The 53,827-nt window shown below is 44.0% G+C and carries 48 protein-coding genes and 2 tRNA genes; 21 read left to right on the forward strand and 29 right to left on the reverse strand.

Going from position 1 to position 53,827, the window contains the following annotated elements; translation table 11 throughout:
* Window positions 1-285, forward strand: a 285-nt coding sequence (locus tag BWI44_RS02490) for a hypothetical protein (RefSeq protein ID WP_286811066.1), incomplete at its 5' end; no start/stop codon positions are given.
* A gap of 75 nt (window positions 286-360) precedes the next feature.
* Here the strand turns inward: BWI44_RS02490 and BWI44_RS02495 are convergent.
* From BWI44_RS02495 to BWI44_RS02505, 3 genes are all read right to left on the reverse strand, one after another.
* Window positions 361-1,263, reverse strand: coding sequence for an arginase family protein (locus tag BWI44_RS02495; protein WP_370449799.1), 903 nt, complete (start codon window positions 1,261-1,263; stop codon window positions 361-363).
* A gap of 251 nt (window positions 1,264-1,514) precedes the next feature.
* Complete coding sequence (locus BWI44_RS02500) at window positions 1,515-1,805, reverse strand: PIN domain-containing protein (RefSeq protein ID WP_229036191.1); 291 nt, start codon at window positions 1,803-1,805, stop codon at window positions 1,515-1,517.
* Complete coding sequence (locus tag BWI44_RS02505) at window positions 1,751-1,978, reverse strand: hypothetical protein (protein ID WP_195209362.1); 228 nt, start codon at window positions 1,976-1,978, stop codon at window positions 1,751-1,753. Before BWI44_RS02505 ends, BWI44_RS02500 begins: the two co-directional genes overlap by 55 nt.
* 209 nt (window positions 1,979-2,187) lie before the next feature.
* Between BWI44_RS02505 and BWI44_RS02510 the strand changes: the two genes are divergently transcribed.
* Window positions 2,188-2,538: a winged helix-turn-helix transcriptional regulator gene (locus BWI44_RS02510; protein WP_195209361.1), complete on the forward strand. Its 351-nt coding sequence runs from the start codon at window positions 2,188-2,190 to the stop codon at window positions 2,536-2,538.
* A gap of 32 nt (window positions 2,539-2,570) precedes the next feature.
* Here the strand turns inward: BWI44_RS02510 and BWI44_RS02515 are convergent, their stop codons facing one another.
* From BWI44_RS02515 to BWI44_RS02525, 3 genes are all read right to left on the reverse strand, one after another.
* Window positions 2,571-3,197, reverse strand: coding sequence for an NUDIX hydrolase N-terminal domain-containing protein (locus tag BWI44_RS02515; RefSeq protein WP_195209360.1), 627 nt, complete (start codon window positions 3,195-3,197; stop codon window positions 2,571-2,573).
* Window positions 3,194-4,102 (reverse strand): class A beta-lactamase, subclass A2, encoded by a 909-nt coding sequence (bla, locus tag BWI44_RS02520; RefSeq protein WP_229036190.1) that lies wholly within the window; start codon window positions 4,100-4,102, stop codon window positions 3,194-3,196. Before bla ends, BWI44_RS02515 begins: the two co-directional genes overlap by 4 nt.
* A gap of 99 nt (window positions 4,103-4,201) precedes the next feature.
* Window positions 4,202-4,960: a response regulator transcription factor gene (locus BWI44_RS02525; RefSeq protein WP_195209359.1), complete on the reverse strand. Its 759-nt coding sequence runs from the start codon at window positions 4,958-4,960 to the stop codon at window positions 4,202-4,204.
* Between the two features lie 114 nt (window positions 4,961-5,074).
* On the opposite strand from BWI44_RS02525, the gene BWI44_RS02530 reads away from it, so the two are divergent.
* On the forward strand, window positions 5,075-5,665 hold the full coding sequence (locus tag BWI44_RS02530; RefSeq protein WP_117706995.1) for a sugar O-acetyltransferase: 591 nt from the start codon (window positions 5,075-5,077) through the stop codon (window positions 5,663-5,665).
* 52 nt (window positions 5,666-5,717) lie between these two features.
* Complete coding sequence (locus BWI44_RS02535; RefSeq protein WP_195209358.1) at window positions 5,718-6,368, forward strand: DUF1349 domain-containing protein; 651 nt, start codon at window positions 5,718-5,720, stop codon at window positions 6,366-6,368.
* A gap of 124 nt (window positions 6,369-6,492) precedes the next feature.
* On the opposite strand, the gene BWI44_RS02540 is transcribed toward BWI44_RS02535, so the two are convergent.
* Window positions 6,493-7,143: an NAD(P)-dependent oxidoreductase gene (locus tag BWI44_RS02540; RefSeq protein ID WP_286811179.1), complete on the reverse strand. Its 651-nt coding sequence runs from the start codon at window positions 7,141-7,143 to the stop codon at window positions 6,493-6,495.
* A gap of 230 nt (window positions 7,144-7,373) precedes the next feature.
* Here BWI44_RS02540 and BWI44_RS02545 point away from each other — a divergent pair, with 230 nt between their 5' ends.
* The 6 genes from BWI44_RS02545 to BWI44_RS02570 all read left to right on the forward strand — a co-directional run bounded on the left by BWI44_RS02545 (window position 7,374) and on the right by BWI44_RS02570 (window position 14,759).
* Window positions 7,374-7,892 carry a methylated-DNA--[protein]-cysteine S-methyltransferase gene (locus BWI44_RS02545; protein WP_195209387.1) on the forward strand — a complete coding sequence of 173 codons (519 nt, stop codon included), beginning with the start codon at window positions 7,374-7,376 and terminating at the stop codon, window positions 7,890-7,892.
* Window positions 7,893-7,933: 41 nt separating this feature from the next.
* The gene (locus BWI44_RS02550; protein WP_195209356.1) at window positions 7,934-8,782 is read left to right on the forward strand and encodes a methylated-DNA--[protein]-cysteine S-methyltransferase; all 849 of its coding nucleotides are present in this window, start codon (window positions 7,934-7,936) and stop codon (window positions 8,780-8,782) included.
* A 92-nt stretch (window positions 8,783-8,874) separates the two neighbouring features.
* Entirely contained in the window at window positions 8,875-10,824 is a 1,950-nt protein-coding gene (locus tag BWI44_RS02555; protein ID WP_195209355.1) for a heavy metal translocating P-type ATPase, read from the forward strand.
* Between the two features lie 5 nt (window positions 10,825-10,829).
* A complete protein-coding gene (locus tag BWI44_RS02560) occupies window positions 10,830-11,267 on the forward strand; it encodes a Fur family transcriptional regulator (RefSeq protein ID WP_195209354.1) in 438 nt (145 codons plus the stop codon).
* A 4-nt stretch (window positions 11,268-11,271) separates the two neighbouring features.
* Window positions 11,272-13,008, forward strand: coding sequence for an AraC family transcriptional regulator (locus BWI44_RS02565; protein WP_195209353.1), 1,737 nt, complete (start codon window positions 11,272-11,274; stop codon window positions 13,006-13,008).
* A gap of 254 nt (window positions 13,009-13,262) precedes the next feature.
* On the forward strand, window positions 13,263-14,759 hold the full coding sequence (locus BWI44_RS02570; RefSeq protein ID WP_229036189.1) for a PAS domain-containing sensor histidine kinase: 1,497 nt from the start codon (window positions 13,263-13,265) through the stop codon (window positions 14,757-14,759).
* On the opposite strand, the gene BWI44_RS02575 is transcribed toward BWI44_RS02570, so the two are convergent.
* From BWI44_RS02575 to BWI44_RS02590, 4 genes are all read right to left on the reverse strand, one after another.
* Window positions 14,736-15,293, reverse strand: coding sequence for a pentapeptide repeat-containing protein (locus BWI44_RS02575; protein ID WP_195209351.1), 558 nt, complete (start codon window positions 15,291-15,293; stop codon window positions 14,736-14,738). The two genes, BWI44_RS02570 and BWI44_RS02575, sit on opposite strands and share 24 nt — an antisense overlap.
* A gap of 44 nt (window positions 15,294-15,337) precedes the next feature.
* Complete coding sequence (locus tag BWI44_RS02580) at window positions 15,338-15,754, reverse strand: HU family DNA-binding protein (protein WP_195209350.1); 417 nt, start codon at window positions 15,752-15,754, stop codon at window positions 15,338-15,340.
* Window positions 15,755-15,994: 240 nt separating this feature from the next.
* Window positions 15,995-17,632, reverse strand: a complete 1,638-nt coding sequence (locus BWI44_RS02585; RefSeq protein WP_195209349.1) for a B12-binding domain-containing radical SAM protein — start codon at window positions 17,630-17,632, stop codon at window positions 15,995-15,997.
* A gap of 113 nt (window positions 17,633-17,745) precedes the next feature.
* A complete protein-coding gene (locus BWI44_RS02590; protein WP_229036188.1) occupies window positions 17,746-18,042 on the reverse strand; it encodes a hypothetical protein in 297 nt (98 codons plus the stop codon).
* Window positions 18,043-18,307: 265 nt separating this feature from the next.
* On the opposite strand from BWI44_RS02590, the gene BWI44_RS02595 reads away from it, so the two are divergent.
* The 4 genes from BWI44_RS02595 to BWI44_RS02610 are packed head-to-tail and all read left to right on the forward strand — an operon-like array spanning window position 18,308 to window position 23,288.
* Entirely contained in the window at window positions 18,308-19,633 is a 1,326-nt protein-coding gene (locus BWI44_RS02595) for a TolC family protein (RefSeq protein WP_117707002.1), read from the forward strand.
* Window positions 19,634-19,657: 24 nt separating this feature from the next.
* Window positions 19,658-20,749, forward strand: coding sequence for an HlyD family secretion protein (locus BWI44_RS02600; RefSeq protein WP_118422924.1), 1,092 nt, complete (start codon window positions 19,658-19,660; stop codon window positions 20,747-20,749).
* Between the two features lie 4 nt (window positions 20,750-20,753).
* Window positions 20,754-22,394: an MFS transporter gene (locus BWI44_RS02605; RefSeq protein WP_195209347.1), complete on the forward strand. Its 1,641-nt coding sequence runs from the start codon at window positions 20,754-20,756 to the stop codon at window positions 22,392-22,394.
* A gap of 27 nt (window positions 22,395-22,421) precedes the next feature.
* Window positions 22,422-23,288 carry a helix-turn-helix domain-containing protein gene (locus BWI44_RS02610; protein WP_195209346.1) on the forward strand — a complete coding sequence of 289 codons (867 nt, stop codon included), beginning with the start codon at window positions 22,422-22,424 and terminating at the stop codon, window positions 23,286-23,288.
* Window positions 23,289-23,385: 97 nt separating this feature from the next.
* On the opposite strand, the gene BWI44_RS02615 is transcribed toward BWI44_RS02610, so the two are convergent.
* The 8 genes from BWI44_RS02615 to rho form a co-directional block, all read right to left on the reverse strand.
* Window positions 23,386-23,459 (reverse strand) — tRNA-His (locus BWI44_RS02615).
* A gap of 91 nt (window positions 23,460-23,550) precedes the next feature.
* A complete protein-coding gene (locus BWI44_RS02620; RefSeq protein ID WP_138291640.1) occupies window positions 23,551-24,687 on the reverse strand; it encodes a CapA family protein in 1,137 nt (378 codons plus the stop codon).
* Between the two features lie 6 nt (window positions 24,688-24,693).
* On the reverse strand, window positions 24,694-26,331 hold the full coding sequence (locus tag BWI44_RS02625) for a TlpA disulfide reductase family protein (RefSeq protein ID WP_195209345.1): 1,638 nt from the start codon (window positions 26,329-26,331) through the stop codon (window positions 24,694-24,696).
* 71 nt (window positions 26,332-26,402) lie between these two features.
* A complete protein-coding gene (folD, locus tag BWI44_RS02630; protein WP_138291638.1) occupies window positions 26,403-27,284 on the reverse strand; it encodes a bifunctional methylenetetrahydrofolate dehydrogenase/methenyltetrahydrofolate cyclohydrolase FolD in 882 nt (293 codons plus the stop codon).
* Window positions 27,285-27,297: 13 nt separating this feature from the next.
* Entirely contained in the window at window positions 27,298-28,617 is a 1,320-nt protein-coding gene (ffh, locus tag BWI44_RS02635; RefSeq protein WP_115502887.1) for a signal recognition particle protein, read from the reverse strand.
* 96 nt (window positions 28,618-28,713) lie between these two features.
* Window positions 28,714-30,678 carry an ATP-binding protein gene (locus BWI44_RS02640; protein WP_195209344.1) on the reverse strand — a complete coding sequence of 655 codons (1,965 nt, stop codon included), beginning with the start codon at window positions 30,676-30,678 and terminating at the stop codon, window positions 28,714-28,716.
* The gene (locus BWI44_RS02645) at window positions 30,675-32,486 is read right to left on the reverse strand and encodes a tetratricopeptide repeat-containing sensor histidine kinase (protein WP_118221038.1); all 1,812 of its coding nucleotides are present in this window, start codon (window positions 32,484-32,486) and stop codon (window positions 30,675-30,677) included. The genes BWI44_RS02640 and BWI44_RS02645 overlap by 4 nt, the downstream gene beginning before the upstream one ends.
* Before the next feature lie 177 nt (window positions 32,487-32,663).
* Window positions 32,664-34,727 carry a transcription termination factor Rho gene (gene rho, locus BWI44_RS02650; protein ID WP_138291636.1) on the reverse strand — a complete coding sequence of 688 codons (2,064 nt, stop codon included), beginning with the start codon at window positions 34,725-34,727 and terminating at the stop codon, window positions 32,664-32,666.
* A gap of 290 nt (window positions 34,728-35,017) precedes the next feature.
* Between rho and BWI44_RS02655 the strand changes: the two genes are divergently transcribed.
* The gene (locus tag BWI44_RS02655; protein ID WP_138291635.1) at window positions 35,018-35,848 is read left to right on the forward strand and encodes a 4Fe-4S binding protein; all 831 of its coding nucleotides are present in this window, start codon (window positions 35,018-35,020) and stop codon (window positions 35,846-35,848) included.
* A gap of 656 nt (window positions 35,849-36,504) precedes the next feature.
* On the opposite strand, the gene tilS is transcribed toward BWI44_RS02655, so the two are convergent.
* The gene (tilS, locus tag BWI44_RS02660) at window positions 36,505-37,836 is read right to left on the reverse strand and encodes a tRNA lysidine(34) synthetase TilS (RefSeq protein ID WP_007665221.1); all 1,332 of its coding nucleotides are present in this window, start codon (window positions 37,834-37,836) and stop codon (window positions 36,505-36,507) included.
* 162 nt (window positions 37,837-37,998) lie between these two features.
* On the opposite strand from tilS, the gene feoB reads away from it, so the two are divergent.
* The 5 genes from feoB to BWI44_RS02685 all read left to right on the forward strand — a co-directional run bounded on the left by feoB (window position 37,999) and on the right by BWI44_RS02685 (window position 43,473).
* On the forward strand, window positions 37,999-40,470 hold the full coding sequence (gene feoB / locus BWI44_RS02665) for a ferrous iron transport protein B (protein ID WP_195209343.1): 2,472 nt from the start codon (window positions 37,999-38,001) through the stop codon (window positions 40,468-40,470).
* Window positions 40,467-40,682 (forward strand): hypothetical protein, encoded by a 216-nt coding sequence (locus BWI44_RS02670; RefSeq protein WP_138291633.1) that lies wholly within the window; start codon window positions 40,467-40,469, stop codon window positions 40,680-40,682. The genes feoB and BWI44_RS02670 overlap by 4 nt, the downstream gene beginning before the upstream one ends.
* 52 nt (window positions 40,683-40,734) lie before the next feature.
* Window positions 40,735-40,806, forward strand: a tRNA-Cys gene (locus tag BWI44_RS02675).
* 154 nt (window positions 40,807-40,960) lie between these two features.
* Window positions 40,961-42,133 carry a site-specific integrase gene (locus BWI44_RS02680; protein WP_286811149.1) on the forward strand — a complete coding sequence of 391 codons (1,173 nt, stop codon included), beginning with the start codon at window positions 40,961-40,963 and terminating at the stop codon, window positions 42,131-42,133.
* Window positions 42,134-42,399: 266 nt separating this feature from the next.
* A complete protein-coding gene (locus tag BWI44_RS02685; RefSeq protein ID WP_286811151.1) occupies window positions 42,400-43,473 on the forward strand; it encodes a site-specific integrase in 1,074 nt (357 codons plus the stop codon).
* 201 nt (window positions 43,474-43,674) lie between these two features.
* Here BWI44_RS02685 and BWI44_RS02690 read toward each other — a convergent pair whose 3' ends face one another.
* Genes BWI44_RS02690 through BWI44_RS02725 form a run of 8 tightly spaced genes read right to left on the reverse strand, consistent with a single transcriptional unit; the run spans window position 43,675 to window position 52,489 of the window.
* Complete coding sequence (locus BWI44_RS02690; protein WP_128718160.1) at window positions 43,675-44,304, reverse strand: HEPN domain-containing protein; 630 nt, start codon at window positions 44,302-44,304, stop codon at window positions 43,675-43,677.
* Window positions 44,305-44,307: 3 nt separating this feature from the next.
* Window positions 44,308-45,471, reverse strand: a complete 1,164-nt coding sequence (locus BWI44_RS02695) for a GmrSD restriction endonuclease domain-containing protein (RefSeq protein WP_128718161.1) — start codon at window positions 45,469-45,471, stop codon at window positions 44,308-44,310.
* A 55-nt stretch (window positions 45,472-45,526) separates the two neighbouring features.
* A complete protein-coding gene (locus BWI44_RS02700) occupies window positions 45,527-46,849 on the reverse strand; it encodes a sigma-54-dependent transcriptional regulator (protein WP_286811159.1) in 1,323 nt (440 codons plus the stop codon).
* Complete coding sequence (locus tag BWI44_RS02705; RefSeq protein ID WP_286811189.1) at window positions 46,842-49,151, reverse strand: hybrid sensor histidine kinase/response regulator; 2,310 nt, start codon at window positions 49,149-49,151, stop codon at window positions 46,842-46,844. The genes BWI44_RS02700 and BWI44_RS02705 overlap by 8 nt, the downstream gene beginning before the upstream one ends.
* Window positions 49,152-49,161: 10 nt before the next feature.
* Window positions 49,162-50,022 (reverse strand): radical SAM protein, encoded by an 861-nt coding sequence (locus tag BWI44_RS02710; RefSeq protein WP_195209340.1) that lies wholly within the window; start codon window positions 50,020-50,022, stop codon window positions 49,162-49,164.
* 9 nt (window positions 50,023-50,031) lie between these two features.
* Complete coding sequence (locus BWI44_RS02715; RefSeq protein ID WP_195209339.1) at window positions 50,032-50,943, reverse strand: DUF1848 domain-containing protein; 912 nt, start codon at window positions 50,941-50,943, stop codon at window positions 50,032-50,034.
* Window positions 50,940-51,854 carry a DMT family transporter gene (locus BWI44_RS02720; RefSeq protein ID WP_195209338.1) on the reverse strand — a complete coding sequence of 305 codons (915 nt, stop codon included), beginning with the start codon at window positions 51,852-51,854 and terminating at the stop codon, window positions 50,940-50,942. The genes BWI44_RS02715 and BWI44_RS02720 overlap by 4 nt, the downstream gene beginning before the upstream one ends.
* 8 nt (window positions 51,855-51,862) lie before the next feature.
* On the reverse strand, window positions 51,863-52,489 hold the full coding sequence (locus tag BWI44_RS02725; protein ID WP_195209337.1) for a nitroreductase family protein: 627 nt from the start codon (window positions 52,487-52,489) through the stop codon (window positions 51,863-51,865).
* Window positions 52,490-52,619: 130 nt separating this feature from the next.
* Between BWI44_RS02725 and BWI44_RS02730 the strand changes: the two genes are divergently transcribed.
* Window positions 52,620-53,480 carry an AraC family transcriptional regulator gene (locus tag BWI44_RS02730; protein WP_195209336.1) on the forward strand — a complete coding sequence of 287 codons (861 nt, stop codon included), beginning with the start codon at window positions 52,620-52,622 and terminating at the stop codon, window positions 53,478-53,480.
* Window positions 53,481-53,664: 184 nt separating this feature from the next.
* Here BWI44_RS02730 and BWI44_RS02735 read toward each other — a convergent pair.
* Window positions 53,665-53,827, reverse strand: a 163-nt coding sequence (locus BWI44_RS02735; protein WP_502688823.1) for a plasmid mobilization protein, incomplete at its 5' end; no start/stop codon positions are given.

The raw sequence follows: 53,827 nt of genomic DNA on the forward strand, positions 1-53,827 counted from the left end.
TTTGCCGTTACTATGCAAGTAATTCCAACAAACGCATTAATTATACTGTTTATGAAGAATATAGAACTTTCCATCAAAAGAGGAGACCGTGTGTGGGTGAAGGTTTATAATGAACGAAATGGTTCATTCACTTCGCGTATGGCGGAGGTTATATCTATATTGCAAATGTATGTTTCCGGGGCAGACGTACCGTATGTAGCATTGCGTTATCTGGACGACCGCAGCTATGGATGCATTCCTTATGAACAAGTCACTGAAGTATGCGATGAATCTTTTTCTGAATAGCAGACCATTTGACCGATACCGGTTCTATCTGTTTGAACCCATACAAATATAGAGATTATTTGTATGGGCTTTTTCTTACTCTTTTAATAAAGGTAAGCGGTTCAGCATGTTTCTGATTTTGATTGCAATGCGGGGCATGGGCTCGGCTACGGTCAGGCCGACTAAATCATACTTGGCGGCTATATCATTAATCACTCGTATCACTTCCACGGTCTTCATCCCGTCAGGTTCAACGCCTACGCCTGCAATCATGTCGGCAGGGTCTATCACGTCCAGGTCGAAGTGGATGACGACTTTGGAAACTCCTATTCCTTTCAGCCACTCCATGATGGTGGTACTATTCTCCGCCACGTATTTGGGAGCCAGACCTTTTATGCCTAATTCCTTTTGCCTTGCTTGCATACCTTCGTCCCACGAACGTAAACCTACAATCAATGCTTTGGACACATCGAATTTACCGGGTAACATATTGATAATCTCTTCATCACCCATACCCAGACAGGCTGTGAGGGCCATTGCGTGATAACCTTTGTATGCATCGTAAGGCAGGTTGATGTCAGGATGTGCATCTATCCAGACTACGGCTATATCGTCAGGATATTTAGCCGCCAGGTAAGTGAACGGGACAACGCTCACCGAGCATTCCCCGCCGAGGGTGATAATCCGGTCCGGATTGTTTTCATTAAGTATATCGAGCGCTGCTTTGCTTTGTTTTACGATGACATTGCGGGCGCTGATGCCTTTCTCTATGGCCCGGTCGTTTATGTCCAGTGAAACCGGAACTTCCACAGTCTTCTGGTTGCTTTCGGGAGCCAGCAGGTTTAAGAGTTGGGCACCTAAATAATAGCCTCTGGAAGAGTCTTCCGCAGGAATATCAGGCATCCAGTGATCTATAATTCCACCTTGCCATTGCGGGTAAATCAGGCGGAGAGGAGTCGTTTCATTCTTCATATCTTTATTGTTTTTTTGTGCATACATTGAAGTGGCTCCAATGATTAATGCGATGGATACTAAAAAGCTTCTCATTTTTTTAGGTACAAAAATAGGAAGCCCTTCGGTTTTATACAAGTACGGCTAAATTATTCATATAGTGATAAATTTATCCCTATGGATGAGTTGTTACATGAGATATAGAGTATGAGGGTACAATATAATAAAGAAACACCCCATTACATCTATGATAATGTAGTGGGGCGATTTGGCTATATATTATCAGAATAAATCCAAGTTTAAATGGAGCGGTTCGTCCAGTTCTCAACAATGATACCAGGCAGCCTGCCTAAATGTTTTATATTATCTGTGACTATTGTTAAATGATTAAGGATGGCTGCACAACCTATTAATATATCAAAATCATCAATTAGTTTTCCTTCTCTCCTTAAATTCGCTTTAATATCTCCGAATAAAGGTAATGTTTCGGAAACAGGAATTACTTTAAAGTGGTCAATCACAAAAGCAACGTCTTTTAAACGTTCTTCTTTATTGTTACTGAAGGATGCACCGAAATACTGTCTTCCCATGCACCGGACAATGCACTAAAGAAGTTTTCGGAATTAGGTGTCTTTTTTGCAGGATGAGCTACCTTTTCTTTTAAAGACTCAGACAATTTGCTGATTAAATCCAATTTAATATCCGGGCTTAGCGGAGCTAATAACTTCATATACCACTCCGTGGGATTTAATGACAGTTCCATAATATGTTCTCCTTTCTTTATGCAAAAGAACTGTATTTCATGTAATAAACAAGGGCGAACAGAAAATAGTTTGCTGTCTTTTTCAAGTAATAAAACGAATATAACATTTAGTCATGAAGACAGGGTGATTTTGAAGATAATGACGAAATGTATCATTATGGTTTTTATCTTTCTTCCAATATTCCTATTTTTGTGCAAAACTTGAGTATATGTATAAGAAGAAAATTCCTTTTGATATTGATTGTGGCATCAAGATTACCATGGAGGTGATTGGTGGAAAGTGGAAATCCTGTATCATTCAGGAATTGGTTACAGGTTCTAAGCGTCCCAGTGAACTGCATCGTTTGTTTACCGATGCAAGTCCGCGGGTGATAAACCAGCAATTAAAGGAATTGGAAATGCATGGAATGATACAGAAGAAAATATTTACGGAACTTCCGCCCCATTCGGAATACTCCATCACTGAGACCGGAAGAACTTTAATTCCCATAATTGAACTGCTTGAAGCATGGGGAGATGATTTCCGACCGAGGATGAAGGAGATTCTGGAGATAGAATAGGGGAGGCTTGCTGAAAGGCTGTAGAAGATGCCTCAATCAAACTGCACCTCCCAGTTCTCGTCCTGATAGGCAGCGAAGCACATGGCTATCTGTTCTTTGCTGTTCTTTTCTTCCGCTAACTCCGGTATCTCATCCAGAGAGAAATATCTGCTTTCAGTCGTTTCTATATTACTCTGAAAGCTTCCGCCTGTTACTTCACACAGTACAAAGGCTTTGCAGACATTATATGCGTATGGCGGTATGTTGTGCAGATTCCTGTCCTGCACAGCAATCAGGCGGACTGCTTTCACATCTAATCCCGCTTCCTCCTTTACCTCTTTTTCCGTATTGGTCCTGATGGTCTGGTTCACATCCACCCAACCACCCGGCAAAGACCATACACCGGCCTTTTCTTTTACCAGGAGAATTTTATCATCTTTGAAGATGGCAGCCCGCGTGTCCAGTTTAGGCGTCTGAAAGCCTGTTTCGTTGCAGAACAGGTTTTTCACTTTTTCTACTGGCAGATCGCTCTGGTGGCTCATTATCTCTGCTGATATTTCGCGGATACGTTCAAAGCGTTCAAGGTCGAAAGGATCTTTGGAATAGGTTAGTCCGGCTTGAGCTATGAACTGGAGTTCTTTGGCCCATTCGAGCCAGAGAGGGGCGTTGTTCTCTTTCATTGGATATTAGGATTTAAAGAATCATATACTATCTTGGATATACGGGCGATGATGGCTGCATTTTCCCGGTCGGTTTCCTGCGATTCCATGACGAGGACGGTGATGTAATATTTCCGTCCGTCCGGAAGAATAATGAAGCCTGCGTCGTTATCGGCGGTTTTCACACCTTCGGGTGTTCTGTCCGAAGAACCGGTTTTGTGTCCGACGATAACATCAGGAGGCAATTCTCCTTTCAGTTTGTCCGTACCTGTGGAAGTCTCTTTCAAGATTTGCCATAAGAAATCTTTGTATCCGGCGGCAAACAGTGTTTGCTTGTCGGCTATATTCAGTAATCTGACTACTGCCTCCGGAGTGCTCCAGTTTTGATACTGGGTTGCCACATCCCGGTGCATGAGGTCTTCATTAGCTGCCAGATTAAAGTCTTTCAAGCCTAATGACTTTATGTAGCTGTTTACTTTATCTATACCACCGACGTAGTCAATGAGCACATCGCAGGCATTGTTATCGCTCAATGATATGCTGTATTTTAACAACTCTCCCAGGGATATGCTGAAATCCCGGTCGGGGAATTTCTGCCTCAACGGGCTGTACGTGTTGGGCAGCATCTGGGCTGCTTTTATTTCCATGATGCTGTCTAAACTTACGTGCTCCTTATCCATTTTGTCTAAAACAGCCAGTGCCACATGGAACTTGAAGACGCTGAACAGAGGGAAATGAATCTGATTGTTATGGAGCGCAACGATTGTGTCATTGGCTAATACGGCAACGCCTACGGTTGCTTTTTTATCTTTCAGGACTTGCCCGATTTGCTGTTCTAGTTCTTTCTGTTGGTTACGTTTGGAGGCATTGCAGGCACTGAATAGGGTTGCCAGCAGTATGCAGGTTAAAAAGATATTTGTTTTCATTACGGGGTTGTCAGTAAAGTGAATCTTAGTTTTGGCTTATTTAATCGCCCAAAGATACGATAATTCTGAGATTTTTTTGATAACGCAGCCCGATTCCTGTCAGGCGTGCAGCAAATTCAACTCCTTTGCTACCCGGCAGGCTTCAATGGAATTACTCACTTGCAGCTTTTCCAGAATATTCTGCCGGTGCCGGTTCACGGTGTTTATGCTGATTGATAATATCCGGGCGATGTCTTTACTCATTTTCCCTTTATCAATTAGTTGCAGGACTTCTTTTTCCCTGTCGGACAGCAGGTCGTTGCAGCTTTGCTTTTCCAATTCCAAGACTTGCCCGTTGGTGGAGTTGATGATGATGCAGCTCAGAGAGGTATCTATGGAAAAGTTGTAGAGGCAGAGGGCCAGCCATACGCTGCCGTTTGAGTCGTTGGCTATGTAGAATATCCGGTGCAGAATGTGCACATACCTGCCGGAATTATCCCGCATACGCATGTTGTGCGTGAGGTAATAGTCCTGGCGTTTCCGGCTTGGGATGTTTTTCAGGAAATGGAAGAAGCGGAGTTCTTGCAAATGCTTTTCCAGTAAATCGTCCGGGTGCATCAGGCCGAATATTTCTTCTTCCCATATTGAATGAACTGTCTTGCAGGTGTCCCGTTCTGCCAGTCCGAGTTTTTCCGCTACCCCGCCATAATAGATGTAGCTGGTGTTTGTTTTCATATCGCTCAATACGGCTACGGCATTCTCGGTACGCGCATACATGGAGGCGATGTGTTTATACTCATCCAGATGTTCCGTCAGTTTCCGTTCTTTCGCGAACGTTTGTTTCAGCAATTCTTCATTCAGTTTATCTATGATATCCATGGTGCGTGAGGGGGCGAAAAATGGTTATTAATCAGTATTGCCTGTTTGCCTGCAAGCCTTTACCTTTGCAAAGGTAAGTAAAACAGATTGTTATTTCATCAAAACAAGGAAATTATGGAGACTGAAAAGGAAAAGGCGAAGGCCGGAAAGTTGTATGATGCCAATAGTGATGCGGAACTTTTGGCGGAGAGAGACGTCTGCAAGGAGAGATGCTATGAGCTGAACCGCCTGCGTCCTTCGCAGAAGAAGGAACGGGAAGACATAATCCGCGCATTGTTTGGCAGGACGGGAAAGTCTTTTCTGATAGAACAGCCGTTCTATTGTGATTACGGTTACAATATCGAAATAGGGGAGAACTTTTACTCAAATGTGAATTGCGTTATTCTGGATGGCGCGAAGGTGACATTCGGTGATAACGTGTTTGTGGCGCCGAACTGCGGTTTCTATACGGCCGGTCATGCGCTGGATGCGGAACAAAGAACCCGGGGGCTTGAATATGCTTATCCCATTACGGTGGGGAATAATGTGTGGATTGGTGCGCAGGTATGTGTGCTGCCGGGAGTGACAATCGGTGATAATACGATTATCGGTGCAGGAAGCGTCGTCACCAAGAGCATTCCTGCCAATGTGCTGGCGGTTGGAAATCCTTGCCGGGTGGTTCGTCAGATAACGGAGGCGGACAGGATGAAATATGGTGCCGAATAAAAAAGTGGAGTTGGATAAATAAGGATAACGATTAATTAAAATAACACGGAAAATGAAGAAATTACTTTTTGGCCTGTTGATGGCTATTGTGGCGCAAACTTCTTTTGCGCAGACGTTGGAGAAGATGCAATGGTTCAATGAACCCGAACAGTGGGAGATAAAAGATAAAACCCTTTCGATGTTTGTCACTCCACAAAGCGATTACTGGCGCATCTCTCATTATGGTTTTACTGTAGATGATGCCCCCTTCTATTATGCAACGTATGGTGGTGAATTTGAAGCTAAAGTGAAAGTGACGGGCGATTATAAGGCGCGCTTTGACCAGGCGGGACTGATGTTGCGCATCGATCATGAAAACTACATCAAAGCAGGTATTGAGTTTGTAGACGGAAAATTTAATTTGAGTACAGTAGTGACTCACAAGACCAGTGATTGGAGCGTAATCACTTTGGATAAGCCTGTCCCTTATATTTGGATTAAAGCTGTCCGCAGGCTGGATGCTGTTGAAATCTTCTATTCGTTTGATGACAAGACTTATACGATGATGCGGAATGCATGGTTGCAGGATAATATTCCTGTGAAGGTTGGATTCATGGCTGCCTGTCCTGACGGAGGTGGGTTTAATGTTAAGTTTGAGAACTTCAAAGTGAAGCACTTGCCTGATATGCGCAGGTTGGAATGGCTGAAAAAGAATGCAGAATAAATAGGGTTAGTTCAATTAAGTTTGGTAAAAAGACAAATGCCAGCAAAAAGAAGAGTGATTCTTTATTTGCCGGCATTTATTCTGTTTTGAAATTTAAAGAAATTCTTTTCTGAAATAGCTTTGTTTAATATCCGATAGTGAAACGTTCCTTGTGGTGCTTCTCCTGTTCCAGCTCGTCCACCATGGCTACGGCAAAGTCTTCGACAGATATATTGCTGTCTCCGTTGGCATCCACCACCAGGTCGTCTTTTCCGATGCGAAACTTTGCGGTGCGTTTGCCGGGTGTCATGTTGGCGGCGGGGGAGAGGAAAATCCAGTCGATATCTTTTTCCTTGCGGAGCGTGTTCAGGTAGAATTCGCCTAAGGACTTAATGCCGGGCAGAAGCTGTGCGGGCACATCATCGGCATCCATCACCATCTTGCCGGGGGCATAGAACAGGGTTCCGGCACCTCCCACAATGAGCAGACGCTTCACGCCGGCTTGCTTCGCGCTTTCCACTATCAGGGGATAATTCTTCAGGGTATCTTCGTATATATGGGGATCCTTCCAGCCGGGGTTATAGGCGCTGATTACGGCGTCTTTTCCTTTGCCGGCCTCTTTCAGGGCATCGGTGTCGGTGACGTCGGCTTCGACGATTGTCAGGTTCTGGTTGCTGACGGTCATCTTCTTGGCATCGCGCACAATGGTGGTTACTTTATGGCCTCTGTTCAGCAATTCGTTCAGGATGGCGGTTCCTACGAAACCACTTGCTCCTATTAGTACTACATTCTTCATGTTGTTCGTTTTTTTAGGGTTTATATAATAACAACCGTCTTTCCGTGAAAGAAGTTTTACGAACGACATTCTTTTAGGGAATGTTTAATCTTCTAAGTACTGATACTTGTCGAAAAAGGAAAAATAGGAGTGTGGAAGTGATTTTCGCATATTTCGGGTCGGTTATCAGCCGTAAAGTCCGTATGTTTGCATGCTGAACAAGAATAAATCGAAAAACGTGTATGACGGTGATGGACAGGATTCTGATACAACATTATCAATCTCCATGTGGAGAGTTGATACTTGGCTCTTTCGGAGATAAGCTCTGTATGTGCGACTGGGTGGACGAGAAGCGCAGAGGCATCATTGACAAGAGGATGCAGGATGGACTGCATGCCGGCTATGAAACAGGTAGTTCGGAAGTGACGGCGCAAGCCGTTACCCAACTGGATGAATACTTTGCGGGCAAACGGACTACGTTCTGTGTGCCACTACTCTTTGTAGGGACGGAGTTTCAGAAGTCTGTGTGGCATGAGCTGTTGAATATTCCCTATGGGACGACGGTATCGTATGGAGAACTGTCCCGGAAACTGGGTAATCCCAAGGCTGTCCGTGCCGTGGCGGCATCGAATGGGGCGAATCCTATTTCCATATTTGTGCCTTGCCACCGTGTCATCGGCAGTAATCGTAAGCTGACGGGATATGGCGGGGGGCTTCCTGCCAAACAGTTCTTGCTGGAACTGGAGATATCGGCGGTGTCTTTGCTGTGATTCTTTTATTAATAAGGCTTTGCCATAATCCCTTTTGCTAAATGAAGCAACAACAAGAATTGAATTACGAACGCATTGCTGCTGCCATCCGCTTTATCAAGGAGAACAGGCAGGAGCAGCCCCGGTTGGAGACGATAGCCGGGCATGTGAATATGAGTCCGGCTCATTTCCAACGGATGTTTCAGGAGTGGGCGGGGATAAGTCCGAAGAGTTTCCTGCAATATCTGAATGTGGAATATGCCAAGCGTATTCTGAAACAGACGCATGCTTCACTTTTCGATACTGCCTGTGAGGTTGGTTTGTCGGGGACGGGACGTCTGCATGATTTGTTTGTCAACATCGAGGGGATGACGCCGGGGGAATATAAAAACGGTGGTCAGGCGCTTCGTATCAATTATTCTTTTGCCGAAACTCCGTTCGGCTGGGTGATGGTTGCTTCTACTGATAAGGGAATCTGCCATCTCGCTTTTGTGGATGAAGGGGAGGAGGAGGCGCTCGGTTCTTTGAAACAGCTTTTTCCAAATGCTGCCTATACACAGTGCCCCGACCGGAAACAGGAGGATGCTCTCTCTGTCTTTAATCGGGATTGGAGTAAACCGGACGAAATAAAACTGCACTTAAAAGGCACTTCCTTCCAGTTGAAAGTATGGGAGACGTTATTGGAAATTCCGGCGGGCGGTTTGACTACTTATGCCGACCTGGCAACAAAATCGGGACACGAAGGAGCTTGCAGAGCCGTAGGGACGGCTATCGGGAGGAATCCGGTTGCGTTTCTGATACCTTGTCATCGGGTGATAAAAGCTACAGGGGACATCGGAAATTACCATTGGGGGGAGGTGCGGAAGGAGGCGATTATCGGTTGGGAGGCGGCGTACTTTCTTTTGCCTTGATGCAAAAGAAAGAAAAAGTATAAGCTTTTTGCAACCCGGTTGCACCCTCCATCCCTTACCTTTGCACCGGACAAAATAATAAGATTAAGATTATGGAAACAAAATGTCAGTGTGGTTGTGCACATACACATACTTCTCCGCAGAGCAAAGAGAAAGAGCAATCTATAATCCGTAAGATAGGAGCTCCGGTGCTATCAGGTATATTCCTTATCACGGGTATCATCTTCCGGCATCAGGAATGGGTAGGATTCAGCCAGCCGGTGGTTGAATTCTGCTGGTTCCTCTTGGGCTTCCTGCCCGTGGGACTTCCCGTGATGCGCGAAGCCTGGGAGGGTATCTTGCGGAAAGACTGGTTCAATGAATTCTCCCTGATGGCTTTAGCCTCCCTCGGAGCATTCTATATCGGAGAATATCCGGAAGCGCTTGCCGTGATGCTACTCTATACTCTGGGAGAGATGTTGCAGGATAAAGCCGTGAACCAGGCTACCCGCAATATCCGCGGCCTGCTCGATGTGCGCCCCGAACGGGTGGATGTATATCGTGAAAACACGCTCTACACAGTCTCTCCCCGTGACGTCAATGTGGGAGAAACCATTGAAGTAAAACCCGGCGAGCGTGTCCCTCTGGACGGAACTCTGCAAAACCCGCAGGCCGTTTTCGATACTTCGGCGCTGACCGGAGAGAGCATGCCCCGCAATGTATCCGCAGGTGGTGATGTCCTTGCCGGTATGATTGTCAGCGGACAGGCGGTGCGCATATTGGTGACGAAACCTTACGACCACAGCACGCTGGCACGCATCCTCAACCTTGTGCAGGACGCAGCAGAGCGCAAAGCGCCTGCCGAACTGTTTATCCGGCGGTTTGCCCGCATCTATACACCGATTGTCGTGCTTCTGGCTGTCCTGATAGTAGCCCTTCCCGCACTTGTTGCGGCGGTGCACCCGGGTTTCGACTATGTGTTCAACGATTGGCTCTATCGTGGCTTGGTGTTTCTCGTAATATCCTGCCCGTGCGCACTGATTATAAGTATCCCGTTGGGCTATTTCGGAGGAATAGGGGCGGCGTCCCGCATGGGTATCCTGTTTAAGGGAAGTAATTATCTGGATGCCATCACCCGCGTAAATGCCATCGTCTTCGACAAAACAGGCACGCTGACCACCGGCGGTTTTCGTGTGACGTCCATGCAGGCGGCAGGGCTTACGGAAGATGAATTGCTGCGCTTGGTGCTGTCTGTAGAGAAAAAAAGTACCCATCCTGTGGCACAAGCCGTTGCCCGCTTCGCAGCCGAACGGGGTGTAGAATCTCTGGAAGTAACTACATTGAATGAACTGGCAGGTTATGGTCTGGAGGCCGAAGTAGGCCCCCGCAAAGTCCTTGTCGGCAACATCCGCCTGTTGAAGGACCGCAAGATACCTGTACCCGAAGAACTTACGGACTGTGTGGCCACTGTCGTTGTTTGTGCCGTCGACGGGCAGTATGCCGGTTGCCTGCTGCTTTCGGACACTTTGAAGGAGGATGCCACGGATGCTATAAAAAAAATAAAGGCTTTAAAAATAGATAATATTCAAATGTTATCCGGTGATAAACAAGAGATTGTTGATATCTTTGCCGCAGAATTGGGAATTGATAAGGCTTACGGTGACCTGCTTCCCGAAGATAAAGCCGTCCATCTGGAACAACTCAATTCCGCCCCGGACGTGTCTGTAGCCTTTGTGGGCGATGGCATGAATGACGCTCCCGTACTGGCTCTCAGTGATGTGGGGATTGCTATGGGCGGGCTGGGTTCGGATGCCGCCATCGAAAGTGCCGACGTAGTGATCCAGACCGACCAGCCGTCACGGGTGGCGACAGCAATCTCCATCGGACGGGCCACAAGACGGATTGTGATGCAAAATATTGTCGGTGCTATCACCGTGAAAATATTGGTTCTGATTGCGGGCGCCTTTGGCTTTGCCACGCTATGGGCGGCGGTGTTTGCCGATGTCGGAGTAGCTTTGCTGGTCGTTCTCAATTCGGTTCGCATATTAGGCAAGAAGTTCTGAGTAGTATGAAAGACGTATATCTACATAAATTGTCCCTCCGGGACATCAAACCTACAGCAATGAGGCTGTTGATTCTCCGCACCATGATGGAAATGAAGCGGGCTGTGTCCATGGCAGACCTGGAAGATAAACTCGATACGGTTGATAAATCCACTATTTTCCGGACACTGACCCTGTTTCTTTCCCATCACCTGATACATGGTGTGGACGACGGAAGCGGTTCATTGAAATATGCCGTTTGCGAAGACTGCTGCATGTGTACGGTGGAAGACCAGCACATGCACTTCTATTGCGAGCGTTGCCATAAAACCTATTGCATCCGGAGTGTGCACGCCCCGTCAGTCACGCTTCCGGAGGGATTCATGCAGACGGGAATTAATTATGTAATCAAGGGGATTTGCGCCGACTGCGCAGTCCATAAGAAAATAGACACAGACGATTGAGTGTATGAGACATTTCTATATATGTCTCCTCTTGTTAGGCTTTCTGTCAGCATCTGCCTTGGCAAGCGGAGATAAAGAAACAAAGGATATATATACGGAACAGTATATCACGGACATCTATATGGATGAACCGGAACGCGCGTTGCAACTGCTGGATGAAGCTGAAACAAAGCAGGCGTTGCCTATATACATGGTGGATGATTTGCGTAGTATGGTCTACTCATACCTGTATCAGGATAAATCGGCATTCCACTATGCCCGCCGGGCCTATGTGCACGACTCCATCTCCGGAAACCACCCTGACCACTTGTTGAGGATGACCATAACCTTGGCCGACCTCTCCCATACCCTGAGTGACTATAAAGAAAGTAACCGTTATGCGGTTGAAGGGCTGGAACTGGCATGCAGGCTCGATGACCCGCAGTCGGAATGCAAGTTACTCTTCTGTATGGGCGAGAACAAATGGATGCTGTCATTGAAAGAGGAAGGATATGAGCTTTTCGACAAGGCAATTGCCCTGCTGGATGGCAGGAAAGATAAACTGAGCAAGTCGATGCTTTCTTACTTTTATGGGGTGAAGATGGGATATCTGATTAATGACAACCGTCTGGAAGATGCCTTGCAGGTAGGTTTACAACGTGAGAAACTGCTGGATGGAATGAAAGGCAATCCGGAAGTGCGTGAGGCTTTCCTCGACCAGCAATACGGATATGTGTATTCCAAGTTATCCCGCATCTGCCATTTGCTGGGAGATGTGGAGTGTGGGAAAGAGTATCATAAAAAATACAAGTCCACCCACATCTACAGCACTCCTGCCGGTAAGCGCGATGCCACCCCTTATCTGTTTGTCACCAAACAATATCAGGCTGTAATAGACCATTGCCGCGACTTCAAGGAGCTGATGCGTCAGCAAGATACCTTGAATACTGAGTACGTCGGTGTTCTGCAACGGGAGATAGACGCCTATCTTGCCCTGAAAGACTATGAGAAAGTAGCCGCGCTGCGTGCTTCCATCCTGTCCATAACGGACAGCATCTACCGGCGTGATAAAACCAATGCCGCACTGGAACTGGATAACCTTTACGAAGTGAACGAGAAGGAAGCCCGCATTGCGGAACAGGCTTTCCAACTGACCATACGTACCATTACATTAGTCTTTGTCCTTTGCGTTTCCTTGTTGTCGCTGTTCTTCCTGTGGCGCATGTGGGTGCAGAACCGCAAAATCAAGTGTAAGAACCGTGTGCTGGTGGAGCGCGTCAACGAGCAGATGTCCATGCAGAAGGAGATGAACCGCTTGCAGGCTGATGCCGAGAGAATGTCCGGGAGCCAGCCTTTTCCGGAGACGGAGCAGGCAGAGCCGGAAGCATCCGACGGTAACGAAGAGGAAGCCCGGATGAATAAGATGATTTTCGGTAAACTGGATTATATTATCAAACGGGATAACCTGTATCTGTCCGCCGATATATCGCGAGAAGAACTTGCCCGGATGGTCAAGATGAACAACACCCGTTTTGCCCGGATGATAAAAGAGAATACGGACACCAACCTGAACGGATATCTCAATAATCTCCGCTTGAATCATGCCATGCATTTATTGAAGGAACATCCTGAATATACCTTACGTGCCATTGCCGAAGCGTCAGGCATCAACAGTATGCCTACTTTCCACCAGTTGTTCAAAGCAAGGACGGGCATGACTCCTTCCGAATTTAAAAATGCGGAGAAGGAACTGAAAAAGTAATATTCTGTATGTCAGTAATATATTACTTTTTTTAATATATTTGAGGACAATTCTTTATATGTATGACAAACTGTATATCGGTTATTTTTGCGATATTTCATTCCTTTGCAATATTATAATGACAAAAATCTGTATATACAATGTCTATATTGTGTCTATCAATTCAAGTTACTTTTATTGTTTCAATTGTAGCGGCAGTCTATTACTTCCGATTGTATAAACTTCATGGCATATCAGTAAAAGAGTGGGAAGAAATGAGGGAAGACAATTTCCTGATGCGGGAGTTGCTGGATAATCTTCCGATTCCGACTACGGTGAAGGACATCAAGGATAACTGTAACTATCTCTTTTGGAACAAGAAATCCGAAGATTTATATAGTGTCTCTCAGGACGACCTGGTCGGGAAGAACGCAAGTGTTCTGCCTTCCGAAATTTGTTCTGCCTTTCAACAGACAGACCGGGAAACGATACGTTCCGGCCAATCAAACACCTTTCAGCATCTGATATTGGCTGATGGGTGCGGGCATGTATTGAATATGTATAAGCAGTTGTTGTACTACAAGGGCGAGCCCCGCTGGCTGATTAGTGCGGCTGTGGACGTTACGGAAGCAACAGAAAAGCGATGCCAGTTGGAACAATTGGATATTCAGCATCGCTTATTGCTGAAAGCTACCGGTATGAAGCTGTGGACATGGGATTTGAGGCGTAAAGAGATCACCTGGAAAGGAGACAGTGAAGGTGCAATGGATAGGATAGTCGATGCTGACGAACATCTGATGCTTATCCTGCCTGAATACAGGGAGAACATCAACCGGGCATTGGACAGACTGAAACGAAAGGAAACGGACTTCTTTGACGAGGAATTTCAGCTTCGGAATGAAGACGGTACTCTTTCGTGGAGAGAAATCTACGGAGCCGTATATCAATATGATGAAAATGGCGAACCGGTTGTCCTGGTGGGGGGAACTCTGATGATTGACAAGAGAAAGATACTGGAGCGGGACTTACGGGAAGCAAAAGAGAAAGCGGAAGAAGCCAACAGGTTGAAGTCTGCCTTTCTTGCCAATATGAGCCACGAGATACGTACTCCGTTGAATTCTATCGTCGGTTTCTCAAGCATACTGACTATGACGGAGGATATGGAGGAGAAAAAGGAATATAACCAGTTGATACAGCATAACAATACACTCTTGTTGAAGGTGGTGGATGATGTTCTGGAGCTTTCGAAGTTGGAGGCGGGAGACTTTAAACTGTATCCTGCATGGTTCTGCCTGTCGGACCTCATCGTGGAAAGTGCCGCCGAGTGCAGGATGAAGGCCGATGGAAAGCTGGATGTCCGTGTGGATAAACCGGAGCAGGATTATATGGTGGAACTTGACGCTCAGTATGTCAAACGGATATTGAGCAACTTCCTGTCGAACGCTCTGAAAAACACCCAAAGCGGCCATATCGATATAGCGTACAGCATGGTAGATGGGGGTGTCAAGATTAGTGTGAAAGATACAGGCTGCGGTATTCCGCAGGATAAACTTCCAGTGGTTTTCGATCGTTTCGAGAAAGTAGACTCTTTTGCGCAAGGAGTTGGTTTAGGGCTGCCCATTTGCAAGTCTATAGCAGAGAGTATGGGCGGAAGCATTGGGGTGACTTCGGAAGTGGGTGCAGGCACTACGTTTTGGGTTACATTGCCTTGTGCTACGGCGCCCACTCCTCAATTACACAATGAGGCGTTAATCAACAACCTCTATTCCTAATCCCGTCAGCAGTCCTTCCAGCCCGTAGCGGGAGAACCGGGCTTTCTTCAGGCGGTTGGCAGCAGGGTTCAGGGTGTAGTTGCGGGCGGTGCTGAAATCGGCTTTTTCCAGGTTGGTGTGGTGGAAGGAGGCGTAGCAGAGGTCGCACTCGGTGAACTTGGCTTCGGGGAGTTGCGTCTCCATGAAGTCGGCATTTTGCAGGTCGCAACGGGTGAAGCGGGTGCCTTTCAGCTTCATTTCGGTGAAGAGGGCATAGGAGAGGAGGCAGTTGCGGAACTCTACGGACAGGCCGAAGCGGTTGCTGAGGGTGAAGTTGATGCCTGTCATCTTGCAGTCGGTGAAGAGGACGTCCAGCCAGGAGGTGTTGCTGGCTTTCACCAGTGACAGGTTGCATTCTTTGAAGGTGCATCTCTCAAAGATAACTTTGCCGATGCTCTGGCCGGAGAAGTTGCATTTGTCGAAGGTACATTCGTAGTAGTTGGGTTCCAGTTTGTCGATGGTGAAGTCGGCTTTTTCGATGGTTTGGTTTTCCATATGGTGGGGTTGAAATTAGTCTTGTTCAGCCTCTAGAAGAGGGGTTATTTGTTGCTGTTGTTGCCTATTTCGTCAAAGTCTATCCATTCCAGATAAGGGTCGATGAGAGTGCGGTCGGTCACCCGGTTGTTTTGCTCACGACTGTATTCGGGGATGAAGCGCACTTTGGTATCAGTGATTTGCTGGGGACTGACTTCTTCGAGCGTGTCTACTCCCTGACTTGACGACCGGCAGGAGAGATAGAATGTGCCTACGCCTTTCAGTCGTACCGACCGGCCTTCACTCATCAGTTTGCCCAGAACTTCACCCAAATTCACGAGTACTGCATACGTATCTCCCGGACTTACCGTAGATATAAGCGACAGACGTTTTGCCACATCATCCGTCGTAGCTGTGCGACCTTTGGTTATTGCTCTCGGATACCATTTCCCATTCAGTTTCTGTTTCTTATAAAAAGCCATGTTGAGTTCTCCTTTCTTTATGATTTAGCTACATTGATGCCATGACTAAGCAGGGCATATCTATATTCTTGGCATACCATCAATGCCGATGATAACTATCATCAATGCCAATGATGACCACCATCAATGCCAATGATGACTGCCATCAATGCCATTGATGATATGCCGAGTCGCAAAGATAGCATAACTAATCCGTAACCTGTGCATGGCAAAGGTAGTATTTCAGCCTTGTACGATAAATTAATTTCTTGCCTTGAACACCGGCTCTATTTTCTGTATCTCCGATTCAAAGCCGAACCAATATCCCCGGTTTTCTTCCTCGCCGACAGGCAGGAAACAAAGCCGGAGGTTCTCCCTGTATTCCCCATACAGCACTTCCCAATGTTCGGGAGGAACCTGCCGCTTGGTCTTTACCCGTTCTGCCGGGAGTTTCTTTAGCGACATGCCTGCTTCTATCCAGGCGATGCTTACTTCCGACTGATATTCGGGATAATGCCGTTTGCAGAACTCATACAGGATGAGGCCCCGTTTTTCAAGACTCATCGGTTGATCTATCAATCCTATCCGTATCAGATGTTCCAGAAACTCGTGCAGGAACGTTTCGTTATCCAGAATCAGTCTTCGGGTGATACCCTGCCAGGCGGGAGCATTATAAAATCCATCCAGCAGGCGCGAAAGTTGCCGAGCGGTTTGCAGTTCGTCCACATTGATTTCGCGGGTTTGCAGCACCTCGTAGGGTGGGAACGGGGAATATTGTATGCCCAGTTCTTCCGCCCTGCGGCGCATTTCCGTGCCGGGAAGCAGTTTCAGGGACTCCAGTTGTATTTCTCCGGCGCCATATTCCGCCAATACGCGGATGTCCTCGAATATCTCCGAAAGGTGATAGAGCGGGAGTCCGGCAATCAGATCGGCATGCGTTTCCATGTTGGGGAGGGCACACAGGAATTTCAGTCCTTCCAGCGCATCCGACAGTCGGCCTATCCGTCGGCTTTGCACAAGCACCGGCTCGCGCAGGCTTTGTATGCCGGCTTCCAGGTGCAGTAGCCCTTCGGGCAGGCGCTTTAACTCCTCTTTTAATTCTTCGGAGAGTAGGGCAGGGTGCATTTCCAGGTGGAAACGTATGTCGGGGGCAAATTCAAGGAACAGTTCCAACAGCTCTTTTGCCCGGCGGGTATTATAATTGAAAGTACGGTCGAGCACACGCACGTTTTTTATTCCGTGTCGGTGGATGATTTGCAGCCGTTCGCGGATTGCCTCGATGGACAGGGTGCGCACAGGTTTTTCTCCACCGCTGACGCAGAAGGCGCAGGTGTTGAAACAGCCCCGTGTGGTTTCCAGTTGAACGAAAGGCTTGCTCCAGTTGAAGAAACGGCTTTTCTCGGGGGGAACGAGGTGATGGAAGTCCAGTACGCGGGCGAGGCCGTTGTCGATGTAATTTCCGTAGGAGTCGAGGTAACAGAGTCCGGGGATGTTCTTCCATTCCGCCGGATGGTTGTGGTGGGTTATCCATTGCGGAAACACCTCTTCGCCTTCTCCCCTGAACACGCAACTGACGAACGGGTTGCTGCGCAGGAAGAATTCGTTGTCTCCCAGGAATTCCGGTCCGCCCAATACGATGCAGCATTGGGGCAGCAGGGCTTTTACTCTTGAAATGATGTGCAACAGTTGCTCGTGGTTGAACAACCAAGCGGTGGCGGCAAGCAGGTCGGGATGGCGGCGGTAGACTTCGCCCGCTACCATGCCCACATTCTCGTTGATGGTGGCAGATACGATGTCCCATTCGATGGCTTCGTCGTCGGCTATCTGTGCATGCAGTGCGGGGAGTGCCAGTGAGGAGTGGGCGTATGAACTGTTCAGGTCGAGCCAGAGTAACTTCATTTTATATAGGGTTGGGTTTACAAAAACGATTGCAAAGATAGTGAATGTATTTCTATTTGCTCTCTTTCTGTGCCCCCAATCCTTCGTCCCACCTGTATCCGGTGTACTTCTTTTTATTCTTCTTTACCTTCCGCAATCTTTATCCTGACACATTCGCTGGGAACCAGTGTCAGCAATTCATCCAGAAATTCACGGCTGCATTCCAGCAAAGTTTCCTGTGTCATTTCTTCTTTTGAAGCGGCAAAGAAGCGGAACAGATTATCAGAGTCGGGAAGTTTCACCACTGTATAAACTATATCCGTTGACTTTCCATTGTATTGCTGTGCCAGGTCGTCGGCTCTTGCCCAGAATTGAACTGCTTTGTCACCACTAATTTCTACGACTGCGATTAGTTTTTTGTTTGTTTCCATAATCATTTATTTTAGTTATACATGTTGTCATGCTATCTTTAGAGTAACAATTGAAACGTTTTTATGGTTTCCTGCATTTACCTTTTTTTACATAAGTAGATGTTCTTGATTAGCTTGCATTATGAATGATAATTTAGCCCTCTGTTATTATGTGAACTAATATCTCCCTATAAAAAGGGAAAATGTGAACATAAACAGTCGATATATAGACAGCATCCTTTTGCACTAACCCGCTAACTTTGCTTCCAAATATCAAATAATTGTTATGAGAAGGTTACTGTTCATTTTTTCCTTTTTCTGCCTGCCCGTTGCGAGTGCAGGCGCACAAGATACCCTGGCATTGGAAGACTGTCTGAAGATAGGCATCGAGAACAACCTGTCCCTGCAAAGTAAACGGAAAGAGATACAAAAGGGAAGGTATGGCATCTCCGAGAACCGGGCACGATTGTTGCCCCAAATCAATGGTTTTGCCAATTATAATGATAACATCGATCCACCTGTCTCCGTCACCGACGGCTCAGCTTACGGCAATCCCTACAATGTGACTCATACCCTGCAATACAGTGCCAACGCAGGATTGCAGCTCCAAATGCCACTCTATAACCAAACCCTCTACACCAGCATCTCCATTGCGCGGACGATGGACGAGATGAACCGCCTCACCTACGAAAAGGCGAGGGAAGACCTCATCCTGCAAGTCTGCAAAATGTATTATCTGGGGCAGGTCACCGCCGAGCAAATTGCACTGATAAAAGCCAATATCACCCGTCTTGAAGAATTGCAGAACATCACGCAGGCCTTCTATGACAACGGAATGGCAATGGAAGTCGATGTGAAACGGGTGAACATCAATCTCGAAAACCTGAAAGTACAGTATGACAATGCACAGGCCATGCTGGAACAGCAACTGAACCTGCTGAAATACATTATCGATTATCCCGCAGAAAAGCAAATAGCCTTAGTGCCGGTGAATACCGAAACTATCACTCCCGTAGCATTGACCGGACTTTCGGAGAGCCTATACGAACTCCAACTGCTGCAATCGCAACGGCAACTGGCCGAGCAGCAAAAGAAGATGATTGGTTACGGATACATCCCTTCCCTGAATCTGACGGGCAACTGGATGTTTTCCGCTTACACCGATAAGGCTTACCACTGGTTTCATTCCGGTTCTTCCGGTCATTGGTACCGTTCCTATGGCCTGGGCCTCTCGCTGCGTGTTCCCATTTTCGATGGTCTGGACAAACGCTATAAAACCCGCAAGGCCGTCATTGATATCGAAAACATCAAACTGGCACAGGAGAACACCCGCAAGAATTTGCAGACCCAATACCTGAATGCCACCAACGACCTGATGAACAACCAGCGGAATTTCAAAAAGCAGAAAGATAATTATTTGCTCGCCGAAGATGTGTATACCGTCACTATGGACCGATACCGCGAAGGCATCACCTCGATGACCGAAGTGCTGCAAGACGAAATGCGGATGAGCGAAGCCCAGAACAACTACATCAGCGCCCACTACAACTATCGGGTGACCAACCTTATGTTGCTGAAACTGACCGGGCAAATAGAATCATTAGTCAAATAACAAGTTAATCAATAACATCCGAATATGGAAACAGTAGAAAATAATAGCGCATCCAGTACGCATCAGGAGAAAGCAAAGAAGTTGAGAAAATTACGCCGTTGGCAAATCGTAATCAGCCTGTTGGGAATAGGTGTCATGATTTGGGGAGTCATACAGGTGGTCTGTCTCTTCCTGGATTACAAGCAGACCGAAACCAGCAACGATGCCCAAATAGAACAGTATATATCTCCTGTCAACCTGCGTGCCTCGGGTTATATCAGGAAGATTTATTTCACCGAACACCAGGAAGTTCGCAAGGGAGACACCTTGCTTGTATTGGACGACCGTGAATATAAAATCCGCGTTATGGAAGCCGAAGCCGCCCTGAAGGATGCACAGGCAGGCGCCACCGTCATTGGAGCCACCTTGCAGACTACGCAAACCACCGCATCCGTCTACGATGCTTCCATCTCTGAAATAGAAATCCGTTTGGCCAAACTGGAGAAGGACCGCCAGCGTTATGAAAATCTGGTGAAACGGAATGCTGCAACTCCCATTCAGTTGGAACAGATAGAAACGGAATATGAAGCCACACACAAGAAACTGGAAGCCGTGAGGCGTCAACGGAAGGCGGCTCTCTCGGGAGTGAACGAAGTGTCTCATCGCCGTGAGAGTACCGAGGCTGCTATCCAACGGGCAACGGCTGCGTTGGAAATGGCTAAGCTGAACCTGTCTTATACAGTGGTTGTAGCCCCTTGCGACGGAAAGTTGGGACGCCGTGCCTTGGAGGAAGGTCAATTCATCTCGGCAGGGCAGACCATCACTTACATCTTGCCCGATACGCAGAAGTGGATTGTTGCCAATTATAAAGAAACCCAGATTGAGAATCTGCATCTTGGGCAGGAGGTGACTATCACGGTGGATGCCATCAGCGATAGAGAATTCACAGGAACTGTTACAGCTATTTCGGGGGCTACGGGTTCTAAATATTCGTTGGTTCCCACCGATAATTCTGCCGGAAACTTTGTGAAGATACAACAGCGCATACCGGTTCGTATCGATTTCACTAATCTCTCCAAAGAAGATAATGGGAAACTGGCGGCAGGTATGATGGTAGTTGTGAAAGCTAAACTCTGACGCCATGCCCTCGTACCCTAAAAACTATCCCTTCTACAACTGGGTGCCTAAACCGGTAGGCATCATCATCATGTTGTTGCTCTTTATCCCCATCCTTACGGTGGGTGGCGTTTACTCTGTCAACAGCACCGAGATGATGAGTGGACTGGGCATCATCTCCGAGCATATTCAGTTCACTAATTTCGTCACTTCCATCGGAATGGCGGCTTTCGCTCCTTTCCTGTATCGCTTGATGTGTATCCGCCGGGAGAAGATGATGTGTCTGGCGGGGTTCTCGCTCATGTATGTCTTTAGCTATATCTGTGCGGAGACGGACAGTATATTTATTCTGGCGCTTTGCAGTCTGCTCATGGGCTTCCTGCGGATGGTGCTGATGATGGTCAATCTGTTTACGCTTATCAAGTACGCTGCCGGAATGGAAGCTACCCGTAACATCACTCCGGGACTGGAACCTGATGATGATAAGGGTTGGAACAAACTGGATATTGACCGATGCGTCAGCCAACCGGGTATTTACCTGTTCTTTATGATTTTAGGGCAATTGGGCACATCGCTAACGGCATGGCTGGCTTTTGAATATGAATGGCAGTATGTGTATTATTTTATGATGGGTACGGTGTTGCTTTCCATCTTGGTTATCTTTATCACAATGCCTTATCATAAGTTTACTACGCGCCGCTTTCCTATCAACTTCAGGCAGTTCGGCAATGTGGCGGTGTTCTGCATTACATTGGTGTGCATCACTTATGTGCTGGTTTATGGCAAGGTCTTGGATTGGTACGATGATGCGTCCATCCGCACTGCCACTCTGGTTGCGGTTGTATCTGCCTGTGTCTTTTTCTATATGGAGAAGAACCGCCATTCGCATTACTTCCTGTTGGATGTCTTTAAGTTACGTACTATTCGTATGGGCATTTTGCTTTATCTGTTGCTGATGATATTCAATTCGAGTGCCATGTTTGTCAGTGTGTTTACGGGTGTCGGTATGAAATTGGATAATTACCAGAATGCGACATTGGGCAACTGGTGTATGGCAGGTTATGCGATTGGTGCTATCTCTTCTATGATATTGGGTTCCAAGGGAGTGCATTTCAAGTATCTGTTTGCAGCCGGTTTCCTGTTTCTCGGATTGTCGGCAGTATTCATGTACTTCGAAGTGCAGAGTGCCGGATTATACGAGCGGATGAAGTATCCGGTCATTATTCGTGCCACGGGTATGATGTTCCTTTATGCCTTGACGGCTGCTTATGCCACGCAACGCATGCCCTATAAGTACCTTTCTACCTGGATTTGCGTCATGCTTACCGTGCGTATGGTGTTGGGACCCGGCATCGGAGGCGCTCTTTACTCGAATATATTGCAGGAACGTCAGCAACATTATGTCACCCGTTATGCGCAAAATGTGGATATGCTTCATCCCGAGGCTTCCGCTTCGTTTATCCAGACTGTTCAAGGCATGCAATATCAGGGAAAGAGCAAGGAGGACGCGATCAATATGGCGGCAATGTCTACCAAAGGGCGGATTCAGGTGCAGGCTACCCTATCTGCCGTAAAGGAAATGGCGGGCTGGACTATATACGGCTGCCTTATTTGTATGATATTTGTATTGATTATTCCTTATCCTAAGCGGAAATTAGTAACTTAGCACTGTTTTTCTATAGTTTGTGATATTATGGATACTCAGCAGGAACGTTTGTATCGTCTTAACCATGCATTGTTAAGTGGAAAAGATGTTTGTAGTTCGGAAGGTATGCTTCATGATTTTCCGGAGTCATTGAAGAAACCGTTTCAAGTGAATGGAGTGGGGGTGGTGGTTTGCCGTCAGGGAAGTTTTATGTTTACTCTAAATCAGAAGGATTTTTCGGCCAAAGCGAATGAAACTCTTTTTATTCCCGGTGGTTCCGTCTTTCAGGTATGTCGTCAGTCGGAAGATGCAGAAGTATTTATTCTTGTCTACCAGACAGAGCCGATACGTGACATTATAGGCAATTGTGTGACTTCCATGCATCTCTATTCGCAGCTTGCCACGGAGCCATGTTATGTATGGAGCACAGGTGAAGAGAATGAAGTCCTGAAATATATGTCTCTTCTGGACAACACGTTGCAGATAGGGGAAAATACATTCAATAATTATGAGCAGAAATTACTTTTGTTGGGATTGACGTACCGGCTCTGTTCCATCTATAACCGTAAACTTATCACGCAAAGAGCATCGGTAGGGCATAAGCATGATATTTTCATACGGTTGATTCAGTTGATTGAAAAGTATTATATGGAGCAACGCGGTGTGGAGTTTTATGCAGATAAACTTTGTTTGTCACCTAAGTACCTCTCCGTATTGTCCAAGTCGATTTGCGGATATACGGTGCAGGAACTGGTGTTCAAAGCTATTATCCGCAAGAGCATCTCATTGCTTAAGAACACGCAGAAGAGCATACAGGAAATATCTGATTACTTCAACTTTCCTAATGCTTCCTACTTCGGTACGTTTTTCAGGAAACAGACAGGGGAGTCTCCGCAGCAGTATCGGAGAAAGTAATGTGGTTCTTTACGACATCTTTTTGGATTAATCCTCCCAAAAGCCTGATATATAGCAAAAAAGAGGAAGATCATTACTGAAATTCCTCTTTCTTTTGGGTGACTGAAGGGACTCGAACCCTCGACATTCAGAACCACAATCTGACGCTCTAACCAACTGAACTACAGTCACCATGTTTGCGTCATTTCTCAAACGCGGTGCAAAGATAGGTATTATCTTTGATACTGCAAATATTTGGCGGAATATTTTATTGAAATCTGCATTATTTTTTATTCTCCTTAATTCCTACATTGTGCTGTTGGAGGAGCTTTCGGGAGTTTTTGACGAAGATATTCAGATGGTTACGTGCAGCTTCCGGGAGCTTCGAAACTGATGTGGAATCAGTTGGATAGATGATATAATTCTTTTCTTTGGTGAGAGTAGGACGTGCCGTCCATACTAAATTATATCCGCAATGGCGAGTGCGAATATTGGGAATAGATGGAGTAACTGTGTCTTTTTCCAACTCTAATGTAAATATGAGACCACCGTCAGTATTTACCTTACTCATATTAGATATGAAATTCCCTAAAGAATAGACTATGGCATGTTGCGTTCCGGTAAGAGTATCGGTACGTAACTCCATTGGCTGTATGACATGGGGGTGTGAGCCGATGATATGCGTTACTCCTTGTTCCAATAACCAATCTGCCAACTGCCGCTGTTCCCGGCTGGGGAGTGACTGGTATTCGTTTCCCCAATGCATGCAGGCAATGATAGCATCGGGCTGCCATGTCCGCGCGGTATCAATGTCCTGTTGCATGATTTTCTTATCTATATAGTTCACTATATTGGGAGAGGTGGGCTTGACCCCGTTTGTGTCATAAGTATAATTGAGAAAGACGATACGAAATCCGTTTTTATGAATAAGCAGGGGATAGTGTTGGCGACGTTCCTCTTTATTCCGATAAGTGCCTATATATGGAATATGTAAAGAATCCAACATCAGGATAGTACGTTCCAGCCCCTTCTTTCCGCGATCCAGACAATGATTGTTTGCAGTTAATAGTATGTCGAATCCAGCATCTCGAATAGCATATAAAAACTCATCTGGTGCCGAAAAAGCAGGATAGCCTGCATATGGCTTTCCGCCGAGGGTGACTTCAAGATTTCCAATAGCGATATCTGCTCTACTTATCTGCTCTTTCACAAGAGAGAAACAAAGAGAGTAATCATGAGTCCCCTGACTTGTACGCGCAGCTTCAAGTTGTGCATTGTGTTGCATCAAGTCACCGACAAATAATAATGTGACTTTAGCAGAAGGAATGGTGTCAGATGCTCCTGATACTACTTGTTCTTGTGCCGCACTGTTGCATGACACAAGAAAGAAAAGTAGTGTGAGGGGAGATATTCTTCTCATAAATGTTTAAGGAGTTAAAAGTTCCTTTTGAAGAATACTTTCTATTTCTTCAACTGTGGGATTTATAGCAAGAATGATTCCCTCAGCATTCACAAGAAAAGTACCTCCGGCAGCATTCGGTATCCGGTATTTCGTCCATATCTGATTGGTGTCATTGAGCTCAATAAGATTTAACCAGGGATAGCCATCTTTTTTGATAGCTTCTTTCATGCGGGCATCACTTCCTTGTTCACGTGCCACACCGATGACAGTGAATCCCTTATTCTTATATTTTTCATATATGGGAATAACTTGCTTGGAGTTTATACGACATGGACCGCACCAAGATGCCCATAAATCAATTAACGCTACCTTTCCCTGAATATATTTTGATATTTGTACTTTGTTTCCATCTAGGTCAGGAGCTGAGAAATCGACATATGGTTTTCCAATTTCCGGTTGTCCGTTTTTAATGAGCATTTGCATTTGCTGACTATAAGGGTGCTCCGGATAGAGAGAGGCAAAAGTTTCCTGATAGGCATTCAGAAATGGAGTAACGTCTTCGCCTTTGCATGCCATTTCTGTCTTACTTGTCAGAACATATAGTCCGGGTAAGGAAGGATTCTGTTTAATATGCTTTATAGTCCATTGATTCATTTCTTCGTTTAATTGCTTAATTTTTACCAAAAGAGCTTTTCCTTCTTCCGTGTATGCTTCTCCGCTCTCTTCAAGACGGTCTCTTTCTCTGTAGATATTATTTCGTTCTTCATTGTTGTCCTTAACTTGCTCGATTCTTTTCCAAAGAGTTTGCAGTGCTTCACTTTCGAAACGGTTTTCTTCGTATAATTTATTCATTTGAGCGTATAAAGAGTCAAAATTGAATTTGGCTTTTCTTTCACTCTCCAATTGTTGTAACTCACAGGTTAATGGGTTACTTGTGCTCACTAGTCCCGGTTTTCTGGTACTGGCCGGGTATAGGGTGAAAGAAACAGGACCATTTTCTGCAAAGAAGAGAGAAGGGAGCCAGCTACCGGTAAGCATATCATTCCAGATAAAGACTTCGTATACTTCTTCATGATCAGCGTAGAAATCATATTGAAATTCTCCATTGCGTATAGGTATCGATAGCCATGGGCTGCTACTGGGATTCTTATGAGCTTTCATCAATACGAGTCGGCTGGATTGCGGACTATCAATTATTTTGCCTGAAATGTGGCAATGAATCTTTCCTTTCTTTTCTTGCTTGTTGAGGCTTATGTCTTTAATTTGAAAATCTCCTTTATTAGTTCCCTCAATGAAATCAATCGTCTCTTCCTGGGGGGCAAGAGGAGCAAATTGCAAGATGAAAGTTATATTTCCCGAGGCAGGCATATAGACTTCTTTGTTCAACTCGAAACCTTGCGAACGGATGATAGGATAGTTCTTTCCGGTTTGATTTCCATGGAGTGATAGTCCCGAAGCCAGACGTAGCCAATAGTTAGGGCGCGAATAGGCATCCATATATAAAATAGTGGCTGTATCATTACGGACGATCCGGCTGATTTCAAGTGCATCGCTATTCCTGTTTTGATAGGATGGATAGTCGATTGAAAAGTTCTGCGCAGTTCCCCGTAGGGTACAGACAAGAAAAAGGAAAACAAAAATAGTTTTTAGCTGTGTGTTCATGAGTATTATAGATTAAACAAAATACCGGAAGAAGCCTAATGGAGATAATTGTCTTCTTCCGGTATTCGAGGTTATTGGTAAATTGCTTTCTTACCAGCCAGTAATGTATTCTTCATTAAAGAAACGATAGTCATCGGTCCTACGCCACCCGGTACGGGAGTGATGAATGAACACTTAAGAGCAACTTCGTCAAACTTTACGTCACCGGTCAGTTTAAATCCTGATTTCTTTGTGGCATCCGGTACGCGAGTAGTACCTACATCAATAACTACGGCACCTTCTTTCACCATCTCGGCTTTTACAAAATTGGGTTGCCCCAATGCAACAATGATGATATCTGCTTCCTGACACTCTTTCACCAAGTCTTTACTGCGGCTGTGGCATACGGTTACGGTTGCGTCTCCCGGATAAGCCTTTTGCATCATGAGCGCTGCCATCGGTTTGCCGACGATATTGCTACGTCCCAATACTACACACTTCTTTCCGGAAGTCTCTATCTGATAGCGTTTCAATAATTCTAGGATTCCGTTGGGAGTTGCCGATACATAGCAAGGCAATCCTATGGACATGCGTCCTACATTGATGGGATGGAAACCATCTACATCTTTGCGATAATCAATGGTCTCGATCACTTTCTGTTCGGAGATGTGCTTGGGTAATGGAAGCTGTACTATGAACCCGTCTATGTCTGCATCTTCGTTTAGTTCACGTACTTTAGCAAGAAGTTCTTCTTCCGTCACATCTGCCTCGTAACGGATGAGGCTGGATTTGAATCCGCAAACTTCGCATGCTTTTACTTTTGCAGCAACATACGTTTCACTACCACCATCGTGGCCTACGAGAATTGCTGCAAGATGAGGACGTTTACCACCTTTCGCCACCATTTCTGCTACTTCTGCAGCAATCTCCTGTTTTACTTGTTCCGAAATTGCTTTTCCGTCAATTAGTGTCATATCAGTATTTTTTTTATTTCATCTTAGGCATCATTTTACCCATCTTGCTACCTGTTACCATCTTCATCATCTTACGAGTTTGATCGAATTGTTTTAACAAGCGGTTTACTTCCTGAATATTCGTACCACTACCTTTAGCAATACGTTGTCTGCGTGAACCGTTCAGAATGGCCGGATTACTACGTTCTGCAGGGGTCATAGAATAAATAATAGCTTCAATACTCTTGAAAGCATTGTCGTCAATATCGATGTCCTTTATAGCCTTACCTACACCCGGAATCATAGAAGCCAGATCTTTCAGGTTACCCATCTTTTTGATTTGCGCTATCTGACTCAAGAAGTCATTGAAGTCGAACTGGTTCTTGGCAATCTTCTTTTGCAGGCGTTTGGCCTCTTCTTCGTCATATTGCTCTTGGGCACGTTCCACCAATGAAACAATATCACCCATACCGAGGATACGGTCTGACATACGTGAAGGATGGAATTGGTCGATGGCATCCAGTTTTTCACCTGTACCCACAAATTTGATCGGCTTGTTTACTACTGAACGGATGGAAAGAGCGGCACCACCCCGGGTATCACCATCCAACTTAGTCAGTACAACACCGTTAAAGTCAAGGCGTTCGTTAAACTCTTTTGCTGTGTTTACAGCATCCTGGCCGGTCATAGAGTCTACAACGAAAAGAATTTCGTTCGGATTGATTGCTTTTTTAATAGCAGCAATCTCGTTCATCATCTCTTCGTCCACAGCCAGACGTCCGGCGGTATCGACGATTACGACATCATATCCTTTGGCTTTGGCTTCCTGAATTGCATTTTCTGCAATTTTCACCGGATTCTTACTATCCGGTTCAGAGTACATTGGAACTCCTATTTGCTCTGCTAATACGCGCAACTGTTCGATAGCGGCAGGGCGGTATACGTCACAAGCCACCAATAACGGCTTCTTGTTCTTTTTCGTTTTTAGCATTCGTGCCAACTTACCGGAAAAAGTAGTCTTACCGGAACCTTGCAGACCAGACATTAAGATGACAGCAGGTCTTCCTTCCAAATCAATTTCTGCAGTTTCGCCACCCATTAACTGAGTCAACTCGTCGTGCACGATTTTCACCATTAATTGGCTGGGCTTTACGGCTGTCAATACGTTTTGTCCCAATGCCTTTTCCTTAACCGTATCTGTGAAAGTTTTGGCTACTTTGTAGTTAACGTCGGCGTCTAACAGTGCTTTGCGCACATCTTTCAGGGTTTCCGCAACATTGATCTCGGTGATTTTTCCTTCACCTTTCAGAATTTTAAACGACCTTTCCAGTCTTTCGCTTAAATTATCGAACATGATGATATAATTACTATTTATAAATTACAAATTACTCTTATTGAGGTGCAAAAGTACAAAAAATCCCTGTATCTACCTTCTTTTGAGGCAAGAATATTATTCAGTTGAGGTAGCAGGATAAGTGAAAAGAATAGTCGGTCCTTCCTTACTGTCATGAATTACCTGATAAGTACCGCCGAAGTGTTTTAGTAATAAAAGGTTGACATCGTTACGCAAAGCAGAGTCCTGATTGGCATAATTGAGGTCTGCCAATGGAGAGTTCGTAACTTTGAAGCATAATATTTCTCCATTTTTATCTAAAGTGAATTGGAGATCACGTTCTTCTTTGAAAGATGGAGAGGGGCAAGTAAGAATACTGACGATGAGTTGCATCATCCGGTTTGTATCAGTATAAACAATATACTCGTCAATGTCACTGTAGAAATGAATATGCAAAGTTGGATTTTGCATTTGTGCCATTCCTACGGAATCCTTGCAAAGTTGTACAATGTCATAGTCACTTAATTGGAACTTCATCATACCAGCCTCCAGACGGGATAGATCAAGAACATTGTTTACCAGACGCATTAATTGTTCAGTGTTTTGTTGAATGATGTCCGCATACTCTTTACGAGTAGGTTCGTCAATTTCCACTTCGTTTGCAATGATTTGTGAGAAACCTAATACTCCGTTCAGAGGAACCCGGATGGCATGACTCATGTTGGACAAGAAACGGTTTTTCATTTCATTGGCCCGCTCTGTTTGACGTGTGGCTTTCTGGGTCTCTTTTTTTGAAATTTTCAATGCTTTTCGTATCCGGTTGATACGGAGCATATAAGTGATACATAGCACAAGTATGATTCCAAGGCTCAAGAGAATACTGGTTTGTACACGATTCCTGAGTTTCCCGCGTTCCCATACTAGCTGGTTAAGATGGTATATTTCTTTGATTTCTTCCAATTGCTTGGCTGATATGGCAGCAGTCAATGAATCTTGAATGTGATTAGATTTTTCGTATAGTGGTAATGCTTCTGCATATTGACCCATTTCCAGCAGGATGTCAGCTTTGCGGGATAATTGTTTGGCGTACTCCGTTAATGCCGATTTAGATTGTTGCATATATATCAGAGCAGAATCCATGTGTACTAATGCATTTTGATATTTTTTAGTGTGGTGATAGTATTTGGCATAGGCATCATGATACATGGTTATGTAAGGGAGATAACTTTGCGGAGTTATGAAATCTTGTGCCTTCTCTATATAATATTGTGCAGAATCGGTTTTTCCTATACCTGTATAGTAGTAGGACTGGAATACTGTTGAAAATAGGTAGAGGTTGAAGTAAGACTCATACATGTCAGGGTCCCAAGCTAACATTTCCTCCATTAGTTGCTTGTTTTCATCTAAATATACTTTCAAGTTTTTATAATCATTTTGGTCATTGCTGAACATAATCAGTTGTTCCAAAACATTGACTTGCGTACTGCTTGTCTTTTGCTCGGAAGTATATTCATGGGCCTTACGTAGCGCTTCTCCTTCTTCTTTCTTGCGATTGGTTTCATGATAGGCACTTGCCAGGCATGAATATGCAGCTATGCATCCATCTACATTATCCAACTCTTCTGCTATCTTGAGCATTTCCAATGCTTCATTGATGGCATATTCATATTTTTCGCTATAAATATAGGTATATATAAGTAGTTTTTGTGCATTGAAGTACAAACGATAGTATTTCATGCGTTCAGCAATGGGTTTTACATAATTAACCAATTTGCTGACGCTATCTATTTTTTCCTTATTATAGTAATATAGAATTTTAAAATAGGTACTGCTGCAGATGTATTTAGCATTTTTTTGACGCTGAGCTTCGTTGAACATTTCTTCTGCATATTCTATGTAATGCGGAGAATTTTGCTCCGTAAGCACAAGCTTTTCAAGTAGTTTTAGTCTGGTGGTGTCATGTGGAAGTGTTTGCAACTCTGTTATAAGACTATCGGTAACAGGTGACCGTTTGATGGGTCTGTTTGCAAATATGAAAAAGATTTGAAGTAAAAGAACTACTATAAATAAGAGACGTTTCATTCTGATACCTCCTTTCTGCTAGTTGAGACAATAGGATGGGTAAACAGGAAACGGGAACCATTCTTGTATTCGGGGTCAATCCATATTTTTCCACCGAAACGTTCCACAATCAGTTGGCAAATGGAAAGTCCCAATCCACTACCTTGTGCATTTTCATTCAGCTTTTCGAAACGATTGAATATTGCACCCTGCTTTTCCGGGGCTATGCCACAACCTGTATCTGATACAGCAAACAGAGCAACTTCTTCTGACTGTTTTTCTAATGAAAGAGTAATACTTCCTTCTGTGGTAAATTTAGTGGCATTAATCAGTAAGTTGATTAGCAATTGTTGAAGACGTGCTTCATCTGTATAGATTTCCAAGTTCTCTAAAGAAGTTTGGAACAGTACAGAAGCGGATGTTTGCTTTATCTTTTCTACCGTATCCACTACATTCCGGCATATAGCTACAGCATTATTGTTTGCGAAAAGAAATTGCATTTTGCCAATTTCCAGACTAGAAAGATCTACGACATCATCTATGAGTTTCAACAGTAAATCTGAATTCTGCTGAATGATTTCATTGCATTGTTGCCGGGTACTGATATCAATATTTGCATCCGTCAGAATAGCAGAGAAACCGGACAAAGCATTTAGAGGCGTGCGTATTTCATGACTCATATTCGACAGAAAAACGCTCTTGGTACGGATGGAATTTTCTGCAATTTGCCGTGCTTTTTCCAGTTTTAGCCTGGATGCTATCAGTCGTTTATTGATCTTACGGATGTAGAGTACCGATGCAATGGATATACTTAAAATAAGGATACACCCCATGATAGAATAAAACAATAATCGGTTACGTTCATTTTGATTATCCATTTCAAGACGGTCTACCTGATATATGGTTCGCAGCAGATTAATTTGCGAGGAGTAGTTGCGCGCGTTGATAGAATCTCGTGCAGCATTGATATCTTGAAATATTTCGCATGCCTCTTTGGCTCTTCCACGTTTGGTATACAGTCGTGCCAGTGAATTCTTCATTTTCAGATATCTGTTGTAGACATTGGCGCTACTGGTACTAACAGTCAGTTCATTATATAATTTTATGGCTTGCTCGTCATCTTCGACTTGCTTGGCATATTCGGCTTGGATATATTTCAAAATAGAACTGTGAAAAAAGAAAGGATAATACTCATACCATTCTTCTGCTTCCTGAATATATTCCCGAGCTTGTTCCAGGTTATTAGTATGAAGATAATAGTAGGCTTGAAAGATATTTTCTATGAAGCGGCTATGTCGATAGTCTTTTACTTGTTCTATCTGTTCCAAATAGTCTTTAGCTTCATTTAATCGTCCAAGTCTGATAAGTGTGGGGATTAATTGGATAAGTACTTTTTCCTGTAATTTTTCGGAGTCTGCAATTTTATATAGCTTCTGCATGGCTATTTCATATTCCTCGATAGCTTCATTAGTCATGTTGGCATTGAGGTAAGTATCGCCGATGGCATAATGTGATATGGCTATTCCTATATCATATTTCATTAAGGTGGCTTGTTGTAGCATGGCATTTGCTTTTTCCAATGCTTCATTGATATGTCCATCAGATACAAGTGCATAAGCAGCCATTTGTTGCATGAGGAACATGTGTTTATAATCCTTCTTGTTACGAAATGCGTCAACAAGCTCATCTTCCCACTGGGCAATATCATGCAATCTGACTTCTTGAGAATAGGCCAGATTATTATCCATCAGATACTCCATTAGGTGTATACGCTCATCTACCAAATCCAGATTTGCCGATTGGATGTAGGAAGTACTGTAAAATAGCATCAACAAAAATAGTATGATCGTTTTACTGAGCCTCACCTGATTAATTAAATGTTTATATAATGAAATCTGATTACTTGCGACAAAAATAAATAAAAAGGGCGAGATATCCGAAAATGTCTCGCCCTTTTTGTATATATAATCCTATTTATTGTTGATTTTGTCTTTTTAGCTGTGATTTTAGCTATTCATGCTCATTAAGAACTCGTCATTATCTTTAGTTTTTTCCATGCGGTCTTTCACAAAGTCCATAGCTTCAATCGGATTCATATCAGCCAGATATTTGCGGAGTATCCACATACGATCCAAAGTTTGCTTGTCTTGCAGCAAGTCGTCACGACGGGTGCTGGAAGCAACAATATTGACAGCTGGGAAGATGCGTTTGTTAGACAGGTTGCGGTCGAGCTGCAATTCCATGTTACCTGTACCCTTGAATTCTTCGAAGATAACTTCATCCATCTTGGAACCTGTATCAATCAAGGCAGTAGCAAGAATAGTGAGCGAACCACCGTTTTCAATATTACGGGCAGCTCCGAAGAAACGTTTGGGCTTATGAAGTGCATTGGCGTCCACACCACCGGAAAGTACTTTACCGGAAGCCGGAGATACTGTATTGTAAGCACGTGCCAAACGTGTAATTGAATCCAGGAAGATCACTACGTCATGACCGCATTCTACCAGTCTTTTGGCTTTTTCCAGCACAATACCGGCGATTTTCACGTGGCGTTCGGCAGGTTCGTCAAAAGTGGAAGCAATGACTTCGGCATTTACGGTGCGTGCCATGTCGGTTACTTCTTCCGGGCGTTCGTCGATAAGTAACATAATCATGTAGACTTCCGGATGATTTGCTGCGATAGCATTGGCTATATCTTTCATCAAGATAGTCTTACCGGTTTTAGGTTGTGCCACGATCAATGCACGCTGGCCTTTACCGATAGGAGCAAAGAGATCTACTACACGAGCAGACATAGAGTCTGAATAGCCACCTTTGCACAATCTGAATTTTTCGTCGGGGAATAATGGCGTGAGATGTTCAAATGGTACGCGGTCACGTACGAAAGCCGGGTCACGTCCATTGATTTTTCCCACTTTTACTAATGGGAAATATTTCTCACCTTCTTTAGGAGGACGGATTACACCCTCTACAACATCACCGGTTTTCAGACCAAACAGTTTGATTTGAGATTGAGATACATAAATATCATCTGGTGAAGAAAGGTAATTATAGTCGGAAGAACGAAGGAATCCGTAACCATCCTGCATGATTTCCAGTACGCCTGTACCGGTTAGGATATCGTCGAATTCGTATACTTTTTCACGTTCAACTACAGGTCTGCGTTCGGGGATAGGAGAATAATTTTCGTTGTTGGCATTCGGTTGTGCCGGACGCTGCTGTTGTACGGGACGTGGGTTGTTGTTCCGGTTGTTATTATTGTTGTTGTTATTATTGTAAGGGGTATTATTATTGTTGTCTCGGAGACGAAGGCGTGGACGTTGATTGGCAGGAACAGATTCAACTACAGGAACTGCGGGTGTTTCAGCTTTAGTTGCTTCAAACTTACCGAGAAGTTCAGAAGGCAGTTCTACTTTTTCGGTCGGAAGGTCTTCGATAGGAATGAAGTCATCTTCGGGTTCTGCCAGGATAGGGCTGTCTTCCACTACGACTTTCTTGATAACTTTAGGCGCTTCTGTTTCAAAATTCAATTCGGGCTCAGCTTTCTTAGGCTCTTCCTTCTTTGCAACAGGTACAGGTGCGGGTATGGGAGCTTTTTCTTCTACCTTAGCTTTACGCGGACGTCCCGGTTTACGCTTCGTTGAGTTAGGCGTTTCAGCTTTTTCAGGAGCTTCTGTAGCTGTTACAGCTACTTCTTTTTCCGTTACCGGCGCTTTAGGTGCCTCTGCTACCGGTGCTTTTACTGCTTCTGGTTGTACTTTAGCGGCTGCTACTGAAGCGTCAGCTTTTGCCTTAGTGAGATCGCCATTTTTGTTGGCGGTAAAGACTTTGTCAGTACTCTCTTTTTTTACGGTTACGCGGGTACGTTTCTGTTGTCTGTCCACTTTACGCTCTTCTTTCAGCTTTTCAGCAGCAACCTTTTTGGTAGCACCTGCGATGGCTTGTTCATCAAGTATCTTGTAAACAAGTTCTTCTTTTTTTAGTGAGTCTGTCTTTTTAATACCCAGTTCTTGGGCAATAGATTGAAGTTCCGACAAATTTTTGTCGTTCAATTGAATGATATTATACATACAGTATATATGTGAATGGTTTAAAATTTCTTTTGTTATTGGACAGATATGTTCACACGGCTGCGGTTGTCGTCACAAGCAACGTGGCAAATATACCTTTATTTAATATAATGATTATGGGATATTTATTATTGAACCGGAAAACTGTTAGCTACCCGCACTTAGGAGTTTACAGAATGTTTCAACGGCGCAAAGGTAATAAATATTTTTGGTTTCATAAACAATTCGTCTTTTTTTTAATTTTAAAACTTTATCTTTGCTTGATAAACCAAGAAAAAGCGCATATATTTATGGATATAAACGAAGTTCATTTCATCTATTTTTCGCCTACTCGTACTTCTAAACAAGTTGGTGAGGCAATTGTTCGCGGAACAGGACTAACAAATGTTGTTACTACGAATTTAACACTGCATGCTGCTGAGGTAGATATTCCGGAGAATACACTGACTCTTATTGCTGTGCCGGTGTATGGCGGCAAGGTAGCTCCTTTGGCTATGGAGCGGTTGCAGGGCATTCGTGCATCGGGATCTCCGGTTGTGCTGGTAGTAGTTTATGGTAACCGTGCGTATGAAAAGGCTTTGATAGAATTGGATGCATTTGCTTCTGCCCAAGGTTTCAAAGTTATTGCCGGGGCTACTTTTGTGGGAGAACATTCGTATAGTACGGAACAAAATCCAATAGCCCCAGGGCGTCCGGATGCAAATGATTTGCAATATGCGGAGGAATTTGGTGCGAAGATACGGACGAAAATAAATGCCGCCGTTGATATGGAACACTTGTATCCGGTGGATGTGAACCGTATTCAGCGCCCGCGCCAGCCTTTTCTGCCTTTGTTCAAGTTTCTGCGCCGGGTGATAAAGTTGCGTAAAAGTGGTGTTCTTTTGCCGCGTGTACCGGAAGTGAATGCGGAACTTTGCACGCATTGTGGCGTTTGCGCTGTACATTGTCCTTCGGGAGCTATCCTGAAAGGTGACGAATGTAATACGATTGCCGAAAAGTGCATAAAGTGTTGTGCATGCGTTAAAGGATGTTCGTTCAAGGCGCGGACGTATGATACTCCGTTTGCTTCATTGCTTTCAGACTGCTTTGTGCGGCAGAAAGAGGACCGGATTATTTTATAGCTTTAATCCTACATGCAATAAACTCCTTTCATTCAGAATTTCTACAGAATTCTCCGATACATTTGTGTCTGTATATATTATCAAGGCAGTACCTCAAAATTCGTCAGTAACGCTTAAAAGACAATACATATGGTATAAATGGGGTTTTATTTTCCCAACTGGAAAAATATTTTTTCCTAACTGGAGAAAAATAGCTTAGTAATAGCTGATTGTAGCGCAACCCTTAATTCGCGTAATTTGTGTTCTATTTATAACGGAAAAAATGAATAAATCTATGTTTTTTATATGTAATTTTTATCTCTTTTCTTTCTTGTCTTGTCACTTTCCCCACCCTCTCTCAGATACCTTCTGGATGGGGGTACAATGAGTCAGGGACTGAAAGGCATTCAGTCAGTGAGTGAAAGGCATTCAGTCCCTGACTGAATCAGATTCACTCAACGAGTCGGAGGAGTAGCTGAAGGAAAGGAAGAAATTTACGAGTTTTTTGTAAGTATAATTACCAACTGATGAAATATACAATGAATCATCATCTAACTCATATCGGAAAAGAAAGGAATACAAGAGTGATAAGGTGGTAAGGTGATAGGGCGATAAGGTAGCTGCGCTATATACCACAGAGCGTTATCCCGCTATCACTTTATCACCCTACCACTTTATCACATTTTGTTCATAACCGTATAATTAGGAATAAACTTCAGAATAATAACTTTCTGTGTTTGGTCGTCTATTCTGAAACGGTTATCAGTACGTTCGCCTATCAACCAAATGATATGGGAATCACTGCAAAGCACCCATTGTTGTTCTTTGCGGGAAAGGGAGAATTTCCGATCAGTAAGGTAGTCACTGACCTTTTTTTGTCCGGTCATACCAAAGGGAACGAATGTGTCGCCTTGTCGGCAGCGTCTGACTGTGAGAGGTTGTTTTAGTTTGTCTGCATCGAAGCAAGCAGTGTTTCGGTCGCGGGGAATGATGAAATCATCCGTGACTTCTAATTCTTCCATTGTTAGACGGAAGGGCAGGGCAGGGTCATCCGGAGAAAAGACTGTTGAAGCATCTTCTGAATAGACCGGTTCTATCAGCAGAAGCTCCCGGTCTTTAATCACACGCCATTCTCTGCTAAGGAATATCTTTCCCGGTTGTCCGTTCAGGGAGGTGAAAATATCTTTGATCTGTGCGCTGTTAAATCCTAATGGAGATAAGATCTCAAATAATAAAGTTTCCGGTGCAGGTTCTTGGAGCAAAGCACTGATTAGGATACCTTGTTCGGTTTGCACTTTCTGCTTACCTTCTTCTATACCTTTCTTATATAAGAGAGCTGCATCATTCAGATGTTCTGAGGTGCGGAGAAGGCTTTCTTTTACGGAGGGATTGATTTCCTGCATAAGAGGCAATAGGTTGAGGCGTATCTTGTTGCGTGTATATTCGTCTTGCAGGTTGGTGCTGTCCGTTACGTAAGATTGCCCGATTTCTTGTAGGTATTCGGTTATTTCTTTCCGGTCGAGGCATAACAAAGGACGGACAATGTTTCCGTTTTTGGGGCGGATACCCAATAGCCCGTTGATGCCTGTTCCGCGGATAAGGTTGAGCAGGAGAGTTTCTACACTATCATCTTTATGATGGGCCACGGCGATAACGTCGGCCCCTTGTTGTAGACGGAGCTGTTCAAACCAGGCATAACGTAATTCCCGCGCTGCCATTTCAATGGATATGTGGCGCTTTTCCGCTTCTTCCATAGTTTGGAAATGTTGGACATGTAACGGAACTACCAGTTGCAAGCATAGTTCGCGGACAAACATTTCATCTCGAACCGACTCATCTCCCCGCAGATGGAAATTGCAATGTGCCGCCTCGCAGGTGTACCCCATATCAAGAAGTAGACGCAACAAAGCTACTGAGTCCGCTCCGCCACTCAGCGTTACCAGTATTTTGTCTTCTCGTGTGAAAAGCTTTTCCTGATCAATGTATTGCTCTATTTTCTTTTTATTCATAGTGGTGCAAAGATAATATTAACGAATTGAATTCTTTCTAATTCTTCGGAACAAAGTGGAGAATGGAGAATATTCCTCCTTATTTAAAAACAATCTAAATAATTTGTGGGCTAAATACAAATCATTTATCTTTGCATCCAAATTAAAGAAAGAGAGAAGACTATGCGTTTATCCGAATTAAAAACTGGAGAAAAAGGTGTAATCGTTAAAGTACTGGGACATGGCGGTTTCCGCAAACGAATTGTAGAAATGGGATTTATTAAAGGCAAGACTGTAGAAGTTTTGCTGAATGCCCCGCTGAAAGATCCAATAAAATACAAAGTAATGGGGTATGAAATTTCCTTGCGCCGCCAGGAGGCAGGGATGATTGAAATACTCAGCGAACATGAGGCGAAAGAGCAGGTGACAAAACCGAATTATCATCCGGGAATGAGTGAAGATATTTATCCGGGGGAAGAAGAACTGAAACGTATCGCTCTTGGTAAACGTCGTACCATTAATGTTGCATTAGTGGGTAATCCAAACTGTGGGAAAACTTCTCTGTTTAATATTGCTTCCGGTTCACACGAACACGTTGGTAACTACAGCGGGGTTACAGTGGATGCCAAGGAAGGCTACTTTAATTTTCAAGGTTATCATTTCCGCATAGTCGATTTGCCCGGTACATATTCGCTATCAGCATATAGTCCTGAAGAAATGTATGTCCGTCATCATATTATTGATGAAACACCGGACATTGTTATCAATGTGGTAGATTCGTCCAATCTGGAACGTAATCTGTACCTCACTACCCAGTTGATTGACATGAATGTGCGTATGGTGATGGCTCTCAATATGTACGATGAACTGGAAGCCAGTGGTAACACGCTGGATTACATGAAACTGAGTGAACTCTTTGGTGTTCCTATGGTTCCTACTGTTTCACGTACGGGTAAAGGCATCGAAGATATTTTTCACGTTGTTATCAGTATTTATGAAGGTGCCGACTTCCTCGATCAGAAAGGCAAAGTACGTACCGAAGTGTTGAATGACCTGCGCGAATGGCATCGCGAATATGTGCCCGGCTATACCGGTGGGGCTTATAAAGAGGAAGAAGTGCGTCATCATGGATTCTATCGTCATATTCACATTAATCATGGTCCCGAACTGGAACGTAGCATTGAAGAGGTGAAACGGGTGATTAGTGAGAATGAGGATATCCGTCATAAGTATTCTACCCGCTTTCTTGCCATCAAACTTCTGGAGAATGATCCGGATTTGGAAACGCTGATTAAAACTTTACCCAACGGCAAAGAAATCATAGATGTCCGTGATCAGGAAAGCCGCCGTATCCGAGACGTGCTGAATGAGGATTGCGATCAGGCAATTACCGATGCAAAATACGGTTTTATATCCGGTGCACTGAAAGAAACCTTTGTGGATAATCACTTGGATAAAGAACATACTACCCGTGTGATAGACTCCATTGTAACGCATCGTGTGTGGGGATTCCCCATTTTCTTCCTGTTCATGTATCTCATGTTCGAAGGTACATTCGTGCTCGGTGAATACCCGATGATGGGTATCGAATGGCTGGTAGAAACCCTCGGCAACTTTATACATGCCAATATGGCTGACGGACCGTTGAAAGATCTATTGGTAGATGGTATTGTAGGTGGTGTTGGTGGTGTGATTGTTTTCCTGCCGAACATCCTTATTCTTTATTTCTGCATATCGCTGATGGAAGACTCCGGTTACATGGCACGCGCTGCATTTATCATGGATAAGATTATGCATAAGATGGGGCTGCATGGTAAATCCTTCATTCCTTTGATTATGGGCTTCGGATGTAACGTACCTGCTATTATGGCTTCGCGCACTATTGAGAATCGTAAAAGCCGACTTATTACCATGCTCGTCAATCCGTTGATGTCATGTAGTGCCCGCCTGCCCATTTATTTGTTGCTGGTAGGTGCATTTTTTCCGAACAATGGTAGCTTGATACTGTTATTAATATATTCAATAGGTATCCTATTGGCGGTGTTGATGGCGCGTTTGTTCAGCCGTTTTTTGGTGAAGGGAGATGATACTCCGTTCGTTATGGAACTTCCACCTTACCGTTTACCGACGGCAAAAGTCATTTTCCGACATACGTGGGAGAAAGGTGCACAATATCTGCGTAAAATGGGAGGTATTATCATGATAGCTTCCATCGTGATATGGGCATTGGGATATTATCCTGACCATGATGCATATGAAACGGTTGCCGAACAGCAGGAGAATTCCTACATCGGGCAGATAGGAAAGGCTATGGAGCCGGTGATTGAACCTTTGGGGTTTGACTGGAAACTTGGTATCGGTATACTTTCAGGTGTGGGTGCTAAGGAATTAGTGGTAAGTACACTAGGCGTGCTTTATACAAATGATGCTGAAGCAGATGCCGTAAGTCTTGCCGAACGTATTCCGATTACACCGTTGGTAGCTTTCTGTTATATGGTGTTTGTATTGATTTATTTCCCATGTATAGCTACGATTGTAGCAATCAAGCAAGAATCCGGTAGCTGGAAATGGGCGTTATTTACGGCAGTGTATACCACGCTGCTCGCTTGGATAATGGCATTTGCTATTTATAGAATAGGAGGATTATTTGTATGATGAATTGGCAACAATGGGCGGTTGCAATCCTGTTACTGTTGTGTATTGTCCGGATCGGATGGGGAATTTATGCTTTTTTTCGCCGGACAAAAGAAAATAGTAATCCATGCGCAAATTGCGTAACCGGTTGTGACTTAAAGCGATTGATGGATGAGAAGCGTGCAGAATGTAGTGCGACGAAAAAAGAAAAGAAGAAAAATTGTTGCGGATAGTTGGAATTTTCAAAAAATGTACTACCTTTGCAACCGCAAATGAGAAAAGACTGGTTCCTTGGATGAGTGGCTTAGTCAGCGGTCTGCAAAACCGTGTACGGCGGTTCGAATCCGCCAGGAACCTCTGCAACCAGTGAAGGATTAGAAAGAAAATTTCTAATCCTTCTGTTTTTTAAGCACTTACGCAATATGTCGTGGAAAGACTAAAAGAAAATCCTTCATAGTTTCTTTCATTTGTTTGCCAAATGTTTGCCAGAGAAAAATAAGAAATTACTAATATGAAGGCAACATTTAAAATTGAAATGCGTAAAGATTACGCAACCAAGGATGGCAAGCGACCGATCTGTCTTAGGTACACTGCTAACAGACGTACTACGTTAATAAGTCTTAATATTCTTATCAAACCCCGGCATTGGAATAAGGTATCATGCACGGTTCGTGATACAGAGCCTCGTAGTTATTATTATAACAAGGCGATCAGCGAATTTTACCAGAAAGCAGATACCATTATAATGGAAAATTTCTTTAAGCCACTGTCTATATCCCAATTCATAGAAAAGATAAGGGACAAGTCTTTTGGAAATACAGACTTCTATGTTTTCATTGAAAATGAAATTGAGTTGCTAAAAAAAGTACGTGCGTCTGGCACCATTGAGAACTACAACAAACTTATCAATACATTAAAAGCATGGAAACCCACCCTATCCTTTGATGAGATTACTTTGGACTTTATTCAACAGTTTCACAACCATGAACTGGAAGTAGGAAATTTACCATCTACTATTTATAAGAAACATGCAAATTTCAAATTCTTGATTGGTATTGCTGTTGACAAGGAAAAGATAGCAAAGACCCCCTATGAGAAGTTTGAAATCAAAAAGAATATCAAGGCACAGAATAACGATGTCTTAACCGAAGATGAACTTAAAAGGCTTCAGGATGCCTATAATAAGAAGAAATATAGTAAAGGAAAGCAAGAAGTATTGAGAGAGTTCCTTTTCGCTTGTTATACAAGTCTGGCATATGCAGAATATTCCATTGTCACTTTTGCTGATATTAAACTTATAAAAATTGATACCGGCGAATATTATCCTTTACTCTCTAATGAACGTACCAAGACTGATATTACTTATAAAATACCAATCGTATCTCCCAAAGTCGTTGCATTGATTGGTGAAGGTGAACCTTCTCAAAATATATTTTCGCCTATATCCAATCAACCGACTAATCGTTACCTGAAGAGTATCATGAAGGACTTGCATATTGAGAAAGAGATGACCTTTCATCGAGCCCGGCATACATTTAGGACGATAGCTGCACGCAAAGGGATTAATGACGGCATTGCGGAACGAATAATGGGACATGCAGAAGGAAATGAGATCAAGGACATTTATATCCATTTGCATGATGAAGACATAATTAAGGAAATGATAAGCAAATGGATCGTATAGAAGCGTAATCATCAATCGATAAGTTAGATATAAAAGTCGGCCATAATGCAGTTGCCGACTTTTTTACTTATATGGAACATAATACATTTGGGAGGATTCAATTACTCGCATATGCAAACAGAAGCAATAGCCGGAAAAACAAGACAGACAAACAACCATTCTGACAGATAACGGACAATATACTATAATTTAGCGCATTATAGTAAAATGAATAGATTTCTGTTTCTAGCACTCATTTGTAAAGGAACAACAAGAAGGCATATGTTATGAAAGCAACATTTAGAATCGAATTACGCAAATATTATACAACCAATGACGGCAAACAAGCTATTTGCCTGAGATACACGGCATACAGACGAACGACATTAATAAGTCTCAATATATTTATCAAACCCCAACAATGGAATAAGTCATCATGTACAGTACGTGCTTCCGAGCCCAACTGCTATTACTATAATAAAATAATCAGCGAATTTTACACAAAAGCGAATGCCATTGTAATTGAGAATTTCTTCAAGCCATTAACGGTCCCCCAATTTTTAGAAAAGATAAAAGATAAGTTTTATGGGAATACAGATTTCTATGTATTCATAGAGAATGAAATCGAGTTGTTAAAAAAGGCACGTGCTTCCGGAACCATTGAAAACTACTACAAACTTCTCAATACGATGAAAGAATGGAAACCAACCCTTTCTTTCACTGAAATAACTTTGGACTTCATTCAAAAGTTCCACAATCATGAACTGGAAGTTGGGAACCTGCTTTCAACTATATACAAGAAACATTCGAACTTCAAATTCTTAGTTGGAATTGCTGTCGACAAAGAAAAGATCGCAAAGAACCCCTATGAAAAATTTGAAATTAAAAAGAATATCAAGGCTCAAAACAATGATGTACTTACAGAAGAAGAGCTTGAAAAGCTACAAGCTGTTTACGAGAAAAAAGTGTATAGACGAGGCAAGCAAGAGGTATTAAGAGAGTTTCTTTTCAGTTGTTATACCAGCCTGTCTTATGCCGAATTCTTCAATGTCACTTATACTGATATCAAACTCATCAAAATAGATACCGGAGAATCTTTCCCTCTATTGTCCGATGAACGAACCAAAACCAACATTACCTATAAAATTCCCATAGTATCCCCTAAAGTATTTGCTTTAATAAAAAAAGGAAAATCTTTCCAAAAGATTTTTTCTCCTATATCCAATCATCTCACAAACCGCTATCTAAAAGAAATTATAAAAGATCTGCATATTGAAAAGAACATGTCTTTTCATACGGCGAGACATTACAAATTGTCTTTACCATTGAAATTTAATGACTTGCATAAATCTGTCGCGTGATAGGTAACGACTTAGAAACGAGCGAAGTTCTGTATTCTATCTTGTTTTGCATTACATCAAAAGAACGCCTTTCTGTGAGCAAAGATAATTTATTTCCAATAAAAAAACAAATCAAGTGCATACAGAAACCAATGTAAAATGACAGTATAATTATTTTGTGAAAAATTCGCTGTTACAGAATGACCTTTACATGACCTATTTCTAGTGAATGCTATAATATGAAATTTTTCTAGATTTATTTGCTAACTCTACCATCAAATCATAAACATCTCTAACATACATTTTCACATCTTCTGGAGATAAACTTCTAATATTACGATGAGATGTATGTGCATAACCGCCCCTCGATTGAGTCAAATTATCTAATGCGGAAGAAAATCTAATATCCAATGGCGCATATAATCCTAATGGAACTAATAACCTTTTGAGATATTTTAAGCCCACACCATGATTTTGGTTCATAATATACTTAGAAAAATCGCTTTTTATACTTCTTATTTGAGCTAATAAATAATCATAAATTCTTTCGTCATCATTCCAACTTTCATTATCTATTGTTTTGCTATTTCCATAAAAGTGCAACAAGCATAATGTGGAATAACTGATACGTTGTGTGTTTACAAATTTATCTTCAATTTCATTGAGTGTATATAAACATATATTTTCTACAAACTCTTCAAAAGCTGCATGAGAAAGCACACAAAAACTTCTAATATCCAATTTGTACATTTCTGGATTTTCCAAAGGATCTGTATGGATATCTATATATTTATCTTCGAGTTCCAATAAATACATTTCCAATTTGTCCAATGACTCTTTAACGTCTACCATAAATTACAAAAAAGGATTAATTGCTAAGTTTAGCCTGAAAGATTTATTTATCAATTCTTGAAATTTAGCATATCTTATTTTGTAATATTCGATATTTTTTGTTGAACTCTCAATAGAGGCTCTAAAATCAGCATCTTCTGTACAGAGTTTTTTTAAGGCAGTTATAAACGTCTCTTTACTTGAAAGGATGTTCTTATCTAAATGAAGAAAATAAAAAATCTCCACCTCAAATAGCACTTTGTTAAATCTATTAGAGAAAGCATCTTCGTCATATTTCCTACCAATAATTTTATAATCCCCAAATGTTTCTTTTAGCAAATCTATTGCAGAATTTATTTTCTCGTATTGTTCCTTTATTTTAAGATGTGTCTCTCCCCAATTTTTTGTAATATCTCCCATCTTGTCATCTAGGAATTTCTTTAAATTACCCTTGTATTCTTTAGGATACATGGTAAAAGCAAATAATCTTAGTAAATTTTCGATATCCCGAAGTCTTTTGTCAGGTTCTGATAAATTCATAACAGAATGAATTGGTTGTAGTGTGTTCGTAGTTTCAACTAAATAATCAGCAAACTCTCCCTTGTTAAGTGCCTGTCGCAATTCTTGTGTAGATAAGGATTCTGATCCGGAATTAAGTCTATAGAAGATATCATACAGAATCTGGATATCCTTAAAATTTGTTATGACAGTACAGCGTAATGAAGAATTATCAAATTCGCGTTTAGACTTCTCATCCAAATCTACATATTTCAATTTGTTAAGATCCTTCAACACTTTCAATCCTTTTAATACTGGTTTATCCCAATACTTATATTTATTATTGTCAATAAACCCTGCAAGGGTAAGCAGTCTCTGCTTACCATCTATAACTATAAATGAACGTTTCTTATTGGGATTTTCTGCTAAAACAATTTCCGGGACAGGATACCCCATTATGATTGATTCTATAAGTTTACTTCGTTTGTCATCATTCCAAGCATTTCTTCTTTGAAATTTGGGATTTAGGTCTATATTTTCGATATTGATTTGATTGAATATTGTTTCAATAGTCCAATCTCTAGCATAGACAACTACATCAGAGACATCCACTGTTTGAATATCCTCGCTATCAGACTGATTATCAGTTATAATCTCAGCCTCTATATCTCTATTCTCAATATTAACCATATATGTAATTTTAGATTTGTCCAAGCAAAGATAAGGAAATTCAGCGAATTACCGGCTATGATTGCCTGAATTTGTATTTTAATCCATATTCTTCCAGCTTGCTGTACAGCGTCGTACGTCCTATCCCGAGCAGTTCGGCGGCAACCTTGCGGTTCCCGTTCGCCTGCTTCAACGCACGTAAGACACGTTCCTTGTTTTCTGCATCGTTGCGCAGGGCGAAGCTGACGGGTGAATTAGGTTTTGTCACGACAAGTTCCAGATGCTCTTTCGTGACAAGACCCGTCTGTACCTGCAACACCGCGCCCATGATTTTCTGACGAAGTTCACGGACATTGCCCGGCCACGCATGGGTCAGCAATGTCTTGCGGGCTTCTCCGTCAAAGCCGGTGACATCGCATTCCAGTTCCCGGTTCGCAATTTCACGGAAGAACTCAGCCAGTGGTATGATGTCCTCCTGACAGTCGCGCAACGGCGGGACAGTTATCTCGAAGTCATGCAGACGATATAACAGGTCCTGCCGGAAACGCTTTTCATTGACCGCTTTCTCCAGATCCTCGTTGGTGGCGGCGATGATGCGGACATTGAAATTTTTGTCAGTTCTGTCACCTATCGGGCGGTATCTCCGTTCCTGTATGGCACGCAGTAGCATCTGTTGGGTTTCCGGTGCGAGGTTTCCCACCTCGTCCAAGAACAGCGTTCCGCCTTCGGCTTCATGGAAATAGCCTTTCTTGCTGCTGTCCGCACCCGTGAACGCCCCTCTGACGTGTCCGAAGAAAGCCGACGGCGCAAGTTCTTTGGTGAGCGAACCGCAGTCCACAGCCACAAACGGCTTTCCTGCCCGCTTGCTCTTGTCGTGCAGCAGGTGGGCGATATGTTCCTTGCCCGTGCCGTTCTCCCCGAAAATCAGCACGCTCATGTCGGTTGGGGCTACCAGCCTTATCCGCTTCATGATGGCTTGGAACGCCGAGCCGTCACGTGAGAACACAGGCATACGGCTTCGTCCGATATTCCGTTCTTTTAATATGGTACGGAGCAGAGGGACGAGCTTGTCCTCCACAAGCTGCTTGGGTATGTAGTCCAGCGAGCCGAGTTTCATGCTTTCAACCGCCGTATGCACTTCGGCATAGTCGGTCATGATGACAAGGGGCTGCATCCTGCCCTCCTTGCGCATCCAGCGCAACAGGTCGATACCGTTGCCGTCGGGCAGGCGCAGGTCAGAAACCACGATGTCCCCGTCTGCGGCTTGTTGCAGATATTTCTTTGCGGTTGAGAGGTGGAAAGCCTGTACGGTGCGGAATCCCTCCCGTGCCAGCAGGTTGCAGACGAACTCGCAATACACGATGTTGTCCTCCACCACGATGATTTTTGTCTTATCCATTATTATATTTTCTCCTTTCTTCTTTTGCCAGCAGGATTATTTCCGAACCCTTATCCAGTACGGCAGTAACAGCATTATGGATAGCCTCGTTATTTGATGTACCTTCGCTATGAAGCAATTTGTATAGTTCCCTTAACGGTTGGTCGGCACGGAGTATCTCCCATGAGCTGCGCAGGTGGTGTGTCAGGGCATCCAGCTCCTGAAGGTCTTTCCGTCGCTCCGCATTCCTGACCGACTGCATTTCCTTTTCGGTTTCCGTTATCAGTTTCTCCAGCATGACGGCTTCATTGCCGTATGACAGCAGGGAGGTGAAATCCGGCTTTTCATTCCGGTTGCCTTGCATGGCGCATTTGTCTGAAACCTCCATCAGTTCCGATATGGAGAACGGTTTGAGCAGGCAACCTGAGAAACCACGTTCCATAAGTTCCTCCTTGCTGCAATTGCCCGAAGCGGTTGTCACGACTACCGGGATAGTCTTTGAATTGCCAACGTTGGAGGTGCGCAGCAGTTCCAGCAGCTCGAAGCCGTTGATTTCCGGCATATTCAGGTCGGTAAGCAACAGGCTGTATTCTTTTTTCCTTATCATTTCCATCAGTTCCGCAGCATCGGTGCAGATGTCGCAGTGTATCCCTTCCTGAGTATACATTTCTTTCAGCATCAGGAGAAGTACCTCGTCATTGTCGATGGCAATGATATCATGGAATGCACGGTCATGATGAATCCGTGCCTGATTTATCCTTTCCGGCAGTTCCTCGGCTGTCTGCATGGGTATTTCCACCGTGAAACGGCTACCCTTGCCTTTCTCACTCTCCAGCCGGATTGTGCCGCCGAGCATTGACACGATACGCTGAACGATGGACAGTCCCAGTCCGAAGCCGTCCTTTGCGGTGGCGTTTGCCAGACGCTCAAACGCAACGAACACCCGTTGCTGTTCCTCCTCGATCATTCCCGTGCCCGTATCTTCGACGATAAGTGTCAGGACGCCGTTATTGTAGTCAGTTGTCAGAGAAACGCTACCGTTCTCCGTGAACTTGATGGCGTTCGACAGCAGGTTGTTGCCGATTTGAAGGATACGTTCCTTATCGGTCAGGACGACTGCATCCGTCTGATTGGTTATGGTCAGAGCCAGCCCCTTGTCCATGGCGATGGGCGTAAACTCCGTTTCAAGAATGTGCGTGATTGCCGAAATCCGGCAAGGAGAAATGTTCGGCTGCTCCTTGCCATTGTCCAGACGGAAGAAACTCAGCAAGGTGTTGAGCATTTCACGCATACGGTCGGAAGATTGTCGGATATTTCGAACATACACTTTGATTTTGTCCGTGTTACAATCTTTCTGCATTAACCCGGCATAGCCTGTGATTGCGGTTAAAGGTGTGCGTAACTCATGGATGATGGTATGTACCGCTTTCTTGCGGGAGGCTATCAGTGCCTCGTTTTTCTCTACCGCTTGTTGTAGCTGTTTGATTAAATTTGTCGTTTCCCGTTTGTACCGCTTGATACGGTTAGTATTTCGGTGAATTATGATATATGAAATGATTAACAGAAGAAGGACGAACCCTGTCAAGCCCCCAATCTGAATGAACGACCGTTCCCGCATGAAGACTATTTCCGCTTCTCGTTTCTGTAAGTCTGCTTGTATTTTTCCATCTATTTGAAAAATCAGTCCTTGTAGTTGCCTATTCAGTTCTGCGTTTCGTGTAGCAAGGCTATCTGCGTATTCAGACAAACGATGGTTTTGCCCTTGTTGCTCAGCTATCATATTCCGGTTAAGGGAACAGAGCATCGTGGTGGTTATGGCAGGTTTTGCTTCTTCTTTTTTACCAAAGATGCCCAAGAATCCTTTCCGTTTCGGTTTCTTAGGTTGCTCTTGGGCACTCTTCTGTACAATTACAGGTATTTGACGGTTTATCTTTTTGTTGATGGCTTGTTGTTGTTCAAGCACCTGCACTATTTGGTGCATCTGTCGTTCCTTATCTTCGAGAAGATGACGTACACTGTCAATGCGCTCTGCCGGATAGGTAACTTTGAAACGGCATAGCATACTGTCCATTGCCATACGTCGGGTATGGTAATATTCCAAATCTTCATCATCCCATTCCAGCACAGTTTCTCCTAATAGAGAAAACTCAATCAGTTGAATTTGGATAGTGTTTATGTCCTTACGCAGTTTGTCAATCTGCCAGTTATCATATTCTAATTTTTCTATATCCTGCCATTCTGAATGCCAGACATAAGCAATGCAGCCGATTAACAATGAAATCAGTAAATAGCCCGAAGCAACTATTTTTTGAATATATCTCATCATAATGCTTCTAACTTTGAGTTAGCACATGATTTTTACCCAAAACTTTATTCTGAGGATTTCGGATTACTTCTTCGTGATGGAAATAATCACTGAATAAAATGTCGTTATCACGACAGTAGGCGATGATTTCATTTTCCATTTCCGTCAGTGGCGTTTTGTCGCCTTGTATATATATCCGCTCGTATAGTAGATAGGAATCGGGATAATGTCCCTGAACATATTGCATGATAACGTTTTTATAGCCTCCGCGCAGGTTCAGGTCTTCGAACCAATATTCACTGACGAAACTACGGCTGGTTTCTATAATCGCTTTCCAGTCCGTGATACCTATGAAAATCGGTGACATGAACAGTATGGTATAGATTCCGTTCTCGTGAAGTGTCCGAAGTGTTTCCAACCGCTCCTGTACCTTACTCGCCCGATCCATGTCCCGGCGGAAATTCTCATCCAGCGTATTGACGGACAATGCCACACTCAGATGCTTCATCTTTTTGAGGAAATCCAAATCACGGAGTATCAATTTGTTTTTGGTTGCGATTTGCAGATAACAATCCACATCTACCAATTGTTCCAAGATGGAGCGAGTGATACCATATTTTACTTCATACGGGTTGTAACAATCCGTCACGGTTCCCATAAAGACATTTTTTCCAGTTATTTGAGAGCCGTTTATTGTATGTCTTGCCCGTTTGATGTCGATGAAATCGCCCCACGATTCGGAATGCCCCGTGAAGCGTTTCATAAATGACGCATAGCAATATTTGCAGGCATGGGGACAGCCCACGTAAGGGTTGATGGCAAACTGACCGATTTTGGATTTGGTCAGATAGCTTTCGACCGTTTTTTCCGCTACAATTATTTTTTCCATTACATAGTTTCAGATGATGAAGCTCTTTTGATTTCCTTCTTTGATAATATCGGTAGGGTTCACGTGTCCTATCAAGAGCGGAGATGCCGGATCGTGGAGTTTGTAGTTCTCCACTGCCAACTCCGGTTTCTTGTTGGCATAACAATATCTGCAACCGTTCAAGCACGTGTTGTATGCTCCGATGTCGCGTGTAGGCATACAACTGCATCCGATGCGGGTTCCCTTGTGTGCCATATTCTTGAATCGACAACCCAACGCGTTTCCCAGATTGGCGGTAGTCATACAACCAGAAACGGATATTCCGTATCGGCTGTAATTCTCCGATGTCCCGCAGGTTTGCAGGTGCAGCCCGTATTTCCGGGCGATTGCGCCCATTCCCTCTGCCAGCTTTTCCTTATCCCTATTGGTCAGCGGAATCAGTTCGGGCATATTGTATTCGAGCCTTTTGTACATTTCCACGAAACTGAATACGCAGAAGTTCACATACGGTGCAAGGCGTGAAGCCATGTAATCGAACATTTTCAGATGGTAATCCACGGTGTATTTTCGGGTCAGCAGTACAGGGTCGTAACGCCATGCAACGCATTTGCTTCCGACTTTTGCAGAGAGTTCGACAAGCGTGTCGATACTCTGGTCTATGTCCGGTACATTCGGTTCCACCTCTTTGCCGTATGCCGTGATAGTGTAGTGACAGAATACGTTGAAACGGTCTGTAATCCGATGAAGTTCCGGCAGAATCGGTCGGTAGTTTTTAGAACAGAACACCACACAATCCACTACCGACGGGTCGAGCGTGTATCTTGTAATGTGATTCGGGAACAGTGGGTTACGTGAATAGACAAAGCCTTCCTCGAATCGGTTCAACAGCCAATCGCTGTAATAATTGACGGTATCTGTCCGCCCTCCTGTATTTATAATCATGTCTTATGCAATATTAAATTTTTCATCTCTTCCTTTTTCTTACTCATCGTCACCAAGTAAACACCGGCAAATACCAAAGCCGCCGACAACAGTTTTTGTATCGAGAGGGTGTCCTGCCCGACAGCAATGGTGATTACGGACGCAACAATGGGCTGCACATAATTGTACATGCTGACCGTAGTGGGACGGATGTGTTTCAATGCCATCGGGATAAGCATGAACGCAACAAACGTGGCTCCAAACAGCAGATACAGAAGTGCGCACAGTTGCGTCATGTCGAAAGTTTCCCGATGGAATATGGGGACGTGCTGCACGTGTGGGAGACAGAACGGAGCGAGTGCCAATGCAGAGAACAGAAACATCCATTTCATCATCGTAACGGACGAGTAGCGTCGGGACAAAGGTTTGGACAAGACCAGATAGACGGAATACATCAACTGGTTCAGCAGCATCAGTGTATCTCCCCAAAGGCTATTAGTTCCGTTAGTGGTATGTACGGAGCTGAACACGAGCAACAGCCCTCCGCTTACACCAAGAAATACGCCGAATGATTTTTTTGCCGTAATAGGTTCTTTGAGGACGGCGGCTGCCAACAGCAACACGAAAATGGGTACTGCGGTAGCGATAATGGAGGCATCGACAGGCGAGGAACTTTTCAACCCGACGACAAACAGCCATTGGTTAATACCCACACCGCACAAGGCGCAGATGAAAAGTGTCCCCAAATCTTTCGGCAGGACTTTTTCTTTCGGCATGAAGAGAGACACGAACCAAACCATCATGCAGGCGAAAATCGCCCGCATGATGGTAATTGCTTCCGGTGGTACATCTGAGGTCAGCAGGTATTTGAATACCGGCATACTGACACCGAACAGGATGTTTGCCGACAATATCAGAATATGTCCTTTCATATTCTGGGTTACCAGAGGTTCGTATGTATCCGCTCCTCGACATCGATTTCTTTCTGTTTGGGCAGGAAGGCGTTTTCGGCGGGATACCCCATAGTCAGCAGGCAGGTGAACTCGTAGTCTTCGGGAGCACCGACAATCTCCTTGATTTTTTCCACTTCGTCGGCAACGGGAATGTGGAACACGGTTCCCAATCCTTCGGCAGTGGCGGCGAGCAGCATATTTTCCAGTGCGCACCATGCCGAGGCGAAGTAGTTGAGCGAGCTTTGCTCTTTGGGTTGGAGCAGCGGGCTTTGTTTCTGGCGGAAGAAGGGTAGAATCAGCAGCCCGCTCTGCATCAGCATACGCTGTTGTTTGGGCAGGGCATCGGCAAACATGTCCATCTTGTCCTTGTCGCCCGATTCATCCACTTCATGCACCAGATTCTTGAAGGCAGCCATATTCTTGGCAAGCGGGGCGATCACTTTTGCAATGTTCTCGCGTCCGCGCACCACGATGAACTCAAACTGGCGCAAGTGGTCGTTGGTCGGCGCCTTGAATGCCGCGGCGATTACTCTTTTGAGGATTTCATCACTCACTTCACGGTCGGAGTAGTCGCGGTATGTGCGGCGTTTCTCCAATACTTCGTATAATTCCATAACAATACGTTTTTAAGTTACATTTATTGTTTCCGGTTGCAAAGTTACTTCGTTTTATTGTTCTGAATTTGTTTTATCGTTTCATATAATTGTTGTAAATTTGCAATTGCATAAATTAAAGCAATTATTTATGGAAGATACAGCCATACCATACAAACTGCCCGAAGCGGAGAACCATTCGTTTTTTTTCATTGACCAGCGAGTGGAGCCGAGCCTCGAAGCCAAACTTCACCGACACGATGCGTGGGAATTGTATTATGTCGTTCATGGACAGGGCAACCGTATGGCAGGCGATACGTTGCAGCCGTTTGCTGCGGGCGATGTGGCATTAATACCGCCGTCGATGCTTCATCGCTGGGAATACGCAGCCGACAGTGTGGACGAGGACGGTTGTGTCCGTTATCTGATGGTGGCTTTCAGCCATTCGTTAGTGGAGCGGTGCATGGACGTATTCCCCGAATTGCGGAACAGACTGGCGGACGTGATGTTTCCGACTGATGCGCTGAAGTTCGGACCGGAGAGTTCACGGATTATCCGTAAGACACTATCTGAAATAAACGAAATGGACGAACTGGGACGTTTAAGTGCGATGTTCCGTCTGCTTCCTGTCATTTTTACCTCGTCCGACCATATATTTGCAGGAAAACCGATGCGTATCGAGAAGGACGTTCGGCGTATGCAGCAGATTTGCGCATACGTGATGAAGCACTACGTTCGTTCCATAGCATTGGATGATATAGCCGCAGAAGTTGGTATGAATCGTTCTGCATTTTGCTCTTATTTCAAGCGGTGCAAAGGGATGACTTTTTCGCAGTTCGTCACGCAATACCGTTTGAACACGGCTTGCGAGCTGCTGAAGCATTCACAAAAATCCGTGTCGGAAATATGTTATCTTGTAGGTTTCAACGACCTTCCGCATTTCGTGCGGGTCTTTACAAGTACAATTGGAATGTCGCCATCTAAATACAGGAAACAATACAAGGCTATTTAGCCATGAAAAATTAGCAAAAGAATCAGTAACGACTCGCAAAGTCGTTACTGATTGGTTTATATTTTAATTCCTTTCGGTCGGTTTTCATCCTTAAACTGAAAGCCCGGCCGTCCGATGATGACACGGTCGGCAATGAAGTACCAGACGAACTTCGCTCATTCGCCGGACTGCGAATCTGCGAGAATTATTCCCTCTGTTGTTCCCACTTGGCATACATTTCTCTCGAAAGTTCCACAATCTCCCGGCTCAATTTCACAAGGTCGATGGTATGTTTCTCCAACTTGTAGAGCAACGCCATCGCCTTCTTTTCCGAAAAGTGGATGCGCAACTCTTTAACGACCTGATTG

This window comes from Bacteroides sp. Phil13 (genome assembly GCF_001940965.1).
GTDB lineage: Bacteria > Bacteroidota > Bacteroidia > Bacteroidales > Bacteroidaceae > Bacteroides > Bacteroides intestinalis.

Bases quoted from the DNA above. Each gene is read 5' to 3' on its own strand.
- BWI44_RS02680 (WP_286811149.1), top strand. From the start codon at position 40,961: ATGAAGGCAACATTTAAAATTGAAATGCGTAAAGATTACGCAACCAAG.
- BWI44_RS02655 (WP_138291635.1), top strand. From the start codon at position 35,018: ATGGATATAAACGAAGTTCATTTCATCTATTTTTCGCCTACTCGTACT.
- BWI44_RS02640 (WP_195209344.1), bottom strand. From the start codon at position 30,678: ATGAAACGTCTCTTATTTATAGTAGTTCTTTTACTTCAAATCTTTTTC.
- BWI44_RS02495 (WP_370449799.1), bottom strand. From the start codon at position 1,263: ATGTATGCACAAAAAAACAATAAAGATATGAAGAATGAAACGACTCCT.
- BWI44_RS02525 (WP_195209359.1), bottom strand. From the start codon at position 4,960: ATGGATATCATAGATAAACTGAATGAAGAATTGCTGAAACAAACGTTC.
- BWI44_RS02535 (WP_195209358.1), top strand. From the start codon at position 5,718: ATGAAGAAATTACTTTTTGGCCTGTTGATGGCTATTGTGGCGCAAACT.
- BWI44_RS02695 (WP_128718161.1), bottom strand. From the start codon at position 45,471: ATGGTTAATATTGAGAATAGAGATATAGAGGCTGAGATTATAACTGAT.
- ffh (WP_115502887.1), bottom strand. From the start codon at position 28,617: ATGTTCGATAATTTAAGCGAAAGACTGGAAAGGTCGTTTAAAATTCTG.
- BWI44_RS02645 (WP_118221038.1), bottom strand. From the start codon at position 32,486: ATGCTATTTTACAGTACTTCCTACATCCAATCGGCAAATCTGGATTTG.
- BWI44_RS02555 (WP_195209355.1), top strand. From the start codon at position 8,875: ATGGAAACAAAATGTCAGTGTGGTTGTGCACATACACATACTTCTCCG.
- folD (WP_138291638.1), bottom strand. From the start codon at position 27,284: ATGACACTAATTGACGGAAAAGCAATTTCGGAACAAGTAAAACAGGAG.
- BWI44_RS02570 (WP_229036189.1), top strand. From the start codon at position 13,263: ATGAGGGAAGACAATTTCCTGATGCGGGAGTTGCTGGATAATCTTCCG.
- BWI44_RS02595 (WP_117707002.1), top strand. From the start codon at position 18,308: ATGAGAAGGTTACTGTTCATTTTTTCCTTTTTCTGCCTGCCCGTTGCG.
- BWI44_RS02575 (WP_195209351.1), bottom strand. From the start codon at position 15,293: ATGGAAAACCAAACCATCGAAAAAGCCGACTTCACCATCGACAAACTG.
- BWI44_RS02690 (WP_128718160.1), bottom strand. From the start codon at position 44,304: ATGGTAGACGTTAAAGAGTCATTGGACAAATTGGAAATGTATTTATTG.
- BWI44_RS02725 (WP_195209337.1), bottom strand. From the start codon at position 52,489: ATGGAATTATACGAAGTATTGGAGAAACGCCGCACATACCGCGACTAC.
- BWI44_RS02715 (WP_195209339.1), bottom strand. From the start codon at position 50,943: ATGATTATAAATACAGGAGGGCGGACAGATACCGTCAATTATTACAGC.
- rho (WP_138291636.1), bottom strand. From the start codon at position 34,727: ATGTATAATATCATTCAATTGAACGACAAAAATTTGTCGGAACTTCAA.
- BWI44_RS02670 (WP_138291633.1), top strand. From the start codon at position 40,467: ATGATGAATTGGCAACAATGGGCGGTTGCAATCCTGTTACTGTTGTGT.
- BWI44_RS02500 (WP_229036191.1), bottom strand. From the start codon at position 1,805: ATGGGAAGACAGTATTTCGGTGCATCCTTCAGTAACAATAAAGAAGAA.
- tilS (WP_007665221.1), bottom strand. From the start codon at position 37,836: ATGAATAAAAAGAAAATAGAGCAATACATTGATCAGGAAAAGCTTTTC.
- BWI44_RS02545 (WP_195209387.1), top strand. From the start codon at position 7,374: ATGGACAGGATTCTGATACAACATTATCAATCTCCATGTGGAGAGTTG.
- BWI44_RS02550 (WP_195209356.1), top strand. From the start codon at position 7,934: ATGAAGCAACAACAAGAATTGAATTACGAACGCATTGCTGCTGCCATC.
- BWI44_RS02705 (WP_286811189.1), bottom strand. From the start codon at position 49,151: ATGAGATATATTCAAAAAATAGTTGCTTCGGGCTATTTACTGATTTCA.
- BWI44_RS02510 (WP_195209361.1), top strand. From the start codon at position 2,188: ATGTATAAGAAGAAAATTCCTTTTGATATTGATTGTGGCATCAAGATT.
- BWI44_RS02700 (WP_286811159.1), bottom strand. From the start codon at position 46,849: ATGGATAAGACAAAAATCATCGTGGTGGAGGACAACATCGTGTATTGC.
- BWI44_RS02580 (WP_195209350.1), bottom strand. From the start codon at position 15,754: ATGGCTTTTTATAAGAAACAGAAACTGAATGGGAAATGGTATCCGAGA.
- BWI44_RS02710 (WP_195209340.1), bottom strand. From the start codon at position 50,022: ATGGAAAAAATAATTGTAGCGGAAAAAACGGTCGAAAGCTATCTGACC.
- BWI44_RS02730 (WP_195209336.1), top strand. From the start codon at position 52,620: ATGGAAGATACAGCCATACCATACAAACTGCCCGAAGCGGAGAACCAT.
- BWI44_RS02600 (WP_118422924.1), top strand. From the start codon at position 19,658: ATGGAAACAGTAGAAAATAATAGCGCATCCAGTACGCATCAGGAGAAA.
- BWI44_RS02565 (WP_195209353.1), top strand. From the start codon at position 11,272: ATGAGACATTTCTATATATGTCTCCTCTTGTTAGGCTTTCTGTCAGCA.
- BWI44_RS02610 (WP_195209346.1), top strand. From the start codon at position 22,422: ATGGATACTCAGCAGGAACGTTTGTATCGTCTTAACCATGCATTGTTA.
- BWI44_RS02515 (WP_195209360.1), bottom strand. From the start codon at position 3,197: ATGAAAGAGAACAACGCCCCTCTCTGGCTCGAATGGGCCAAAGAACTC.
- BWI44_RS02540 (WP_286811179.1), bottom strand. From the start codon at position 7,143: ATGAAGAATGTAGTACTAATAGGAGCAAGTGGTTTCGTAGGAACCGCC.
- BWI44_RS02585 (WP_195209349.1), bottom strand. From the start codon at position 17,632: ATGAAGTTACTCTGGCTCGACCTGAACAGTTCATACGCCCACTCCTCA.
- BWI44_RS02530 (WP_117706995.1), top strand. From the start codon at position 5,075: ATGGAGACTGAAAAGGAAAAGGCGAAGGCCGGAAAGTTGTATGATGCC.
- BWI44_RS02505 (WP_195209362.1), bottom strand. From the start codon at position 1,978: ATGGAACTGTCATTAAATCCCACGGAGTGGTATATGAAGTTATTAGCT.
- BWI44_RS02685 (WP_286811151.1), top strand. From the start codon at position 42,400: ATGAAAGCAACATTTAGAATCGAATTACGCAAATATTATACAACCAAT.
- BWI44_RS02560 (WP_195209354.1), top strand. From the start codon at position 10,830: ATGAAAGACGTATATCTACATAAATTGTCCCTCCGGGACATCAAACCT.
- BWI44_RS02620 (WP_138291640.1), bottom strand. From the start codon at position 24,687: ATGAGAAGAATATCTCCCCTCACACTACTTTTCTTTCTTGTGTCATGC.
- feoB (WP_195209343.1), top strand. From the start codon at position 37,999: ATGCGTTTATCCGAATTAAAAACTGGAGAAAAAGGTGTAATCGTTAAA.
- bla (WP_229036190.1), bottom strand. From the start codon at position 4,102: ATGAAAACAAATATCTTTTTAACCTGCATACTGCTGGCAACCCTATTC.
- BWI44_RS02605 (WP_195209347.1), top strand. From the start codon at position 20,754: ATGCCCTCGTACCCTAAAAACTATCCCTTCTACAACTGGGTGCCTAAA.
- BWI44_RS02590 (WP_229036188.1), bottom strand. From the start codon at position 18,042: ATGGAAACAAACAAAAAACTAATCGCAGTCGTAGAAATTAGTGGTGAC.
- BWI44_RS02720 (WP_195209338.1), bottom strand. From the start codon at position 51,854: ATGAAAGGACATATTCTGATATTGTCGGCAAACATCCTGTTCGGTGTC.
- BWI44_RS02625 (WP_195209345.1), bottom strand. From the start codon at position 26,331: ATGAACACACAGCTAAAAACTATTTTTGTTTTCCTTTTTCTTGTCTGT.